Below are 57,671 nucleotides of genomic sequence, written 5' to 3'. Positions count from 1 at the left end.
TTGTTTCCGAGTAGCGCCAGGCATTCCGCCGAAGGCCCTATGAATATAAGGTCGGCCGACCGGCATTGCTCGGCAAACTCGGCATTTTCACTGAGAAAACCGTAACCGGGATGGATAGCCTGGCACCCATTTTCATGGGCCACCTGTATCAGTTGCTCGCCGTCGAGATAGGCGGAGGCACCGGTGCCAGTGAGCGGTACAGCCTTATCAACCCGGCGGACATGCAAGGACGCGGCATCATCTCTGGCATAAACACCGACAGTGCGAATGCCGCCTTCTGCCAGCGAGCGCGCTATTCGTATAGCAATTTCGCCGCGATTGGCGATGAGAATGTCACTGACGCTCTTTTCCATGGTGTTCCCGTAATCGTGAAAATATCCAACATCTTAAGGTCGCAAGAGTATTAGGAGAACTTAGGATTGGTTATGGAAAGGTATTAGTCGTTTTGATGGACAGGATGATCCAGACCGGCTGTGTTTTCCACCGGGTCAAACCAGACCACCAGGTCACCCTTTTCAACGGCCGCGATGACCCTGGCACGCTCCGCGAAGGGGCTTTCTGTCTCATTGGTACCATGGAAGCGCGTGCAATATTCATCAACCAGCCCTTCCAACTGGTCTTTGGTCAGCAGGTCGGTATCGACCACAAACGGTGCGTCACGGGGATCCTGTTGCGGCTGATTCTCGCTGTCTTGTTCCATAATTAAGTACCTCTTGGTTTGTGCCAGCTTACTCAGCTATCCGTGTGGGTCAATGCAGAGCTCCTATCACCAGCAGGTTGCCCTCAACCCATGGAACCTTCGCTGACTCCAGTCCAACATTAGACTCAGATCTGAATTTAATCTAGAATGGTACACACAAGCTTGAGGAGACCTCCATGAATTCCCGTAATCCGCGAGTCATTGAGTCGGTACCCGATACGGATGAGCAACACATCCGCACTTCTATTCCGGTGGTTCTGAACATCCTGGATAAGTGGTCATGCTCGGAGGATGAGAAACGCGCACTGCTGGGTCAGTTGCCCCGCTCGACTTTCTATCGCATGCAAAAAACCCCCGAGAGCGTGAAGGTCACCCTGGACCTGGCTGACCGGCTTTCCTATATTCTCAACATCCATGCCGGCCTGAGACTGATCCTCACTGAACCGGAGTCCGTCTATAGCTGGGTGCGACGGCCAAATGATCATGTCTGGTTTCAGGGTCGCTCTGCCATGGACATCATGAAGAGCGGGCGCATGGAGGACCTGATCGACGTCTTCAGACACGTCGATGCCGCCCGTGGCGGGTGGTGGTAATGGCCGGACCCCAACCTGCACTCACTTCGCTGGTGCACCAGAAAGCCTACCGGATGGTGCCCAGCAAGTATCCGCCAGTGTCCCTGTTCGATGACGTGGCTGACCAGTCCAGCTTCGAGGCGCTGTATGCGGTTCAGGCCAGGGTCAACCCGCGGATCAGAAACGATCTCGGCGAGATCAGTCTGGTGCCCGCGGGCGAGCGGCCCTTCGGGATACGGGGCTTTCACTATGCGCTGGCACCCTTCACTCACCTCAATCCCGACGGCAGCCGATTCAGCAATGGTGATTTCGGCGTTTTCTACTGTGCCCGGGAAAAAATTGGCGCTATCGATGAAACCGTGTATCACATGCAGAAATGGCTTGGGTACACCCGCATGGAGGCCCAGGACATCAACATGCGTTGCCTGAAAGCAGACTTCAGCGCGACCGGTGTTGATATTCGGGGTGAAGAGTGGCTGAGCCATGGGTACTATGCACCAGATGATTACAGTGTATCCCGGAAACTTGGCCTGCGCGCCAAGCACGACGGCCGCGAAGCGATTTTCTACCAGTCGGTTCGCCATACTGGCATAGACTGCTATGCCCTCCTCACACCGCGCGTGCTGCACTCGGTGATTCAGGCGAACCACTTCGGCTATCTTTGGAACGGCACCAGCATCGAGACGGTTTACGAAAAACGGGAAATCAAACGTTGAACATGGATTCGCCCTTCCGGCTGACATTGCCGGTTCTTTTCGGCTATGTACCTCTTGGCATGGCTTTCGGAGTTCTGTTTACCGCCCAGCTGGACTACGGCTGGTGGGTGGCACCGCTGATGGGCATCGTCATCTTTGCCGGCGCCGCGCAGATATTGGCTGTTGGTCTTCTTGCCACGCATGCCGACCTGCTGGCTGTGTTTACTGCAATGCTGGTACTGAACTCCCGCCACCTTTTCTATGGTTTATCCCTGCTCAACCAGTTTGCGGGTGCCGGGTGGCGAAAACTCTACCTGATCTTCGGGCTGACGGACGAAACCTATTCCCTGCTGACCAGCCGGCCAAGAGGCTCAGACTTCAAGGCAGAGCAGAGCGTTGACCTGAGAATTACTTTTTACAACCAGTGTTACTGGGTCGTTGGCTGCGCCTTGGGTGCAGGCCTGGGGTCCACGATCGAGTTTGACAGCACCGGTATCGAGTTTGCCCTCGTTGCCCTATTTATCGTGTTGATGATCGAGCAATACAAAGCCCTTCAACAGCAGTTGCCCTTATGGATCGGAGCGTCGTCTGCCGGTATTGCGGTGGCAGCCCTGCCCGCTGCCAACCAGCTGATAGGGGCAATTATACTGGCCACCGGAGTGTTGCTCATTAATTACCGTTTTACATATCAGCATCACTCCGAGGCGAAAGGCCGCGGTCATGGATGAGGCCACTTATCTGGCGGCCTTTATCGCAGTCAGTGCGGCCGCAACGTTTCTTACGCGAGCCATACCCTTTGCGTTTCTATCCCGCCACAGCCACCATCCGTTTGTCCTGCATCTGGGGCGCTACCTGCCGGCGACCGTCATGGCTCTTCTGGTGGTCATCTTTCTGCTGCAGTCCGCCAAGTGGCAAGCTCCCTTGTTTGGCGTGGACGCTCTGCTTCCAAGCCTTCTTGTGGTTGCACTTCATCTTTGGCGGCGGAATGCGCTTTTATCCATAATCGCCGGTACGGTAAGTTATATGCTGATTCAGCAATTATAAGGAGCTGACTATGAGCGATGAACGGAATCAGGAACGCTGGCATCTGAGAATAAGCGGGCGCGTACAGGGTGTCTCCTATCGCGCAAGCTGCGAGGAAAAAGCCCGAAGCCTCGGGCTGACCGGCTATGTCAGAAATCTTCCGGACGGGGATGTCGAAGTGGTGGCTGAAGGCCAGCAAGACGGGCTACAGGAACTCGCCGACTGGTGCTGGCAGGGACCACCGGCGGCACGCACCGAAGACATTACGATTGACAAAGGGCGGGCATCCGGGGAATTCGAGGGTTTCAGCACCCGCTAAGACACCCTGGCACAGCTTCTTATACGACAGGTGTTGCCAAACCCCCAGAAATTCATTAGAGTTTGCGCCCTCAGATCGGCCCGCTGATTTGAAACAGGTTATTGGAGAGGTGGCCGAGTGGCTGAAGGCGCACGCCTGGAAAGTGTGTATACGTTAATAGCGTATCGAGGGTTCGAATCCCTCCCTCTCCGCCAATACAAAACCCCAGCAGATATGCTGGGGTTTTTTATTGGCTGACTGGGTGGGTAGAAGAAGCCTCGCGGGTTCGACCGGAGGCTGCAAGGCAGCCGGAGGAACGTCGGAGCAGAGCGACGACGGCCCCTGGAGTTTACGGAAGGGGTGAGGCCCTAAAGGGCCGAATAATCCCTCCCTCTCCGCCAATACAAAACCCCAGCAGATATGCTGGGGTTTTTTATTGGCTGATTGGGTGGGTAGAAGAAGCCTCGCGGGTTCGACCGGAGCCTGCAAGGCAGCCGGAGGAACGTCGGAGCAGAGCGACGACGGAACGTAGCGATGGATATTCCACGGGCATGGTGGAGGTTATTTTTGCTAGTCTATGTTGAAGTATCTCTACCCACCCGATGCCCAGGCAGAAGGAGCTGCTCGTGCGGAAAAAGACTACTGTCAAACGGTTCCTGCCTGACTTCGTCTACGGAGCCAATGATGGCCTGATCACTACCTTTGCGATTGTCGCTGGCGTTGCCGGGGCCGGGCTCTCAAACTCTGTTGTGCTGATATTAGGATTTGCCTCTTTGCTGGCCGACGGCTTTTCCATGGCGACAAGTGACTACCTTGCCGAGCGCACGCCCTCCGACCAGCATTCCGGCAGCAACCGGGCGCCAGCAATGAAACACGGACTGGCGACATTTATAGGCTTCGTGACACCGGGCGTGGTTCCCTTGATAGCCTATCTGATTCCGATCTCCGACGAGTATCGCTTTCCGCTGGCCGGTGCCATGACTTTGGTGACCTTGTTTGTGGTGGGCGCAGGCCGAGGCCTGGTGGCAACCCTGCCTCCGTGGCGCGCTGGTGCGGAAATGCTGGTGGTAGGCGCTCTAGCGGCAGCGGTTGCCTATGGCGTGGGTGTGTTCGGTTCATTGATGACGGGTGGCGGGGCCATGGTCTGAGAACGGGATCTGAAATCCCGCTCTACCCTCATATAATCGGTTGAATTTCAGCTCATCCGGTGCCATAGCGGTTTTTAGCGGACATGATCCATCCGGAAAACTCTGAGCTCAAAGGAGGAGCTTGTCATGGAAACGAGGCGTTACGAAGTGAAGGTCGAGAGCAATCTGATCAACGATATCAGGCAGCATACTCGCTGGTTCGCTGGCCTGGGCATTGTTTTCCTGGTGCTGGGCGTTGCAGCCATTGCGTTTCCCTGGGTTGCCACCCTGTCCCTGGAAATCGCCATCGGTCTCCTGCTGGTTATTGCGGGCGTCGCGCAGGCGGTGCAGTCGTTCTCTATCCCGCGCTGGCAAGGCTTCGTGCCGAGTCTTGGGCTCGCGGTGCTGGCACTGATTGTCGGGGCACTTATGCTTTTCTACCCGCTCGCGGGCGTGTTCACCCTGACCCTACTTGTGGGCGTGTTCCTTCTGGTAACCGGCATTGTCAAAATGGCTTTTGCGCTTCAATCAAAGCCTGCCATCGGCTGGGGCTGGATTCTTACCAGCGGCGTACTCTCCCTGATCCTTGGGCTGCTGATTCTGTTCCAGCTGACGGAAACCTACCCCTGGGTTCTGGGCCTGCTACTCGGTATTGATTTCATTTTTACTGGTGTCTGGATGCTGGCACTGGCGACCAAGGCCCGGCAGCTTCCCTGAAGGCAGACCTGACTGGCTCTGGATCTCGAACTAGCGCCCGTAGGAGACTGCGCCCTAACGTAACCATTTTTAAATGTCTGATATGACGCTATGGTAAGGGCACAAGCTTCCTCCAGCAATTCATGGATCCCAAGACGGCAACACAATGAGTGAATTAAAACCGGCGAACATTGGCATCAGAACGCGCATCTTTCAGATCATTTTTGAATCGGATACGCCGGTGGCCAAAGGATTCGATGTTCTCCTTGCCCTGCTTATCTTCACCAGCGTAGGCGTGGTCATGCTCGACAGCGTACCCGCTTACCATGAACGATTCGGGACCCTGTTCTACCGACTCGAATGGGTCATTACCATCCTGTTCACGATAGAGCTCGCGCTTCGCATCTACTGTCTTGAGAAGCCCTGGCTTTACCTGAAGGGCTTTTACGGCATTATTGACGTGCTGGCGGTTTTGCCTGTCTGGCTCATGCTTATATTCCCCGGCGCCCAAACACTGGTTGTGTTCCGTCTGCTGCGTACGTTAAGGCTATTCAGGGTGCTGGAGATGATGGCTCTTGTGGGCCAGGGCAAGTTGCTGCTGGACGCTCTGAAACGAAGCAGGGGGCAGATTCTGCTGTTCCTGTTTTCGGTGCTTATGCTGATTACCATTTTTTCGACCATTCTCTACCTTATAGAGCCGGCTGAAGCCGGATTTACCAGCATTCCCAAGTCCATTTACTGGGGCATAGTGACGCTGACGACCGTGGGCTATGGCGATATCACCCCGGTAACCTCGTGGGGTCAGTTCATTTCGGTGATGATCATGCTCACCGGCTATTCTATTATCGCCCTGCCCGCCGGGGTTTTCTCCGCTGAAGTTATCCGGACCCTGCGGGATGAGCGTTATTCCAAGGAAGCATGCCCGGGATGTGGCAAAAACCAGCATGAGCGGGACGCAAAGTACTGCAAATACTGCGGCACCTGGCTCAACGAAGAAACTGCCGACCCCAAAAATCTGGCGCCGGGTTCAGACTGAACGCCTTGGCAAGGCCAAGCGAAAGCGCAGGGGCGCGTCCCGATCTACCGGCCTCGCGTAGTCGATACCCACTCGGGGCCCCACAAGTAGGTCTTCCAGTGAAAACGGCTCGCCCTGTTCGATCCAGAGCGACTCGCCCAGACAAAGGTCGTGCCGGTTGAACTCTACCCTGGTGATGCCCATCGCCCTCGTCAGCTTGCCCGGACCGTTGGCCAGTTGAGGATAGGCTTTACCACCCCGGAGCGCACTCATTGACGCTTCGCCTGACACCGGATAGAAGGCTCTGATCAATACCGCCCCGGGGACGCTGTCGGTCTCGGTCACCACGTTCAGAAGGTCATACAGACCATAGATAAGGTAGATGTAAGCGAACCCAGCTGGGCCGAACATGGGGTCGTTTCGTGGCGTCTTTCCTCGCGAGGCGTGGCTGGCAGTATCGGAGGCGCCTCCGTAGGCTTCGGTTTCAATAATACGGCCCACAAGCCGCTCACCGTCCAGTTCCCGTACCAGGTTAGTCCCGATCAACTCGCGCGCTACCAGAGCCGAAGGCCTGGCATAGAAACCTTGAGACAGTGGATCACGGCTCACGGGGTCTACTTAGGCCTGGGTATGACCAGACGTTCTCCAAAAGAAACATACTCACTGCCGCCCAGACGCCCGATGGGATCGACCCGGGCCGCGTCCACTTTGAAGCGCCCATCCGAATCCACGTTCGCAACGTCATCTGCCACGTAAAGGCGCTTTATTTTGCCAAAAATCAGTGACTGTGGCTGATCGCCTATTTCCTGAATCTGATAAAGCTCACAGGCAAACGCAACCCTGCAGTCCGCGAGCCGGGGCAGAGAAAAGCCATCGAAATCGACAAGGGCAAGGCTCACGCGATCGAGCTCCGATTCACCCAGAGGCAGAGCTCTTGAGGTTTCGGTCATGGCGGTTGCAAGTTCCCGGTGAGCAATGTGAATAGTGAAGTGTTTCCGGGCCTCGATGTTGGTCCGTGTGTCCTTGAACTGACCGTCGGGCTTCTTCCCTACCGAGACCATCATTAGAGGCGGCGCGCTACCGAGAGCGGTAAAAAAGGAAAACGGTGCCAGGTTGAAGTCGCCGGCTTCATTCTCTGAAAGGATCCACGCCACCGGCCGGGGGATCACGGTCTGCGTCATGGCGTGATAGATTTCGCCCGCTGATAGCGCTTCAAAATCAATGATCATTCCCTGCCCCTATGGTTGGTCTTGCGGTAGCCCCCGACAGCTTCTTGTGATAGTCCTAACACTTCCTCGCGCCTGCCCAAGCCTATTTCTTGCGGTAGATAATACCCGGGCGACACTGCACCATGTCATACAGATGGGGCAAGCCATTCAGGGACTCCGAAGCGCCCAGAATAAGGTAACCGCCAGGATTGAGTGCGGCGTGCATGCGCGTCAGGATATCTTTCTTCAGCTCAGCGGAAAAGTAGATCAACACGTTGCGGCAGAGAATGACATCAAACTTGCCCAGCATGTACCTCTCCAGCAAATTGAGCTCCTTGAACTCCACCATGGACTTGATCTGTGGCCGTATCTGCCAGCTGCCTGCGGACGACATGGTAAAGAAGTTCTTCTGCCGCTCCGGAGACAGCCCCCGACCAATGGCCAGCATTTCATATTCGCCCCGCCGGGCCACCTCCAGCACACTCTTTGAGATGTCGGTGGCCACGATCTTGACTTCGCCCTTAAGCTTGCCGGGCTTCTGCCGCCTGAACTCATCCACGGCCATGGCGACCGAATAAGGTTCCTGCCCGGTTGAGCAAGCCGCAGACCAGAAGCGGATCGGCTGGAGGCTGTTCCGCTCCGCCAGTTCGGGGAGCAGCTGGTCGGAAAGGATTCTGAACGGATGATTGTCGCGAAACCACAGAGTTTCGTTGGTGGTCATGGCGTCAATCACCACCTCGCGCAGCGAACCGTGGCGCCCCGGACGACGCAAGTGCTCGACCAGTTCTCCCAGCGAATTCATCCGGTTCTCTTCGAGGATACGGCGCAAGCGACTTTTGACGAGGTACTGCTTGTTTTCGCCCAGCAGAATGCCACAAGCCTCCTGCAGGAACCCTTTAAATGCCTCGTATTCCTGGAGTGTCATCTCTGCTTTCATTGCATCTCTGTCGTTGGTAAACAGGCATTGGAACAAGAAAAATGTCAGCCCTCGTCCAGGATATCCATTACACGTTCGGCCAGTTCATCAGGACTGAATTTTGCCATAAAATCATCCGCACCGACTTTCTGGACCATTGCCTTGTTGAAGACGCCGCTCAGGGACGTATGCAGCATGACATACAATCCGCTGATCAGGGGCTCGCTTTTGCAACGTGTTACCAGGGTGTAACCATCCATTTCCGGCATTTCCACATCGGAAATCATCATGGAAAAATGATCGGTTGCCTTGGAGCCATCTTCCGTTACCTGCTTCAGGTGATCGAGCGCCTGTTGGCCATCATTTTTGGTAACTACCCGGAGACCGATAGCTGTCAGACAACGCTCGATCTGCCGTCGCGCGACCGACGAATCATCAACCACAAGCACGGGAAGAGACACTCCCCGGTCCCTTTCTGCGGTGCGAGTAAGGGTTTTCTCTGTGACGTCGTCTCCTAGCGGGGAAACTTCGGAGAGAATTTTCTCCACATCAATGATCTCCACCAGCTTGTCCTCAAGCTTGGTTACCGCCGTCAGGTAAATTTCCTGACCCGCGCCTTTTGGCGGTGGCAGAATGTCTGCCCAGTTCATGTTTACGATCCGGTCGACGCTACTGACCAGAAAGCCCTGGGTCTTCCGGTTGTACTCGGTGATGATGACGAAACTGGTCGCGACCTCTTCAGGGGGAATCGAAGACATTCGTATGGCCAGGCCCAAATCAATGATTGGGATGGTTTCACCCCGAATATGAGCAACGCCACGAACCATGGGCCGACTGTTGGGAAGCGACGACAGCCGGGGACACTGCAGCACCTCCTTGACCTTGAATACGTTAATGCCATAAATCTGACGCCCGCGCAGGCGGAAAAGCAGAAGCTCAAGGCGGTTTTCCCCCACCAGCTGGGTCCGCTGGTTGACACTGTCTAGTACGCCTGCCATTACACATCACTCCTGAAATCCAATCGGCCAACATGCGGCACGGATGTTGCTTCGAATCTGGTATTGTGTGACCAGGGCAATAAAGTTGACGGTCCAGACCTGGTTAACGGCGAAGATACACCATTATTTAGGGGACTCACGGTAACGATTTGCAACCGTGGGTGCCCTGACCTGAAACAGGACAGGCCCAAGCACATGCGGACATACCTCGCTCTAACCCTCATGCTCTGTACATCAGCACTGGTTGACGCTGGACCCACTACTGCACCCGCTAGCATTCTTTCAGCGGCCGAGTCTTTTCTGGCGGATTTCAAACAGGAACAGGCAGCCGCTGGCTACCAGGTAAGCTACCAGTTGGGCAGTCTGGACAGCCGCCTGCAACTGGCACCCTGCGAAGGCGAGCCGACCGTAGAGTTCAGCGGTGATCCATGGCGCTCGACACACCCGCGACTGCAGGTAGCCTGCGAAGGTGATCGGCCCTGGAAGCTCTACCTGACCAGTTCCCTCACAATAGAAGGTGATGCTCTGGTAGCGGCCAGACCGTTGAACCGCGGCAATCGCCTCGACGATTCTATGATTACAACGGCGAAAGTAGTGATTAATTCGATCAGACGCGGGGCCGTTACCGAGGAGGCTCACCTGCTGGGTATGGAGATGAAGCGCCCGGTCAACGCAGGCACTGTATTTACGCCCTACCTGATAACTGCCCCTGATGCAGTGGCAAGGGGTGATCATGTTATGATTACGGCAACGAATGGCTCGTTTTCGGTCCGTTCCAGAGGAAAAGCCCTGGCAAATGGAAGTGTTGGCGACCAGGTGCCGATTGAGAACCTGACCTCTTCACGCACGATCAAGGGCATCGTAACGGGTCCTGGCCAAGTCTTAATACCCATGTAGCAAACGGCCTACCCAGTCCGGCACAGGTTTGCCGCTGGTCGGCAGACAACTGCCGCTGATCCAGGATAGTCACTAAAAAATTTGTAATCTTTTTTTGCCCGCAAACGCTAAAGAAGTTCAGACCACGGCCGTTATTCAGGTAACGACCCAATTATGCCCCGGAGAATTAACGGGCTCACCAAAAGTAGGTACTGCCATGACAGTTGACTTCAATGGAGTCGGCCGCGGCCAGGTCAACACCCAGAAGACCGTAACCGACAAGCCCCAGACCAGCCAGCCACAGCAGCCAGCGGCTGAACAGGCGCAGGCCCCCAAAACCCAGGGTGAGAATGTCAGCCTGAGTGCCCAGGCAAAGGACCTGAAGCAGATCGAACAGCAACTGGCCAGCTATCCGGAAGTGGATGACGCGCGGGTTGAAGAGATCAAAGCAGCTCTTGCTGACGGTTCCTACAAGGTTGACGCCGAGAAACTGGCCCAGAAAATGCTAGACATGGATAACAGCATTTTTGGATGAACAGGCTATGGCAGCGATCAACGAACTGAAGCAGTTGTTAGGGAATGACCTGAAATCTCTGCATGAGCTATTACAGGTTCTGATTGCCGAGAAAGAGGCTCTCAAGGCCTCTGACGTCAAAGCGATCGACCCCTTCACCCAGCAAAAGAATGAGCTGCTTGACCAGATTCGAAGTCGGGCCAAGCAGAAGATTCATGCGCTGGTGGGCATGGGCTATCGGCCCGAAACCGGCAATCCCTCCCAATTTATCCGAAGCGCAGGGCTGCCGGAACTGACTGCCCTATGGAGCGCGGCCGAGACTGAACTCAAGGCCTGCCAGGAACTCAACAGCGTCAACAACCGCATTGTCGGCCATTTACAGCAGCGACTCTCGCGCCTGACTGACATCTTCCGGGGCTCAGCAAGCCAGGCCAAGCTATACGGGGCCAGTGGCCAGCAAACATCGCTGGGCCATAGGAACATCCTGGCCAGCGCCTGATTCATTAGCCAGAAAGCCGGAGCCCCGGGTCAGACGATCAGCTGACCCGGGGCTCCGGTTTTTTGTGTTTCCGGCGTCCTGCTAACGAACGTGAATGGTCATTCGCGACTGGGAGCTGAACTGGATATTATGCAGACTCACATTACCCATTGACGGGCCCGGGCTGCCGGCGACTGATATATTGTCGAGCCGAATCTGCTCGATCCGTTCCGGAAGCGCAAATTCAAGCCCGCCTGTTTCCACTAGCCGGAACCTCGGCCTTGCATCGCTGTAATGGACGCCGGTTACCTGAACGTCATAGTCGAGAAAGCCGAGGACCGGCATAAAGGAATAGGCCGCAAGGCTGAGCCCCTTCAAAGCATCTGCATCGCGGTTTCCTGCCTCGAGCTCTTCCCGGTCCGTCGATGCCATCAATGCTACGTTACCGATGCGACTCAGAAACTGCTCCGCGCCCTGGGCTGAAGCCTGCGCCAGCTCAAAATCATTCATGGGCTGCAGACGTGAGCCTGTGCCATAGAGCTCACCCGCGGATGGTATGTTCTCATGGCCAGATGAAGCGGTAGAGGCAAAGGAAACCAAGGGCTGAAGTGGTAATGACACCATAGCGACCAATGCGACCGCATGGCGGTATCGCGTCTGATGTTTCAGGACCCGGTAAAGCTCGCGCTCCGAGATCCAGCCTGCCTGAACCAAAGCCTCACCAAGACGCTGACCGGTTTCCCTCTGTAAGCTCAGGCCCTGCTCTAGCTGGGTTTCGGAGACATAGCCACGAGTGACCAGCAACCGCCCCAGCCGTGATTTTTCCTGATGGTTCTGTGAAATCTTCATGACTTCTCCTTTTAGGGCACACCATGACCAGGCCTTGAGCCCTATCGCCGGACAGAACGATGGCGTCCGTTTGCCGGCGTCCGGAATGTAAGGACATCATGATGAGATTCGAAGATGCCTGTACAGAAACGCTTCACTTAATTACGTAACACAGCATTACCGAGCATGAAATCGAAGGACATTCAGGCTTAACCTGTAAACTTACATTGCCCTACAATCGATTAATGTAATAATCGCCTTTCATTGGCCAGATTACATTCTGTGCAAGCGAAGGGTCAGGCAGATCTGTTAAAGTGAAGCCACGATTTCCGGCGTCGGATTAGCGTCCCTCAAGACCCTGAATATGAGAGAGCAAGAACCATGACCCTTAGTAAACCGTTCAACGTATTATCCATTGTTTTCTGCTCGCTGGTTTTTTCTACCATGGTATTGGCCCAATCTGACACTGATGAGACTGGCAAGCAGAGCAAGGAAGAAGGCAGTGCAATGCCCAGGGTCGTCATTGAGACATCCGAGGGCAATATCGAAGTTATGCTCCGACCAGATGTGGCACCCGAAACCGTCGCCAATTTTTTGAGCTACGCTGAAGACGACTTCTATCAGGGAACCATCTTCCACCGGGTTATTCCGGGCTTCATGGTCCAAGGGGGCGGCTTCACAGAGACAATGGAACGGAAATCCACAGGCAGCCCGATAAAGAACGAAGCCAAGCCAACGGTCAAAAATCTTCGCGGCACAATAGCCATGGCGCGAACGAATGCACCCGACTCGGCGACTTCCCAGTTTTTTATCAACCTGGTGGACAACGCCTATCTGAACGCCGGGCCAAACGGCGCGGGTTATACCGTTTTCGGGCGGGTGACCGAGGGCATGGGCGTCGTAGATGCCATCGCCGCGAAGCCGACTGGACGCAGCCAGGGTATGGCTGACGTACCCAAGGAGCCTGTCATCATCCAGGATATCCGCCGTCTGGAAAACTGATCACATGCTAGCCAGCGACACTACCACCAGCCGAGCACCATCCATCGCCGCGGCTCGTATTCAGTGGATTGATAATCGGCCTGTTGTAAGGTTAGGGTTACAGGTCGGAACAAGGCCAGCACGGCACCTTGAAACGGACCCCATGGTGACTCAGGAGGTCATCCATGCTCATGGCCTGACTAGCCGTTTCAAAACCTTGGCTGATGGCGACCACTTCGTGATCGCCCAGGAGGGTTTCGGCGCCGGGCTTGAGTTTTTGCTGGTATGGCAGACTTGGGCCGGGGCTGCCACTGAAAACGGAAGGGTACTGCACTTTGTCGCTGTCGAACCGTTCCCCCTCAGCCCGACTGATCTGGCAAAGATTGCAGAATTCTGGCCTGAACTCCGTTCTTTGTCACAAGAGCTGATCGGCAACTATCCGCCCCTGACCTCTGGTTTGCATCGCCTCTGTTTTGCCGGAGGGCGAGTAAAACTCAGCCTTTACCTGGGCGATCCAGACCCGGCCTGGCAGGACCTCGCCTTCAACGCGGACGCCTGGTTCAGTGCATGCGCCTTGTCCAGGCAGCACCACCAGGGCCAGCCTGTTCTTCCGGTAGCGGCAATGATCAGCCACTGCCGCACCGGCGCCACCTTGTTCCTCGACGCCACGACAAGTGCCCAAACTGTTGAAGAACTTGAGGTCGCCGGGTTCGCCTTCTCGCCAGCGACAGGGCACGAAGATCGTATAACCGGGGTGCTCCGTCCTTCCGCTGTGCCGGGCCGGCGGCCTGAACGCCCCAGGAAAAAAATAGCCATAATAGGTACCGGAATCGCCGGGGCCCTCCTGGCCCGAAACCTGGCGGAGCGTGGCCACCAAGTCTGCGTAGTCGATGCCGGCGACAAGCCCGGTGCAGCCGCTTCAGGAAACAGGCAAGGGGCTCTCTACGTAAAGCTTGGGGTCGACTTCAACTACCAGAGCCGGCTGGCCCTTTCGGCTCTCCTTCACAGTCAGCGCTTTTATCGCAATTGCGGAGCCGGTTACTGGCACCCGACAGGCCTGCTCCAGTTGGCCTGGAGTGAACAGGAAGCCGACAGGCAGCGGCGTTTTTGCGCCCGTAATGACTACCCAAGCGAGGTGGTGCGTCCTGTCAGTATCGAGGAAGCCCGTAAGCTAAGCGATTTTGAGGTGACCCGAGGCGGGCTCTGGTTTCCTGATGGGGGGTGGCTGGAACCGGCGAAGATCTGTCGGCTTCTGCTCGACCACCCGGGCATTCATGCAAGCTACAACTACCCCGTTAATCGGTTGATGCCCTGCAATGGCCGTTGGCACATATCCAGCAACGGCCATCCTGAGGTGGTCAGCGATCATGTGGTGCTGTGCGCCGGTCATACCACCCCGGCACTGCTACCGGTTGCAGGCCATTTCCGTTTCAAGCCGATCCGAGGCCAGGTAACGTCGTTGCCGGCCGTAGACATTAAGGCACCAAAAGCTGTGATCTGCGGCTCATGCTACCTCAACCCGGCTCATGATGGTCAATGTCTGACAGGCGCCACGTTTGATCTTCATGATGCCTCGCCTGCCCTTTCACCGGCCAGTCATCAGGAGAACCTTGCCCAGCTCGAGGCTAACCTGCCCGGCATATGGCAAGGGGACACGCCTGAGCCGCACAGTCTTGAGGGACGGGTAGCTTTTCGCTGTACGACCTTCGATTATCAGCCCGCAGTGGGTGCGCTAACCAGCCGGTCTGGGGAGGAACTCGAAGGTATGGATCTGTTTACCGGCCTGGGGAGTAAAGGGTTGGCCTATGCGCCCTTGCTGGCCGAATATCTCGCTGACCGAATAACGGGGCAGCCCCAGGCCTTGCCAAGATCAGTCAGTCTACGACTGGAACCAGCTCGCTGCCGGACCCAGGAGCAAAAGAAGATCGCTTGAGTTATGTTTGTTTAGGCCGATAAGCTTATCTAGACGATAAACTGGACCTAATATGTCAATCCATGTAAGCGAGCCCGGACGACCCGTTCCCACCCGCCTTCCCGACAGTGTCAGGGGGCGACGGGTAGGTCAGGTGGGAGAGAGCCCAGAAATTCAGAGATCCGCAGCGAGTAGCGGTGAGGCCACAGACGCGGCTTTTTTAAATGCTCAGCAGGTTACTGCCCGACGGGCCTTTGCCGAATATGGGGAAGCGTCTGAGAGTGAACCCGAGGCTCAACGCCCTTACCTCCCGGTATCAAAGCTGTGCACGGGAACCGTCTACTACCTTTCCGCTTCCGCCACCATGGACGAAGCCATCCGGGCAATGGAAGAGCATGGGGTTCATCACATGGTCATCATTGCCCAGGAGGTGGTAGCCGGGCTTATCGAGTTACGCTGGCTGCTGGGCTGGCTAAATACGAACCAGACCGACCCTAGGTCCCAGAGTTTCAGTCAGGTGGAGCTTCCGTCTTTTCTGACCGCCACGCCGGAAACAGACGCCCATCAACTTGCAAGACTCATGCTGGCGCATCAGCTCAACGCGGCGCTGGTTCTCGACCGGGACGGCAGCACCGTTGGCATTGTGACCAGTACCGATTACCTCAGGCTTTACGCCGACATAAGCCGACAGGCAGGCGCGGTCTAGAGAGCCGCCGACTGTCATGGTGTAGCGGGGTTCAACTGTCTACCTTCGCCACTGAATAGCACAAGGTCCCAGGTCCTCGATGTTTCTGAACCACGCTGGATTAGCGAAATCAGTTTATCGCCGCGGTACTGTATCAGACCGTCGACCAGGGCATTTCCGATGGCAGGCTGAGCACGCCAGCGTTCTTCGATCCCCGGGGCAACCACAGGACCCGCCTGTTCCTGATCATCTTGATCTGCAATAACGTTGACTCCGTCTTCTGACTCTCCATCGGAACCTTCAGCGTTATTGTCTTCACCTTCGTCCTCAGGCTCAGGCTCAGGCTGTATTTCGTCAAAACGTGCCAGCATGGGCGTGCTTCCCGCTAGAACCGTATCAAGGTCCGGATCAAACTGGCCTGTTGTCTTGCCGCCGGTCACCACACCCGAATTGAAGCTGACGATATGACGGAAATGATCAAGAGCGTTGTCATTGACATCGTTGAGTGTCAGTGCCGCCTCAGAGTTGCCCGAGGTGTTATAGGCCAGCACAGATGCAGCCTCACTACCAAGTGCCTGGCTCGTCAGGAAGGCTTCGATCTCGTTGTTGTTTTCATTTACCTGTTCCTGGCGGGTGTATTTCTCTGGGCTTACCGCGAACCAAAGGGTGCTTCCTGCCAGCAGCGCATCATGAACAGCTTCATTCGCTTGGGTGCCTCGCTGGCGAACCGTTACTCGTCCGTCAGCCGTAGCAGCGGTATAGAAGAACAGGTCGCGACCACCCAGTTGCGGCTCACCCTCTACGCTACCGCTACTATTGCCCATAACCAGTGCACTGCTGTTCTGGACGCTCACATTGTTGACAACATCGTCTAGCGCGGACCCAACCTGCCGCGTCCAGGCCACCTTTGCAATTTCGTTATTGCCGTCCAGTTCAGTACCGATACGCTGGACATAGGTATCAATCCGACCCCTCGAGCTTCCGGCATGCCAGGCGCCGGTGGTCTCCCCGGCGACAAAGACGTTGCCCTGCCGGTCCATGACAGCGCCTCGGGGCACGTCATTGCCCGCAGTGCCGGTCTGGGTTTGCCAAACCATTACGTATGGGTTGAGTGAAGCTGAATCAAAGCGAAGCAGGACTGTTATGGCATCCAGCCCGCCCTGCTGCGCACTTCCGGCAAGGCTCGCCCGGGAGCCGTAGGCCACCGCCAGTTCACGCTGCGTGATGGTGGCATCGCCCACCTCTGCAGATCGTTCGTTATAGGCAACCACCGGTGGCGAGGCTTCCAGGTCACCCATGGGTTCCGCCACTACACCGGAGTGGATCATAGCGCCCTTGCGGTCGTATACGATGAGCCATACGGCGTTTTGCCCTTCTCCCAGGGCGCCCGTAACATCTACCCCAACCAGAGCGATCTGACCATCGCGGGCTGTGGCCATATCGGTCGGAATGAAATCTCCGGCTCCGCCTACTTCCAGAGCCGACACCAGTTCGTTGATGGACAGACGCAGCCCGGTCTCCTGAGTGGCCGCATAGAATTCGCGACCATCCTGGAAGCGCTCGTCGGCGTTGAGAATGATGAGTTTGTCGTTATCCACTTCAACCTGGCTCTGATTGAGTGCTTCGATACGGAACTCGAGACGATCCTGACCGGCGGGAAATTCCAGCTCTTCAACCGTGACCCAGGCGCCTTCCTGCTCAGGGTCGGGTAGTTGGACGATATAATCCACCCCCGGCTCTGCGCTGGTGCCTTCATCTTCACCAAGCCTTACTCTGTAGGTCGCATCCTGATCAAGACGATTTGCGAGCTTTGCCACATACGTTCGGGTTTCGTTGGCGTTAATGACGTCCCGGGCGGCTCCTGAAAGGGTTTCGAATGACACCACGGTTTCCTGATCACGAATTCTCAGGGTCTGGGTGACGCCTTCGTCCGCACTGCCTACCGAAGCAAGACCTTCACGAACATCTGTCAGCGTCATGGTAAAAAGCTCGAGCTCTTCCGGCACATCGTCAGACACAACTTCCAGCCGTATATAACAGTCGGTGATGCCAGGCTCCAAAGTCAGTACGCCTTTGGTGAGGTTGCCCTCGGCATCCGGCAGATACCGGAGGTAGTCCGGGACAGGCAATTTATCGGCGCTAGCACTGCCCAGCCCGACAATATCCTGGCCAATGATAGCCCTGCCCCTGTTGACGTTGCTGTGCGTGCACCTCTGGTGTGGAGGAGTGAGATCGCTGTCACACGCCTCGGGGTCGAAATCACTATCAAGCTCGAAGGCAACTTTTATTCGGGTGACCGAAGGCTGGTCCAACTGGACCCGGACCAGCACGGGTGTCGTGGGTTTGGTGCGCTGTTGCTCGCCGGTGGCCTGGCCGTCCTCCCCATAGATCTGCTTGGTAAAGGTATGACTTCCGGTCCTCCGCTCGTCATCCGGATCATCCACTTCGCCAAGATCCGGTAACTGGCAGAACTCTTCCCCCTCCTGTTCCCGAGCCTCGGGATATACGCCCTCCTCGAACCCCTCGGCTTCCAGACTGAGCACATTCTGTCGTACTTCTATCTTGAAGGGCTGAACGCCAACCTCACGACCATCTGTAGTCAGCAGAGTCACGTTCTCAGTGGTACCCAGGTCGCTCTTGCCCCGGTTACCTCCGGTGAGGCCGGGCACACCCCGCATGATGATGCCTTGGCGGGCCTTGTTGCTGGTGTCTTCGAGAGCCAGCCAGGAAGGCGCATTGGTGAGCGAGTAATCCAGTATTCTCTCGCCGCCATAGGCTCCGAAATTGTAGTAATACTCTACGCCAAGGTAGGCCCGAGGCGCGGGACGACCAAGTACAGTCGGGTCGTCGGGATCTTTCTCGGTCTTGCAGCCCGTCAGACCAGTGATCATGAGGAGGAAAGCCAATAACGGCAGACGGTAAAGCTTGGGGGGCAGGAAGCGTTCTGCGTACATGTAAAAATCCATTTCAAAAGAAATTATTGTTATGGATACGGGGCTTTAACACACCGTTACAAAACGCACTCATAGTAATCAATTTGGCAGACATGCTATCTGCGCGAGTTCTCAGATTCAGGCTGTATGGCGGGAAAGAAAATTATCGAATTCGGCCTCGTCCATGGTTTGAACGCCGAGACTCCGGGCTTTTTCAAGCTTGGATCCTGCAGCTTCGCCCGCCACAACACAGCTGGTTTTTGACGATACGCTGCCGGCCACTTTGGCACCCAGTGCTTCCAGCCGCTCCTTGGCCTGGTCACGGGTATGATTTTCAAGGGTACCGGTTAATACCCAGGTTTCCCCTGCGAGCGGTCTGTTTGCGCGGCTTATGTCTTCCGATTGCCAGACTACGCCTTGGCTGCGGAGCTTCTCAATGATCTCTTTGTTGTGTTCCTGCTCAAAAAAGCTACAAATGTGGCCCGCGACCACTGGGCCTACGTCCGGCACGGCCTGAAGCTCCTCCTCCGTGGCCGCCATGACATTCTCCAGAGTGCCAAAATAGCTGGCCAGAGCCTTGGCTGTGGCTTCCCCCACCTCCCGGATGCCCAGGGCGTAGATGAAGCGCCATAAAGGCGGTCTGTTCGAGCTTTGAATGGCGTTGACCAGTTTGGCTGCAGACTTGTCCCCCATCCGTTCGAGCTTGCGCAGATCGTCGGTCGTCAGCCGGTAAAGGTCTGCCACGGTGCGCACCATGTCCCGGTCTACCAGGATGTCAATCCACTTTTCTCCAAGCCCTTCAATGTCCATGGCTTTTCGAGACGCGTAGTGCCGTATAGATTCTTTACGCTGAGCTGCACAGAAGAGTCCGCCACTGCACCGGGCGACAGCCTCACCCTCAAGTTGGACGATGTCTGAATCACATACCGGACAGGTCGTCGGCAGTTGTATAGGACGCGCTGAGCGCGGCCGCTTGTCGCGAACTACCTTGATTACCTGGGGAATCACGTCACCTGCCCTGCGGATAAATACCGTGTCTCCGATCTGGACCCCAAGCCGGTCAATTTCGTCCATATTGTGCAGGGTTGCGTTGCTGACCGTTACACCACCGACGAATACGGGTTTTAAGCGTGCAACCGGAGTAATGGCCCCGGTGCGGCCAACCTGGAATTCGACATCCTCAACGACCGTAACCTCTTCCTGCGCCGGAAACTTGTGGGCGATGGCCCAGCGTGGGGCGCGGGATACGAAACCCAATCGATGCTGATAGTCCAGGCGGTTGACCTTGAATACGATGCCATCGATCTCATAGGGAAGCTGGTCACGCTTGGCCTGCAGCTCTTCATAGGCTTCCAGGCAGGCAGAGGCGCCCTGGGCCAGCCGCATTTCGGGGTTGATTCTGAAGCCCCAATCTCGCACCAGCTGCAGGCACCCCCAGTGGTTGTCCGGCAGATCTGAGTCGTCGATCACCGCAACGCTGTAAGCGCAGATTTCCAGTGGACGCCGGGCAGTTACCCGTGGATTCTTCTGTCGCAGACTTCCGGCTGCAGCATTACGGGGGTTAACAAAGGTTTTTTCACCACGGTCGGAAAGGCTTTTGTTCAGTTTCTCAAAGCCGCCACGAAGCATGTACACCTCACCACGGACTTCAACAAGGTCTGGATAACTGCCTCCCCTGAGCTTGAGGGGTACTGACGGGATGGTACGAATGTTGGCAGTAATGTCCTCACCAGCGTAACCGTCTCCCCGGGTAGCAGCCCGGGTCAACTTGCCCTGTTCGTAGTGGAGGCTCACCGCCAGACCATCAAGCTTGGGCTCGCAGACGTACTCAATCTCGCTTTTCGCTGCTAGACGTTCCCGGACCCGGCGATCAAAATCTCTCAGTTCATCGGCATTGAATGCATTATCGAGGGACAGCATCGGCACACGATGGACAACTTCTTCGAAGCTGGTCTGGCCTGTGGCGCCAACCCGCTGGGTGGGCGAGTCCGGGCTGACCAGATCCGGATGTGACTGCTCCAGCGCCTGAAGTTCGCGAAACAGTCGATCATATTCGGCATCGGGAATCTGTGGGTCATCCAGCACATAATATCTGTAGTTGTGATCGTTGATCTGATCCCGGAGCTCCGTGATTCGTTCCGCTACCGAAGATGTCCCATTCATCTCTATCCGTGCCCCGCGCCTAGCCTGTCCCGATCATGGTAACCCGGTCAGGCCGGGCTCTGCAGTCTCAACCCTGACATTACACTCTTGCGTGCCTCTAGCGTCGCGGGGTGTGCCTTTTTCGCTCGTATTCCCGGACCCGCTGGCGACAATGTTCAATGGTCTGGGCAGTCATCACACTGCGGCGCTCATCTTTGAGTTCCCCTCCCAGGTTGTGCACGACGCATTGTGCTGTCTCCAGCATAAAGTCGAACGCCTGCATGGAGTTGGAGGGACCGGGCATGCTCATGAAGAAGCTGATGCCGGGGGTGGACATGGATGCCATGGCATCAGGATGAAAGGTGCCTGGCTCCACCGCATTGGCGACACTGAACTGGACCGGGCTGTTGGTGTCAGGCTCTTCGTGGCGATGATAGATATCCATATCGCCGTGCTGAAGGCCACAGGCCTCGAACAGTTTTTTCAGTGCCGGGCCGCTAAAGGCCTGATCACGTCGGGCCAGGACATTGATTACGATTACCTCCTGGGCATCAGGCCGATTGGCCCCGGCCAGAGGCTGGTCAGAGCCTTTTGAAGCTGAGCCCCGACGGGCGGTATCTTCTTCAACTTCGGACGTGGCTGGCACTTTCGGTTCCGGCGCGGATTTGGCAGGTTCAGCCTTACGCTCAGGCCTGACCGTTCGAGGTTCGCCCAGAATTTCGTCAGGGCGTTCAGGCTCGACCTCCAACGTTCCCCAACCGGTATCGGTTGCCTCCTCGCCGACCTCAGCGTCCACGTCAGCGAGTGGCACATGGGCAAAATCCTCAGCCGAGGCAGTGTCTTCGCCATTAACGCCTGAATATGAACTCGGGGCTTCATTTTTCAGCGAGGCCTCATGTTCGGACCTGGCCTCTTTATCGCGGCTGGCGATTACCGGTCGCGTGGGCTTTGGCTCAGGGTTGGCAAACCGGCTACGGCCGGTGCGCTTGAAGTAACCCCTCTCCTGAAGCGTGTCGGAGTCCACCGGACGGGCACCGCCATTGGGAAGCTCCGGGTTGAACTCGCGCTCCTCTTCAGGAGGCGATTCATCCAGAGGCGACTCATCCAGGTCGTCTGCGCCCATCCCGGACGATATGGTCATGGCATCCTTCCGGGCGCGTCGCATGCGACGAATACCGTCGATAACGATACCCAGAATCACCAGGATACCTATGGCTATCAACCATTCCCTAAGAGACATAGTGCTGCGGTCCTGTATGCGAATCTCGTAACGTCGTTACTCTATGCAAAGCCTGTGCTTAATACAACGCGAGCAGACTCTGTATGGCCTGATTGTCATGCTTGCGGCCGAGCCAGGCTATATTTTTCAGCTATATGTTCCGACTATAGTTCAGCCAAGGCAGCGGCCTCTTCAACATCGACCGACACCAGCCTGGAGCATCCGGGCTCATGCATGGTTACCCCCATCAGCTGATCGGCCATCTCCATGGCGATCTTGTTGTGGGTTATATAAATAAATTGAAGCTGGCTGGACATTTCCTTGACCATGTTGGCATAGCGACCCACATTGGCGTCGTCCAGCGGCGCATCGACTTCATCCAGCATACAGAAAGGTGCCGGGTTCAGCTGGAATATCGAAAAAACAAGGGCAATGGCGGTGAGTGCTTTCTCACCCCCGGACAGCAGGTGAATGGTGCTGTTTTTCTTGCCCGGGGGCCGTGCCATGATTGCCACACCGGTTTCCAGCAGATCATCGCTTGTCAGTTCAAGATAAGCATTCCCACCACCGAATACCTTAGGGAACAGGGCCTGCAGCCCGGAATTCACTTTATCGAAGGTTTCCCTGAAACGTTGCCTGGTCTCCCGGTCGATCTTGCGTATGGCATTGTCCAGAATCTCCAGCGCCTCTATAAGATCGTCATGCTGGCTATCCAGATAGGTCTTGCGCTCGCTCTGGACCTGATACTCTTCAATCGCCGCAAGATTGATGGCGCCCAGACGCTGAATGCGTCCAGCCAGCTTGTCGAGCTCATCCGACCAGACTAACTCGCTAGCCTCTGACGGCATTGCTTCAAGCACAACCCGAAGTTGGACATCGAGTTCTTTGAGCTGCTCAAGATGGTTTGCGGAGCGGATCTCCAGAGCCTGGGATTCCATTTTGACCTTCTCAAGTGAGGCCCTGACGTCCTGGACCCCGTGTTCCAACTGGCTCCGGGTGCGCTCGTTCTCGCGTACCTGCCGGTCAAGTTCTTCCAGGGCATCCCGCGCCACCGAGAGCTTTTCCTCCTCGGCCAGCCGGCGCTCGAGCAATCCCTCCAGCTGCATCTGCAGGTCTTCCAGGGGCTCTTCAGCATCTTCACGGCTATCCTGCAGCATGGCCACGCGCTCTTCGATTCGTTCGCGCTGAAGCTGCATACGCTCCAGGGTCTGTTTCAGGCCCGCTCGTTGACTGGTCAGTGATTGCAACTGAAGTTGCAGCTGATGGGCCCGGTCACGGTCGTGCCTGGCCTGTTGGCGCAGGCGGTCAAGATTTTCCCTCAGGCCGTCGCGCTCACCCAGCAGGGTTTCCTTCTCAAGTTCACTGTCTTCGTTAGCACCAAGGGCGTCCTGCCAGACCAGCCGGGTTTCGGCGAGGGACTCCTGGGCCTGGACATGCTCGTCGGCCACATCGGCGGCGTCATCCTTTATTCGAACGAGGCGCTCATCAATCTGCTCTGCCCGGGCACGCAGGCCGCTGATCCTGGAGGCGATCTGGCTTAGCTCGCGCTCTGCATCGTTGAGCTTGCGCTGTGCTTCCTCACGCTCTGACTCGGCACTGGCGGTCCTTTGCTGAAGTTCAGCAAGCTCGCCGGCATTGGTCTCAAGGCCGGCGGACGCGGTCTCAAGCTCCGTTTCTAGCCGGTCGATACGTTGCTGGCGTTCAATCACACCAATGTGCCCGGCTTCCGACGACGGCATGCGAAGCCAGTGCTGCCCTAACCAGACACCGTCCCGGGTCAATATGGTGTTTCCAGGGGCAAGACCGGTCCGCAAGGCAAGACCTTCGTTAAGGGTTTCGGCCGTGAGGACGCCGGCAAAAAAGCTGCTGAAACCACCGGCCCCCGATACCTTTTTTAGCAGGCTACCCTGTGCGCCTTCAGTGACAGAGCCGCCCGTATGCTCGACCAGGGCAGCGCCCTTGGGCGCTTCCGACAGGGCTACCAAAAGTTCGTCCATATTGGCTACGCAGAGGCTTTGGGAAAGCGACCCCATCAACTGCTCGACCGCAAATGCCCAGCCCGCCGCTATGGTAAGTTCGCCCGCCAACCTTGGCAGTTCTGTCAGTTGGTTATGCTTGAGCCACTCCTGGAGAGCCTGATCCTGACTGCCCATCTGTTCGTCGAGCAGGGCTTGTTGTGATTCCAGCGCAGCGGTCAGTGATTGCACCTGCTGCTGATCCTTGCTTACCAGCTCTCCAATTGTCTTCTGACGAGAACGGGCTTCCTGCAGCAGAGTCTGGACAGCCTCTATCCGGTCTGCTGCCTCCTCTCGCGCCATTGCATGCAGCTCTTGCTGGTCTGTCAGCTCTTCCAGCTCATGCCGATCGAGCTGGCTTTCGAGCAGGGCCTGTTCTTCCCGCAGCCTCTCCTGGCGGCTTTGCAGGCGCTCAATGGTATCTTCGGTCGCTCTAATCCGGGACTGGGCGAGTTCAGCTTGGCGGCGGGCATCGGCGGACCGGGTGCTGAACGCCTCCCAGGCTTGCTGCCAGTCACTCATTGCCTGCTCAGCGGCCAGCAGCTGCTCCCCGGATGTTTCGGCACTGTCAGCCAGGGCTTCCTGTTGCGGTTCCAGCATGGCGAGCTCTTCTACAGCCATGGCCAGTTTGTTCTCGTCCTGCTCCAACTCGCGATTCAGTTCACGCTGGTTGGCCAGGGCCTGGTCGAGTTCGGAGGCCAGCTGCCTGCTACGCTCGCGCTGGTGCTCCAGGCTCTGCTCGACCCGGGCTATATCAGCCCCTGCTTCGTAATATTTTGCCTGGGCTTTGTTAAAAAGCTCCGTACGCTCCTGGTGGCCCGTACGCAGGGACTCCAGGGCGGTTTCCAGGTTGACTCGTTCGGCCAGGAGGCGCTCCAGCTCAAGCTCGGTATCACGAATCCGTGAACGCGAGGTCTGAAGCTCGCTATCCAGATCCTGCCAGCGTAACACCGTCAGCTCGGCTTTCTTCTGACGCTCCTCCTGCTTATAGGCCTTGTACTTTTCCGCCGACTGGGACTGGCGTTGCAGATGAGCGAGTTGGCGCTCCAGTTCATCCCGCAGGTCGGTAAGGCGCTCCAGGTTCTCCCGGGTACGACGAATACGATTCTCGGTTTCTCGTCTGCGTTCTTTGTACTTGGATATGCCCGCGGCTTCTTCAATGTAGACTCGGAGTTCTTCGGGCTTGGCTTCGATTAGGCGGGAAATCATGCCCTGCTCGATGATCGCATAGCTCCGTGGGCCCAGGCCCGTTCCCAGAAACAGATCAGTGATGTCCCGGCGCCGGCATTTTGTGCCGTTGAGAAAATAGTCCGATTGCCCTTCCCTCAGTACCCTGCGCTTGACCGATATTTCGTTAAAGCCAGCGAACTCACCCGGAGCCCTGCCTTCGGTATTGTCGAATACCAGTTCTATAGATGCCTGGCCGACAGGTTTACGCGCGCTGGAGCCATTGAAAATAACGTCCGACATCGATTCGCCGCGTAAGTATTTGGCTGAGCTTTCGCCCATAACCCAACGAACGGCATCAATAATATTCGATTTTCCACAGCCGTTTGGCCCAACCACCGCCGTCATATTGGAGGGAAACGGTACGGTGGTCGGATCAACAAAGGACTTGAAGCCGGCCAATTTTATGGATTTTAGGCGCATCGGTGGTCAGTGTTCCAGAATACTCAATACCTGGCTTCGCTGGTGCTCGCCAAACTCCCGGATGGCGGCTTCCAGGGCGACCGCATTGCCGCTGCCCGCCGCATCGGCAAGGAGTTTGAAGAACCGGCGCGTTTCAGCAATTTCACCCCGAAAACTTTCAAGAGCCACATAGTAGGTTCGGCTGACTGCGGGCTTGAAGTTCTCAAGGGTTTCCTCAAGAAAAGGGTTGTCGACCGCGCGATAGGCATGGCGCATGACATCAAAACCAGCCTCTATAATCGCTTCAGTGGATTCACTATTCTGTTCATCGGTACGGGCGGTCAGTGACTGGATGGCCGTCATCTGTGACATCATGCCCACCAGTTGTGGCCCGGACCATTGCTCCAGCACTTTACGCCCCAGCATACACAGCAGTTCTATATAGATATCGTAAAGGCTGTTCACGAGCTCGGGAGTCAGTTGGGAAACCACCGCCCCACGGCGGGGATATATCTCGATAAGGTGACGACGCTCCAGAATGAGCAACGCCTCTCGCACGGACCCTCGGCTGACATCCAGGTCGCCGGCTACCTTGAGCTCCTGAATGCGCTCGCCGGGTCGAAGTTGGCCAGTGATTATGCGCTGCCCCAGGTGCTGGGCAATCTGTTCTGAAAGACTCTCAGGTGCCTGAAATCGCATAGGTTCCTTCGTGTGACAGGGGTCGACAGGAGGTTACGGACAAGCTGCGGAGTGTACCACAGGGGCTGTGGAGCCCAAGCAATTGTCCGACATTTAAACCATCAGCTCAATATTGAGGCGGCAAGCCCTTGCCAAGGCCCGGCGAAATTTTGGCAGTTTGACAGCCAGACTTAACATAGATCCTATATAAACCCTATATGCCATTGTTTTATCGGTTTTTTATTTTAATGGCACCGATCCTGCTTCAGCCGGCCTATATCTTTGCAGGAGTCAACGATGTCGGGCACCACTACCCCTATAACCGCTCGCAAACATGAGTCTACGCCAAACCTGAGAGCTATCAGAAAAGCTAGTGAGCAGTGGCGCCAGGCTGATGATCCTTACACCAGGGTATGCCGCCGGATGGCGACTTCGTTGTCCCTGGAAACGCTGATTGCTATTTTCGCGGAAGAGCTGGCATCATTGGTGTCATACGATCAACTGACTTACCGTCACCAGCTTGGTAACCAGGATTTCGTCTATGCCTCGGGTATGGGAGGCCAGCATCGTTGTGATTATCGCCTGGCTCTGGAGGGCGTCAACTATGGGGGACTCACACTGAGCCGACGGTTGCGTTTTGCTGAAGAAGAGCTTGCTGCCATAGAGCAGATGTTAAGCATCGCTATCTGTCCGATCCGGAATGCCTGCTGCTATGCATCGGTACAGCAGACAGCCCTGACCGACAGTCTTACCAGCATTCCCAACAAGCGTGCCCTTGACGAAGCATTGTCCCGCGAGTGCCACCTTGGAGATCGCCACGGCAATACCTGCTCCCTGATCCTATGCGATCTTGACAATTTCAAGCGGGTCAATGACACCTACGGCCACGTTGTCGGCGATCACATACTTAAGGCAGTCGCCCTTGAGTTGGCCAAAGCAACTCGTAACAGTGACGGTATTTTTCGGTTCGGAGGGGAAGAATTTGCCATTATACTGCCTCACACGCCAGAGTCGGAGGCCAGGAAGGTAGCTGAACGAATTCGCGAGTTTATCGCAGCCATTAAAGTAAACTGTGGCGGTAAGGATGTCATGGCGACTGCAAGCTCTGGCATTGCCATGCGCCAGCACGGCGAAACATCGGACCAGTGGCTGGCACGGGCCGATGACGCACTTTATCGCGCCAAGGCCCGGGGCCGTAACTGCAGCCGCGTTGCAAGCAGTGTGCCTACCCAGCAGCCCCGTTTTCTCACGCCTTAAGCGGCACAGTCGATCAGCTTCGCTTCGGGCTTTTCTTTATGCTTTTGCGAGACGTAGCCGCAGGCTTTGTCGAGCTGACTTGCCATTTGCGATTCGGCTTGGCCGGGCGGCTGGGCTGCTTGCGCTGTTTGCGGTCCATCGCGGCCTTTTCATCGGGCGTTTTGACCGGAAGCGCCAGGGGTTCAAGTCCTACCTTCTTGCTCAGGTCGTCTACCCCTTTCTGGCTCATTTCTTCCCATTTGCCGACACTCAGGCGACTGGGCAAAAAGGTTGGGCCATAGCGGACTCTTTTGAGCCGGCTTACCTGAACACCTTGGGACTCCCATAGCCGACGAACCTCTCGGTTGCGGCCTTCAAACAGGGTCACGTGGAACCAGCGATTGATTCCGCTGCCACCAGCAGAGCTTATATCCGAAAACCTAGCCATGCCGTCCTCCAGCATGACGCCCTCCAGCAACCGCTTGAGCATGGCATCATCCACGTCGCCAAACACTCGGACCGCGTACTCGCGATCAATCTGATTGGACGGATGCATGAGGCGGTTGGCCAATTCGCCGTCGGTGGTAAACAGCATCAGGCCGGTGGTATTGATATCGAGGCGGCCGATCGCCACCCAGCGCTGTTCTTTCAGACGCGGAAGAGTGTCGAACACAGTCGGTCGGCCTTCAGGATCCTTACGGGTCGAGACCTCACCTTCCGGCTTGTTATAAACCAGCACCCTGCGGACCGTCTCGGTGGTGGCATCCAGCTCCAGGCGACGCCCGTCCAGCTCCACACGGTCCTTGGCAGACGCCTTCTGACCGGGCCCCGCCGGTTGACCGTTAACGGTCAGCCGACCAGCTTCGATCCAGGTCTCGACTTCTCGGCGTGAGCCTATACCGGCGCGGGCTAGAAGCTTCTGAAGACGCTCGGGGCCATGTTTCTCAGTATCAGCCACCGGTTTTGAACCGGGCTTGTGCGGCCTATGTCTAGGCGGGCGTTCAGACGCCATTAAAAGTCATCCTTATGAATTCGTCGATTTTAACGGTCAATGTAGCGTTGGGTCCTGGGGGTCATCCCCACTGTTGTCGTTGGCGCTTTTTCTGTCCCGCTCTTTTCCTTCGCCCATGTCAGGCTCAATGCTCTCCCCGGCACCAGGCTCAGGGGTTTCAAACAGGATTTCAGCCTGCATCCTGTTTTCAATCTCGCGCCCGATTTCCTCAAGGTCACGGATTTCTGAGAGAGGCGGTAACTGGTCCAGGCTGGTGAGATTAAAGTAATCAAGAAACTGACGGGTGGTCGCATACATCGCAGGCCGGCCCGGTACATCGCGATGACCCACAATCCGCACCCACTCCCGCTCGAGTAATGTACGCACGATATTGCTGCTCACCGTGACTCCGCGAATGTCTTCAATCTCACCGCGGGTTATGGGCTGGCGATAGGCGATCAGGGCGAGCGTTTCCAGCAAGGCCCTTGAATACCGTTGCGGCTTCTCTTCAAACAGTCTTGCCACCCATTCGGCATAGTCCTGGCGTATTTGCAGACGATAGCCGCTGGCCACTTTGCGCAGCTCAAAGGCACGACCCTGGCAGGATTGCTCAAGCTGGAACAAGGCATGCTCCATCACCTGCCGGGGCGGTCGCTCGTTCTCGTCAAAAAGCTCCCGTAACTGTTCAAGGGACAGGGGACGACCGGCCGCTAGCAAGGCAGCCTCAGCGATAGCCTGTAAATGTCGAATATGATCTTCGTTCATAATATCCCGTGGACCGCCTGAGGCTGCGGTTTCAGAATCAGCAGACCGCCCGGGCCCGTAAATGTAACCGGCCCAGCACTTCTGCCTGAACCACTTCAATGAGCTGTTCCTTGATCAACTCCAGGGTTGCAAGGAAGGTCACTACCACACCCAAACGTCCTTCTTCGATGGTAAACAAACTCTCAAACGAGATGAACTGTTCGTCCGTCAGAGCAGCCAGAATCGCTGACATACGCTCACGGGTCGACAGGCGCTCTCTCTCGACATGATGACTGGTGAACAGGTCGGCGCGCCTGAGTATGCCCTGAAGCGCCAGTAGCAGCTCGCGTAACTCAACGTCCGGTGCTGTCTGACTGCTGGGCAAATCGGGTAAGGCCGCGGCCCCGGTAAACCTGTCCCGATCCATCCGAGGCAGTGCATCCAGATCCTCTGCCGCTTTCTTGAAACGCTCGTACTGTTGCAAACGACGGATCAGCTCTGCTCTGGGATCTTCTTCTTCGTCCTCATCCGCTTCCTGACGGGGCAAAAGCATGCGCGATTTTATCTCGGCAAGGGTCGCTGCCATCACCAGATACTCGGCAGCCAACTCAAACCGCATGGATTCAACGGCACCGATGTAGTCCATGTATTGACGCGTAATTTCGCTAACATCGATGTCCAGAATATTCATATTCTGGCGTCGTATCAGATACAGCAATAGATCCAGCGGGCCTTCAAAGGCCTCAAGGAAAACAGCCAGTGCATCGGGCGGGATATAGAGATCTTTAGGGAAATCTACCCATGGCTTGCCGGAAACACGGGCAATGGGCCCAGACATCGGCTCTTCCAGCTCTGGCCCTGACGGAAGCGCCTGCTCCTCAGCGGATTGATCAGTCATACCACGGCCTCAGGTAGCCCCAGCGACGAAGTCAGCGATAGCCCAACCCCATGGCGGAGCGCACCTCATCAAGGGTGTCACGGGCAGCATCACGTGCCTGCTCACAGCCCTCGTCAATGATGGATCGAACCAGGTCGGGATTGCTCTCGTATTCCCGGGCACGTTCGTGTATCGGTTTCTGCTCTTCCACGATCGCATCGATAATCGGCTTCTTGCAATCAAGACAGCCTATCCCCGCGCTACGGCAGCCGGTCTGTACCCACTGCTGGACATCGTCGTCGGAATAGACCTTGTGCAGATCCCAAACCGGGCATTTCTCCGGCTCACCCGGGTCTGTTCGTCTTACCCGTTGCGGATCCGTCTGCATGGTACGTATTTTCTGGGCAACGGTGTCCGGGTCTTCCCGCAGTCCTATGGTGTTGTTATAGGATTTCGACATTTTGTGACCGTCGAGGCCGGGCATTTTCGACTCGGGCGTCAACAGGGCCTGGGGCTCGGGAAGTATGATCTTGCCGCCGCCTTCGATGTAGCCATAAAGCCGCTCCCTGTCGCCCAACGAGATGTTCTGCTGCTCTTTGAGTAGCGCGCGGGCCGTTTCCAGGGCTTCCATATCACCCTCTTCCTGATAACGTCTTTTCAATGCCCGGTAAAGTTTGGCGTTCTTCTTGCCCATCTTTACGATGGCACCCTCTGCCTGCGCCTCAAACCCGGGTTCACGACCGTATATGTGGTTGAAGCGACGGGCCAGTTCCCGAGTGATCTCAATATGGGAAACCTGATCTGCACCAACGGGCACCCGACCTGCCCGATACATCAAAATGTCTGCGCTCTGCAACAGGGGATACCCAAGAAATCCGTAAGTTGCGAGGTCTTTTTCACGTAACTTCTCAATTTGGTCCTTATAGGTTGGAACACGCTCAAGCCAGCCTAAAGGCGTAATCATCGATAACAGGAGATGCAATTCTGCGTGCTCAGGGACCCGGGACTGAATGAACAGGGTCGCTGAGCCAGGGTTAACGCCGGCAGCCAGCCAGTCGATGACCATGTCCCATACACTCGACTCGATCATGGATGGGTCATCGTAGTTTGTAGTCAGAGCATGCCAGTCAGCCACAAAGAAAAAGCACTCGAATTCATGCTGGAGCTTAACCCAGTTCTTCAGTACACCGTGGTAGTGGCCAAGGTGCAGCTTGCCGGTCGGACGCATTCCGGACAGAACCCGTTGCTGGGAATCTACAGAACTCAAAGCATGAACTCCTATAAAAGGCTTGAGGTTGTCATCATAAAAGAGACAGACCGGGGATTATAGACTGATGTGGCTGTGAAAAAACCTCCGATTCGTTTTGATGCGTCGTATAACGAAAAAACCCCGCGATCCGGACGATCCGGATGCGGGGGTTTCTAGCCGTGACAGCCGTTCTACCAGCCAGTCACTTCCTGCAGTGCCTTGCCAATTTCGGCCAGGCTCCGTACGGTTTTAACACCTGCATCTTCCAAGGCTGCAAATTTTTCATCAGCAGTGCCCTTGCCGCCAGCGATGATGGCACCGGCGTGACCCATACGCTTGCCAGGAGGCGCAGTAACGCCGGCAATGTATGAGACCACGGGCTTGGTGACGTTAGCCTTGATAAAGGCCGCAGCCTCTTCTTCTGCACTTCCACCAATTTCACCGATCATGACGATGGCTTCGGTCTGGGGATCATCCTGCAGAAGCTGGAGGATATCGATAAAGTTGGAACCCGCAATCGGGTCACCACCGATGCCCACACAGGTGGACTGGCCAAACCCGAAGTCTGTGGTCTGCTTGACCGCTTCGTAGGTAAGCGTACCGGAGCGGGAAACAATACCGACTTTGCCAGGGCGGTGGATGTGGCCGGGCATAATGCCTATTTTGCTCTCGCCAGGCGTAATCACACCCGGACAGTTCGGACCGATCATCCGTACGCCCTTGCGATCGACATATTCTTTCGCATACAGCATGTCGATGGTCGGTATGCCTTCGGTGATGCAGACAATCAGTTCGATGCCCGAGTCGGCGGCCTCAACGATGGCGTCCTTGCAGAAAGGCGCCGGTACGTAGATAACCGTGGCCGTTGCACCGGTCTTTTCGACTGCTTCACGAACAGTATTGAACACCGGTAGGCCAAGATGCTCGGTCCCGCCCTTGCCGGGGCTGACGCCGCCGACCATCTGGGTGCCGTAGGCGATCGCCTGTTCGGAGTGGAAGGTACCCTGCGCGCCGGTAAAGCCCTGACAGATAACCTTGGTGTCTTTATTGATCAGGATGCTCATTATTTACCCCCTGCGGCTTTAACGACTTGCTCTGCGGCATCCGCCAGACTGGTGGCGGCAATGATGTTCAGACCGCTGTCTGCCAGCACCTGGGTGCCCAGCTCAGCGTTGTTGCCTTCCAGACGGACCACAACCGGAACCTTGACGCCCACATCCTTCACCGCACCAATGATGCCTTCGGCAATCATGTCGCAACGTACAATGCCACCAAAAATATTTACCAGTACCGCTTTAACGTTGTCATCGGACAGAATGATCTTGAAGGCCTCTGTCACGCGCTCCTTGGTCGCCCCGCCCCCTACATCCAGGAAGTTCGCGGGCCGGCCACCGCTGAGCTTGATGATATCCATGGTGCCCATGGCAAGACCGGCGCCATTGACCATGCAACCAATGTTGCCTTCCAGGGCGACGTAATTGAGTTCCCACTTGGCAGCATCAGCTTCACGGGAGTCTTCCTGGGAAGGATCATGCATGTCCCGGATCTTGGGCTGGCGATAAAGTGCGTTGCCGTCTACGCCAATCTTGGCATCCAGACAGTGAAGATCGCCTTTATCGGTAATGACGAGTGGATTGATTTCAAGGAGTGCCAGGTCATGGTCCTCGAACAATTTGGCCAGACCCATGAAGATCTTGGTGAACTGCTTAATCTGGTCGCCTTTGAGGCCCAGTTTGAACGCCAATTCGCGCGCCTGGTAAGGCTGTGCGCCCACCAGAGGATCAATGGTCGCCTTGAGAATCTTTTCAGGCGTCTCTTCCGCCACCTTCTCGATTTCTACGCCGCCTTCGGTGGAGGCCATGAAAACGATCCGGCGCGAACTACGGTCAACGACGGCGCCCAGATAGAGCTCCTGGTCAATGTCCGTCAGAGACTCAACCAGAATCTTGCTGACCGGCTGGCCATGCTCGTCTGTCTGATAAGTGACCAGATTCTTGCCCAGCCACTTTTCAGCGAATGCGCGAATGTCATCTTTGTTGTCCAGCAATTTGACACCGCCAGCCTTGCCGCGCCCGCCGGCGTGTACCTGAGCTTTCACAACCCAGCGGTCACCGCCGATCTTGTCAGCTGCGGCAGCGGCTTCGTCAGGTGTGTCACAGGCAATGCCCTTGGAAACCGGCAAACCATATTCAGCGAATAGCTGTTTGCCCTGATATTCGTGCAAATTCATAACAATTGTCCCGCTTATTGATGGAGGATAACCATTTACGGAAATTGAACCCGCCTAACGCGAATTCTGCTTGGTGCGCCGGGGATCACCTCAGCACAGCGTTTGCTTTACCAAAAGCCGGCGGATAAAGCCTCAGGACGCCCCGCTGGCGTCCTGATTCCGGATCAGCCTTACTTTTTCTTACGGCGGTTGGCAATGTGGATCGCGCCGTCGTTCACGGCCAGCGCTGCCTCGTGGACAGATTCCGACAGCGTCGGGTGCGCAAAGCATGTCAGCGCGAGATCTTCAGCACTGGAGCCGAATTCCATGGCAATAACACCCTGGGCGACCATTTCCGAAGCCTGGGGGCCCACCACATGGAAACCCAGAATCCGGTCGGTCTTCTCGTCGGCGAGGATCTTTACCAGACCCATGGCAGAGTTAGCGGCCATAGCCCGACCGTTAGCGGCAAACGGGAAGGTACCCGTTTTATAGGCCTGTCCTTCCGACTTGAGCTGCTCTTCGGTTTTGCCTACCCAGGCAACTTCTGGATGGGTGTAGATGACGTTGGGTATGCACTCATAGTTGACCTGAGGCTTGTGCCCAGCAATACGCTCAACGACCATAATCCCTTCTTCTGAGGCTTTGTGGGCCAGCATGGGACCCCGGACCACATCGCCCACAGCCCAGACACCAGGCGCATCGGTCTGGCATTGATCGTCCACGAAGATAAAGCCCCGCTCATCCAGGTTAACACCTGCATCAGCTGACAGAAGATTATCTGTGTGTGGGCGACGGCCAACGGCAACAATCAGCTTGTCGACTTTCAGCTCCTGCTCACCTTTTGAGTCTTCGTACTTGACCGTGATGACCTTGCGGTTGACAGAGGTGCCGGTGACTCGGGCCTTGAGCTGAATGTTGAGACCCTGTTTCTTGAACTGCTTAAGGGTCTCCTTGGCAACCTGCTGGTCTACCGCTGGCAGGAATGTATCCAGTGCTTCAAGCATGGTTACTTCCGAGCCCAGACGGGACCAGACACTCCCCAGTTCCAGACCAATAATGCCGGCCCCGATAACACCGACGCGCTTGGGAACTTCGTCAAACTCAAGGGCACCGGTGGAATCGACAATCAGCCCCTCTTTCAACGGCGCCGGCGGAATCTCGATAGGATTGGAGCCGGTCGCCAGAACGACATTATCTGCTTCATAGACCGTCTTCTTGCCATTCTTATCGGTTACTTCAACCTGACGATTCGCGAGCAATTTGCCGTGCCCATGGATGGACGTTACGCCATTGGACTTGAACAGACCGGCAATACCACCGGTGAGCTGTTTAACGATGCCTGCCTTACGCTCCATCATCTTGCCCACATTCACCTTGAGATCGTTAAGTTCGATCCCCTGGTCGGCGAAGCCATGCCCGGCCTCTTCATACTTGTGGGAGATCTCAAGCAGCGCCTTGGAGGGAATGCACCCCACGTTCAGACAGGTACCGCCCAGCACCTGCTTGCCGTCTTCTTCCGAAGTCCAGGACTCGACACACGCGGTTTTAAGACCCAGTTGTGCGGCCTTGATAGCAGCAACATAGCCCCCCGGACCCGCACCTATGACGATAACGTCGTACTTATCAGACATGATTCATCCTGTTTTCTGATTCGTTGTGTGACAGGTTCAGACGTCCAGCAGAATACGAGCCGGGTCTTCCACCATTTCTTTGATCGCAACCAGGAACTGGACTGCTTCCTTGCCGTCAATCATTCGATGATCGTACGACAGTGCAAGATACATCATGGGCAGAATAACCACCTGCCCGTCCACCGCCATGGGCCTTTCCTGAATCTTGTGCATACCCAGAATGGCTGTTTGCGGCGGATTCAGAATAGGCGTCGAAAGCAACGAGCCGAACACACCGCCGTTTGAGATGGTAAAGGTTCCGCCGGTCATCTCTTCAATGCCCAGCTTACCGTTTTTTGCCTTGGTACCATATTCGACGATTTTCTTTTCGATATCCGCCAGCCCCAGAGCATCTGTATCACGAAGCACAGGGACCACAAGTCCACGCTCACTGGATACGGCAACACCTATGTCCTGGTAACCATGGTAGACCATGTCGTTGCCGTCAATGGAGGCGTTAACTGCCGGGAAGCGTTTGAGTGCTTCGGTGGCAGCCTTGACGAACAGTGACATAAAGCCGAGTTTGATCCCGTGACGTTTCTCGAAGCCATCCTTGTACTGCTTGCGCAGATCCATCAACGGCTTCATGTTCACTTCGTTGAACGTGGTCAGCATCGCAGCGCTTTGTTGCGCGTTGACAAGGCGCTTGGCAATACTTGCGCGAAGACGGGTCATGGGTACCCGCTTTTCTGCGCGCTCTCCGGCAGGCACGCCTGCCCCCGGAAGGTCGGAGGGCTTGGGCGCCTCTGCCTGCGGAGCTGCGGCCTGGCGCGACTGGCCTCCATCAATATGGGCCTGCACATCTTCCTTGGTCACCCGGCCGTCTTTGCCCGATCCCTGAACGGAACCCGGTTCGACACTGTTTTCCTCAGCCAGCTTACGAGCCGCCGGACTAAGAATGGCTTCGCTCTGGACACCTGAGCCGGAGTCCGTGCCGGCGGCACTGCCGGCGTCCGCAGGTTCGCCATCGTCCTTGGCTCCCTCTTGCTTGGCAGGTGCTTCTTGCTTCGCAGGTGCTTCCGCAGCTTCGCCTTTCGCTCCGGCTTTGAATTTACCGACCACTTCACCGCTTTCGACGGTATCACCCTCGTCTTTCAGGATCTCTTCGATCACGCCATCCGCCGGCGCTACAACTTCCAGAACGACCTTGTCGGTTTCAATATCGACGATCAGCTCATCGCGACTGCAGGCTTCGCCTGGCTTCTTGTGCCAGGTCGCGACGGTCCCTTCTGCGACCGACTCGGGAAAAACGGGTGCTTTTATTTCAGTAGACATCTCTGATCCTTAAGTTCGGTAGCTCGTCAGATTTCAAACGCGTCGTTAACCAGTTTTTTCTGCTCTTCAATATGCACCGACAGATGCCCTGCAGCAGGTGCTGCTGAGGCATCGCGACCGGCATACTGCAGGTAGAGCTTGGGATTCAGGCGCTGAAGGGCATTTCGCATATGATGCTGACTACAGTACCAGGCACCCTGATTCATTGGCTCTTCCTGACACCAGACAACATGCTGAAGCTTCACATACTGATTGAGAATCTCGTCCAGGTCATCGTTGGGAAACGGGTACAACTGTTCGATACGCAAAATCGCCACGTCGTCCCGGCCGTCCGCCTTTTTCTTCTCAAGCAGATCAAAATAGACTTTTCCGCTACACATGATCAGGCGCTGAATCTTCTTGGGATCTGAGGGTTCCTTCTCGGGCAGAACAGTCTGGAAGGTGCCTTCAGTTAGGTCGTCGAGACCCGAGGTAGCTTCCTTGTGACGCAGCAGGCTCTTTGGCGTTATGGCCACCAGAGGCTTACGGAGCGGACGTTTCACCTGACGCCTGAGCATATGGAAAATCTGAGACGGCGTCGTGGGCACGCATACCTGGATGTTATGTTCCGCGCTCAATTGCAGAAAGCGCTCCAGTCGAGCCGAGCTGTGCTCCGGACCCTGGCCTTCATAACCATGGGGAAGCAAAAGTGTAAGACCACATAACCGGCCCCACTTATGCTCACCACTGGTGAGGAACTGGTCAATAACCACCTGGGCGCCGTTGGAAAAGTCACCAAACTGCGCTTCCCAGATAATTAGTGTATCCGGTGCGGTCGTTGCGTAGCCGTACTCAAAGGCCATGACTGCCTCTTCCGATAGAAGCGAGTCGTAGATCTCGAACATCGGCTGCTTTTCGGAAAGCTGCTGAAGAGGCACATAAGTGTCGCCGTTCTTCTGGTTATGGAGTACCGCATGGCGGTGAGAGAAGGTTCCGCGACCGACGTCCTGACCGGTAATACGTATCGGATGGCCTTCGTTAAGCAGGCTGGCGTAGGCCATCACTTCCCCGAAGCCCCAGTTGATGGGCAATGCGCCGGCATTCATCTTGTTGCGGTCGTCTACAATCTTGGAAACCTGGCGCTGGATGGTGAAGCCTTCAGGAACCTGCCCCATCTTCTTGCCGAGACGCTGGAGCGTCTTCAGGCCGACGCTGGTTTTGCACTTTGCTGTCCATTCGTGGCCCAGGTATGGCTGCCAGTCGACAAACAGTTCCTTGTTGGGCTGTTTGACCAGCGACTTGACTACGTGATCGCCTTTGTCGAGCTCATCCCGATAGTCCAGTTCCATCTTCTTGGTTTCTTCCGCCGTGTAGATACCGGCATTGATCAGTTGGTCCGCATACAGCTCGCGCGTGGTCTTCAGGCGCCTGATCTTTTCGTACATAACTGGCTGGGTTGAGGAGGGCTCATCGGCCTCGTTATGACCTCGGCGACGGTAACAGACCAGGTCAATAACTACATCACGCTTGAACTCGTGCCGGTAATCCATGGCCATCTGAGTGACGAAAAGCACGGCTTCCGGGTCGTCCGCATTAACGTGCAGGATCGGTGCCTGTACCATCTTGGCGACATCAGTGCAGTATTCAGTAGAACGGGCATCTTCTTGGCGGCTGGTGGTGAAGCCGACCTGGTTGTTAATCACAATATGGATGGTACCGCCGACACCGTAAGCGCGCGTCTGGGACATCTGGAAGGTTTCCATAACCACGCCCTGCCCCGCGAATGCAGCATCGCCATGCATGATAATGGGAACAACCTTGCTGCCGTCCGGATCCTGGCGACGGGTCTGGCGGGCGCGTACCGAACCCACCACCACCGGAGACACAATCTCGAGGTGTGATGGGTTGAACGCCAGCGCGAGGTGCATTTCGCCGCCATCGGTCATGACATTCGACGAGAAACCCTGGTGGTACTTGACGTCACCGGAGCCTGAGTCAGCGAGTTTCTTGCCTTCAAACTCGTCGAAAAGCTCTTTCGGGTTTTTGCCCAGTGTATTGACCAGAACGTTAAGGCGACCCCTATGGGCCATTCCCAGGACAATCTCTTTGGCACCGTAACTTCCCGCACGCTGGATCAACTCATCCAGACAGGGAATCAGTGTCTCACCCCCTTCAAGGCCAAAACGCTTAACGCCGGGGTAACGGGAGCCCAGGTATTTCTCAAGCCCTTCCGCAGCGGTAAGCCGCTCAAGCAGGTGCTTGCGGGTCTTGGGCTCAAAGTCAGGACGTGACCGGACTGGTTCCATTCTGTGCTGGAACCAGCGTTTGATCCTGGTATCCACCACGTGCATGTACTCAGCACCAATGCTGCTGCAATAGGTCTGCCTTAAGCCATCGTATATATCGCCAAGACGCATGGTTTCTGCGCCAAAGCTCAGTGAGCCAGTCTGGAATTCGAGGTCCCGGTCGGCGTCAGACAATTCGTGGAAAGCGAGCTCCAGGTCTTCTACCGGGGGTCGCACGAGCACACCAAGTGGATCAAGCTTGGCCTCCTGATGACCGCGGAAGCGAAAGGCATTGATAAGCTGGAGAACCCGAATCTGCTTTTTGTCCGCGTCGGAGGTCACTCCTGCAGGTACGCCGCCGGCAGCAAAACGCTGGTTACGGGAGATATGCTCAAACTGTTCACGGATCGAGGAGTGAGCGACATCCCTGCCCTGGCGACCGTCTACGCTGGGCAGACGATCAAAGTAATTCCGCCATTCTTCCGGGATCGCATTGGGATCAGTCAGGTAGGTTTCGAAAAGCTGCTCGACATAGGCAAGATTCCCCCCTTGGAGGTGGGATGTCTGCCATAACTGCTCCATTACGCTTTCATGCATCTTGACTAGCTCACCTTGGGCTGGTGCGGGAGCTAGCTATGGTCGGCCAGTGATATTACGCAGTCAATACGGGATATTACGGGATCGACTGCAGCCACCACAGCTAATACGGATGTTTTCCGTTCCCCAGTGGTTTTTATACTCAGCAAAGCCGCGGCCAGGCTTTGTGGGCCTTGGTCACGGCTTCCGTAGTTTGCTCTTCGCCCCTACCAATGACTATAAGCCATTGGTGTAAGGCTCGCATCGTTGCGACCTTCAGGGGAGAGCCTGGCGCTGTCCAACACTATAGCGGCTACTAAACCGGCCTGGCTCAGGTAGCTCGCTGCAGAAGCAGATTACGAATATGGCCAATAGCCCTGGTGGGATTTAACCCCTTCGGACACACGCTTACGCAGTTCATGATGCCCCGGCAGCGGAATACACTGAACGGATCGTCAAGCTTTGCCAGACGCTCCTCCTTTGCGGTATCCCTGCTATCTGCCAGGAAACGGTAAGCCTGAAGCAGACCGGCCGGACCGATAAACTTTTCCGGGTTCCACCAGAATGATGGGCATGATGTTGAGCAGCAGGCGCACAATATACACTCATAGAGTCCATCCAGCTTTTCGCGGTCTTCCGGACTCTGGAGGCGCTCGATGGCCGGCGGCGCAGTATCATTCAGCAGGAACGGAGAAACTTTCTCATACTGCCGGTAGAAAATGGTCATATCGACCACCAGGTCCCGGATAACCGGAAGACCCGGTAGCGGTCGAATGACCAGCTTGTCCTTCTTTACCACCTCGGACAGGGACGTAACACAGCCGAGGCCATTCTTGCCATTCATGTTCAGGCCATCAGAGCCACAAACGCCTTCGCGGCAGGAGCGGCGGTAAGCCAGGGACGGGTCCTTTTCTTTCAGCAGGGCCAGGACGTCAAGCACCATAAGGTCCTTACCCGCAGGGATTTCAAGGTCGATATCCTGCATGTAAGGCGCGTTGTCTGTCTCAGGGTTATAACGGTATACGCTAACCAACATCTTTGCGTCCCCCTTAATAGGTCCGGATCATGGGCTGCATGGTATCAACTGTCTTCGGGGCAAAGTTGACGTCCCTTTTACCCAGGCGCTTCTCGAGAGGAAAGTACACTGAGTGCTTCAGCCAGTTTTCATCATCACGTTCGGTAAAGTCATTTCGGGCGTGAGCACCACGGCTTTCGCGGCGCTCCATTGCTGAGTACGCGGTGGCAAACGCCACTTCGAACAGGTTGTCCAGTTCCAGGGCTTCAATCCGGGCGGTATTGAAGGCTTTACTGGTATCCGCCAGCTTGACGTTGCGGACACGCTCGCCAATGGCTTCCAGCTTTTTAAGACCCTCAGCCATGCTGTCTCCGTCCCGGAAAACGCCAAAGTAGAGCTGCATACAGTTCTGCAGCTCCTTGCGAACTTCGGCAACGCTCTCGCCTTCGGAGGCGTTATCCAGCCGGCTAAGACGTGCAAGGGCACGCTCTATGTCGGCTTCAGTCGCATCGGTCGTTTCAAATCCGCTGCGCAGACGCTCCTGAATATGAATACCGGCTGCCCTGCCAAATACAACCAGATCCAGCAAGGAATTACCGCCCAGGCGATTAGCGCCATGCACGGAAACACAGGCAGCCTCACCACAGGCGAACAGCCCTTCTATGACCTGGTCTTTGCCGTCTTGGTCCTGGGTCAGGGCCTGGCCACCCACTGTCGTCGGGATGCCCCCCATCATGTAGTGACAGGTAGGAACCACAGGTACCGGCTCTTTAACAGGGTCGACGTGAGCAAAGGTTTTCGACAGCTCGCAGATGCCCGGCAAACGCAGATTCAGGGTTTCTTCGCCCAGGTGATCCAGTTTGAGAAGCACGTGATCCTTGTCCGGGCCACAACCGCGGCCTTCAAGGATCTCGATCACCATTGAGCGAGCGACCACGTCGCGGCCTGCAAGGTCTTTGGCGTTTGGAGCATAACGCTCCATGAAGCGCTCGCCCTCGGAGTTGATCAGGTAACCACCCTCACCCCGGCATCCCTCGGTTACGAGTGTGCCGGCACCGTATATACCGGTCGGGTGGAACTGCCACATTTCCATGTCCTGAACCGGGAAGCCGGCACGCAGAGCCATGCCGATACCGTCGCCGGTGTTGATCAGTGCATTGGTCGTCGAAGCATAGATACGGCCAGCGCCGCCGGTAGCCAGCACGGTGGCCTTGGCCTTGATATAGGCCACTTCGCCCGTTTCGATTTCGATCGCGATAACACCGACCACCTGGTTCTCGCCATTCTTTACCAGATCCACGGCATACCATTCATTGAGGAAGGTAGTGCCACCCTTAAGATTCGCCTGGTATAGCGTATGAAGAAGGGCATGGCCGGTCCGGTCTGCCGCGGCGCAGGTCCGCGCCGCCTGGCCACCTTTGCCGAAATCCTTCGACTGGCCGCCAAACGGGCGCTGATAGATACGACCCTGTTCAGTACGGGAAAAAGGCAGGCCCATATGCTCAAGCTCAAAGACTGCCTGAGGCCCTACCGAGCACATATACTCAATGGCGTCCTGGTCGCCTATGTAATCTGACCCCTTGACGGTGTCATACATGTGCCAGCGCCAGTCATCGTTCGGGTCAGCACTTGCAATAGCGCAGGTTATGCCGCCCTGGGCCGATACGGTGTGTGAGCGGGTCGGGAATACCTTGGTGATACAGGCTGTCTTGACGCCAGTCTCGGTAAGCTGCAGCGCTGCCCGCATGCCTGCACCGCCGCCGCCGATAACAATCGCGTCGTAAGTAATGGTCTTCATGTTAGCCATGTATTAGTTCCCCCAGAGAATCTGAACGCCCCAGACGACGTAGACGAACATAATCGCCCCACAAAGCGCCTGGATCAGAAAACGCGGACCTGCCGCTTTGACATAATCCGTAGTAATGGTCCATAGCCCGACCCATGCATGGGCTCCCAGCGACAGGAGTGCCATCAGGCTAAAAATCCTGAACCAGGTCTGACTGAACAAAGCGCTCCATGAATCGTAGGTTACGTCCGTCATGACCATGAAGCCGAAAAGAAAAATGGTATACAACGCTAATACGTACGCCGATACCCGCTGGACCATCCAGTCATAAACGCCGCTACGACCCAGATTCGTGACGCTGCTTACCATATCCAGACTCCTAGCAGAACGATGAGAACGATTGAAATGCCAATGGTCAGCTTGGCCCCAAGGCGACCGCCTTCAAGGGTTTCACCGATCCCCATATCCATGAGCAGGTGCCGAATACCGGCAACCAGGTGATACAGGAGGCCAGCCAGGATGCCCCAGACGATAAACTTCGCCAGGAAGCTGTCCATCAGTTCGCTGACCCGGTTGAAGCCCTGCTCCCCCGACAGGGAGAGGTCCAGCCCATAGAGCAGGAAAGCGACACCAAAAAAGATGATGACACCACTGACGCGGTGGATGATGGAGGTAATGGCAGGCAACGGAAAATGAAACTTGCCGAGATCGAGATTTACTGGTCGTTTGCTATTCACAGCGCTCTCACACTCTCTTTTTTGGTTCCACAGGCGACGGTGTCGTCGTGGAATGGGTTGGTATGTACGGCCCGATTTTGGAGGCCAGGTTCAAGTACCCGTCGCTATTGATGCGGATACAGACCAGTTCGACTTCAGAGCAATTCTTGACCAAGAGTGCATGGTACCGTTTCAGGCACACCTGTACATCTACAGCCAGATCTACTTCAGGAGGGAAACGCCAGCGGTGACGTCATTTCAGGCGGTGAGGCTAGAAATGTTCCCGATTCCGGGCTAGGGATTATAAGGAGTGCCCCCTCAATTACAAACCTGCAATCCGCGAAAAACGTGGTATATCAGCGGTTGTAGAGTGCTATCACCCTGATTAAAGGGCTCTATCCCAGGTCAATTGGGCGAAGGTCTATCACTGTACGGAGAGGCATCGGGGCATGAAAAATGAGCTTTATTGCCATCCTCCATTGACAAAAAAAGCCAACTCCCTATATTTTGCCGCCAGCTTTGGAAAGAATCAGGACCCCGCAAACGATTCCGCCAGGCCATTCCGGACGCCGGAAAATTACGCTATCTCATTGAATGTCCTGGTTATATACAAAAACGGCGTTGCCAACGTTGCAATATCCAGCTAGGTCGACAGTAACGAAGCGCGCGTAACTTGTGCAATAATACGGGCCTTCCGAGCGCCGTAAAATGCTGACACATAGGAGAGCACCATGACCGACAAGAAAGCCACGCTTTCGGTGGGTGACAAATCAATCGAGCTGCCGGTTTATTCAGGCACCACCGGGCCGGATGTTATTGATGTCCGAGCGCTGGTACAACAGGGAATTTTTACCTACGATCCCGGTTTTGTCTCTACCGCAGCCTGCGAGTCAAAGATTACCTATATTGACGGCGCCAACGGTGTTCTTTTACACAGAGGCTACCCGATCGAGCAGTTGGCAGAACATTCTGACTATCTGGAAGTCTGCTACCTGCTTCTGCACGGCGAGCTTCCCACAGCAGAGGAAAACCAGCTCTTCCGTGACACGGTGAAGAATCACACCATGATTCACGACCAGATGCGGAATTTCTTCCATGGCTTCCGCCGTGACGCTCACCCGATGGCAATCATGTGCGGCGTCGTCGGTGCGCTATCAGCTTTCTACCACGATCAAATGGACGTCACTAACGTCCAGCAGCGCGAAATCACCGCTCATCGGCTGGTCGCCAAGATGCCTACGATAGCGGCTTGGTGCTATAAGTACGCCAACGGCCAGCCATTCATGTACCCGCGCAATGACCTATCCTACGCCGAAAACTTCCTGTACATGATGTTCGGTACGCCCTGCGACGACTACAAGCCCAATCCCGTGCTTGCCAAAGCCATGGACCGCATCTTTATACTGCACGCTGATCACGAACAGAATGCGTCGACCTCTACGGTTCGTCTGGCCGGCTCTACCGGCGCCAATCCGTTTGCCTGCATTGCATCAGGTATCGCCGCACTGTGGGGCCCGGCACACGGCGGAGCCAACGAGGCTGTGCTCGACATGCTGGCTGAAATCGGCGATGAGGCAAACATTGAAAAGTTTGTCGCCAAGGCCAAGGACAAAGACGACCCCTTCCGCCTCATGGGCTTTGGGCATCGGGTCTACAAGAACTTTGACCCACGTGCCAAAGTCATGCGCAAGACCTGTCATGAGGTGCTCGGCGAGCTGGGACTGGAAAATGATCCGCTCCTGCGTATTGCCCAGCGCCTTGAACAGATTGCCCTGGAAGATGACTACTTTGTTGAGCGTAAGCTCTACCCCAACGTTGATTTCTACTCCGGGATCATTCTCAAGGCCATGGGTATCCCAACCTCCATGTTTACGGTTATCTTCGCCCTCTCCAGGACCATTGGCTGGTTCTCCCACTGGAATGAGATGGTAAGCGGAGATTACCGTATTGGTCGCCCGCGGCAGCTCTATACCGGGTCAACCGCTCGGGACTTGCCCAAGCGCTGATACGAGCTTAGAACTGATTCAGGAAGGCCGCTGCACTCAGCGGCCTTTTTTGTTGCGGTTCAGTCTGCAATGATAGCCCGCTAACGGAGGAGTATGGATATGAGTCAATCTGTGGCATTTATTGGCCTTGGCGTCATGGGCTACCCGATGGCAGGTCACCTGGCAGCGGCAGGGTACAAAGTAAAAGTTTTCAATCGCACCGCCGACAAAGCCGTAGCCTGGGCCGACAGCCATGACGGCGAAGCTGCAGCCAGCATTGCCGACGCGGTAAGTAATGCAGAGTTTGTCCTGACCTGTGTAGGTGCCGATCCGGACCTGCGTGAGATCTACCATGGGCCCGAAGGAATCATTGCCAACGCCCCCAGTGGTGCGACCCTGATCGATCATACGACCGCGTCGGCCTCTGTAGCCGAGGAACTGGCTCACCGGGCCCTCGAAGTAGGCCAGGCCTTTATTGACGCACCCGTCTCCGGTGGCCAGCAGGGGGCAGAAAACGGCAAGCTCACTATCATGTGTGGCGGTGTGCAGGCAGCGTTCGACAAGGCAAGGCCTCTGATGGAGTGTTTTGCCAGGGCGGTCAGCCTGATGGGGCCGAGCGGCTCCGGTCAGCGCACAAAAATGGCCAACCAGATTGCAATCGCAGGATTGTTACAGGGCTTGTCCGAGGCTGTTCATTTCGCCGAGCAGTCGGGCCTCGACGTTGCCGAGGTTCTTGATGTGATATCGAAAGGTGCGGCCCAGTCATGGCAGATGGAAAACCGTGGCACAACCATGATCGCGGGGGAATACAACCACGGCTTCGCTGTTAACTGGATGCGCAAGGACCTGGACATCTGTCTGGACGAAGCCAGAAAGTCCGGCGCAAGCTTGCCGGTAGCCGCCCTGGTCGACCAGTTCTACGGCGACGTACAGGCTATGGGCGGCGGTCGCTGGGACACATCATCGCTGTTGGAGCGCCTGCGCAGGTCCCGCTCAAACTGACGGACTAACCCGCCTGCCTCTACGTCGAAATGGAGAGAGGCAGGCTCAGGCAATTAGACTGCACGAACCCGCACCTACTTTTCCTTAGGCTGCCATTTGCCGTTTACATACCAGGCTGACCAACCCGTGGCCTTGCCGTCCTTTTCTGACATCACATACTGCTCTTTGGTTTTACGGCTGTAGCGAACAACGGTCAGATTGCCTTCCGGATCCTTTTCAGGGGCCTTCATCAGGAAGTTGTACTTGGGATCAATCTCGTCCTTATGCGGCTTCAGCTCTTTAACCAGAGGCGCCCGGGTTTCACGGTTCTTCGGAAACTTGCTGGCTGCCAGAAAGAGACCCGAAGCGCCGTCGCGCAGAACGTAGATATCGTCCACCTTTTCACACTTGAGCTCAGGCATAGGCACCGGGTCCATTTTAGGAGGCGCCGGCTCACCGCTTTTGAGCAATTTTCGGGTGTTTTTACAGTCAGGATTGGTACAGCCAAAATACTTGCCGAATCGGCCAGTCTTGAGCTGCATTTCAGAGCCACACTTGTCGCACTCCAACGTTGGCCCGTCGTAGCCCTTGATCCTGAACGTGCCTTTTTCGACCTCGTATCCTGGACAGTCCGGATTGTTGCCGCACACATGCAATTTCCGGGTTTCATCAACCAGATAACTGTCCATGGCCGTTGAACATTTCGGACAGCGCCGCTTCTTTCTCAGCAGGCGGCTCTCGCCCTCACCTTCCACGTCATCCTCAGCACTGACCACCTCATCGCCGGATACCAGGTTGATGGTTGTCTTGCAGCGCTCTTTGGGTGGCAGTGCATAGCCCGAGCAGCCCAGAAACACGCCGGTGCTTGCAACGCGAATCTGCATTGGCCGGCTGCAAGTCGGACAGGGAATGTCGGTCTCGGTCGGGGTGTTGCCGCGCATCCCCTCCTCATCGGTTCTGCTGGCTTTCTCCAGCTGCTGACTGAAGCGTTCATAAAAACCGTTCAGCACTCGCTTCCACTCAACGCCACCGGTGGCGATCTCATCCAGCTCTTCCTCGAGTTTGGCGGTAAAGTCATAGTCCATCAGGTTGGAGAAGGATTCCGATAGACGTTCGGTGACAATGTCGCCCATTTTTTCGGAATAGAAACGACGATTCTGCAGCCTTACGTACCCTCGATCCTGTATTGTCGAGATGATTGAGGCATAGGTGGAGGGCCGACCAATACCCTGTTTCTCAAGTTCTTTCACCAGACTTGCTTCGGTATAGCGAGGGGACGGCTTGGTAAAGTGCTGAGTCGGGTCCAGCTTTTCGAGCGAAAGTTTTTCGTTGAGCTTGATGTCCGGCAGGGCAACATCGTCATCTTTCTTGGCGGAAGGCGGCGCGGCCTTCAGAAAGCCGTCGAATTTGATGATTCTGCCACGGGTGCGAAGTTCATAGTCGCCAGCGGCCACCACGATAGACGTACTCAGGAACTCGGCGTCAGCCATCTGACAAGCAATAAACTGACGCCAGATAAGGTCATAGAGCTTCTCAGCGTCTTTCTCGAGTCCGCTGATGTCCTGGGGCCTGCTGCCTACATCTGTCGGTCGGATGGCTTCGTGAGCCTCCTGGGCCCCTTCTTTGCTTCCATAGATGCGGGGGGCCTCGGGCAGATACTTTTTACCGAACTGCTTATCAATAAATTCCCGGGCGCCAGCTATGGCATCCTGACTCAGGTTGGTTGAGTCCGTACGCATGTAAGTAATGTAGCCGGCTTCGTATAACCTCTGCGCCAGCATCATGGTTTTCTTGACACTGAAGCCCATGCGATTCGAAGCCGCCTGCTGCAACGTCGACGTGATAAAAGGCGCACCCGGCTTGGAACGGGTCGGTTTGTCTTCACGCTTTGAAACCGTGTAGTCAGAAGCCTTCAAGCGCTCTACGTGGGCATTACTTTCGTTTTCGCTGACCGGGCGAAAGGCTTTGTCCCCGTATCGGGTGACCTCGAATCGAACAGGCTGATCGGACGCTTTGGCGCCAAGATCCGCATGAAGCTGCCAGTACTCTTCCGGGATAAAGCCTCTAATCTCCTGCTCACGCTCGACAATGAGTCGGACAGCCACTGATTGAACCCGGCCGGCTGACAGCCCCCTTGCAAGTTTTGCCCACAGCAGGGGCGAAACCATATAGCCGACCACACGATCAAGAAAACGGCGCGCCTGCTGGGCATTAACCCTGTTGGTGTCCAAGGCTCCCGGGTCCTTGAACGCCTCCTTGATCGCACGCTTGGTAATCTCGTTAAAAACTACACGGCGGTATTTTTCGGGATCGCCTCCAATCGTTTCCTGAAGATGCCATGCAATGGCTTCCCCTTCCCTATCCAAATCCGTCGCAAGGTATATATGGTCAGCAGATTTCGCCAGACGCTTGAGTTCGCTTACGACTTTCTCTTTGCCTGGCAGAATTTCATACCGCGCCTGCCAGTTTTGGTCAGGATCCACCCCCATGCGGGCAACAAGCTGGTCTCTGGACTTGCGCTTTTTGTATTCGGCCTTTTCTTCCGGCTTCATTTTACGGGTTTGTGCCGCCTGCTTGGCACGCTCCTTTGGATCGCTCTGGGAACCGCTGCCACTGACCGGCAGGTCACGAATATGACCAACACTGGACTTAACGATGAAATCCGGGCCCAGATATTTATTGATGGTTTTCGCTTTGGCAGGCGACTCGACAATTACGAGACTTTTACCCATATCGGAGATCTGTATCCTTGGCGGTTAACGGCACTGACGCCGGCAAACGGTAAACTCTGGAAAAATCAGACGGCTAGAAAATAGCAAAAGGCCGCCGTAACTTATAAGTGCTCTGTTTTACAGGGTCAAGATGAGCAAGACAACCCATTATTTCCCAGCCCGGCGCTGTTCTGACGGGCTCTGTCATAAAAAAGCCCGGCGACGCCGGGCTTTTTCTGTTCACCATCTGAGCTATGCAAACTTACGCCGAGTTGCTATCAGATACGCTCCCAAACGGTTGCGATACCCTGGCCCAGACCGATACACATGGTAGAGACACCAAGCTTGCCGCCTTTGGCCTGCAGGACGTTCAGCAGTGTGGTCGAGATTCTCGCACCAGAACAACCCAGAGGGTGTCCGAGGGCGATGGCGCCGCCATTCAGGTTAACCTTCTCGTCCATCACGTTAAGCAGCTTCAGATCCTTGAGGACCGGCAGCGACTGGCCTGCGAAGGCTTCGTTGAGCTCCCAGTAGTCGATATCCTCGATTTTGAGACCGGCCCGCTTCAGTGCCTTTTTGGTGGCTGGAACAGGTCCGTAACCCATGATAGCGGGATCACATCCGGCAACGGCCATGCTGCGAATCCGGGCTATCGGCTTGAGACCGAGTGCCTGGGCGCGCTCTGCAGACATCAGTACCATGGCAGAGGCACCGTCGGTAAGCTGCGAGGACGTGCCTGCCGTTACCGTACCGTTCTTGGGATCGAACGCAGGCTTGAGCTGGCCAAGGGATTCAACCGTTGTTTCAGGCCGGATAGTTTCATCGGCTTCGATCAGCACGCGGAAACCGTTTTCGTCATGGCCTTCAATGGGAACGATCTCGTTCTTGAAGCGGCCTTCCACAGTGGCAGCGTGAGCTTTCAGGTGTGAACTCGCACCAAACTCATCCTGCTGCTGGCGGGTAATACCGTGCATCTTCGCCAGCATTTCAGCGGTCAGGCCCATCATGTTGGACGCTTTGGCCGAATACTTGGAAGAAGCCGGGTTGTGATCGAACCCCTCAGTCATGGGCACGTGGCCCATGTGTTCGACACCGCCCACAACAAACACTTCGCCGTTGTTGGTCATGATCGCCTGGGCTGCAGTGTGAATAGCTGTCATGGAAGACCCACACAGGCGATTCACGGTCTGTGCTGCAGACTCATGGGGAATACGGGTCAGCAGGGATATCTGACGCGCAACGTTGAAGCCCTGTTCCTTGGTCTGATTAACACAGCCCCAGATAACATCTTCAACTTCTTTCGGGTCGAGCTTCGGGTTGCGCTCGAACAGCGCTTCAATGAGCGCTGCCGACAGGTTTTCCGCACGTACATTGCGGAAGCAACCATTTTTGGCACGACCCATCGGAGTCCGCACGCAATCGACGACGACAACGTCTCTCGGATTAAGGCTCATAGATCTTTCTCCGTTCGGAAATCTCGTTCAGGAATCAGCCAAAGAACTTTTTGCCAGTCTTGGCCATTTCACGCAGACCTTCAGTTGGGTGGTAAAGCGGCCCAAGGTCTGCGTACTTGTCTGCCAGTTCGACGAATTCGGCAACGCCCATATCGTCGATGTAGCGCAGTGCCCCACCACGGAACGGCGGGAAGCCGATACCATAGATCAGGCCCATGTCCGCGTCAGCGGGCGCCTCTACTATCTTGTCCTCCAGGCAGCGAACGGTTTCCAGGCAAAGCGGCAACATCATGCGTGCGATGATGTCTTCGTCGCTGAAGTCATTCTTGCCCTGGACCACGGGTTCAAGCAGCTTGTAGGTTTCTTCGTCCACAACCTTCTTCTGCTTGCCCTTACGGTCCAGCTCGTACTTGTAAAAGCCCTTTTCGGTCTTCTGGCCGAAGCGCTTGTTATCGAACATCACATCAATGGCGGTGGTGCCTTCATGCTTCATCCGGTCCGGGAAGCCTTCTGCCATCACCTCGCCGGCGTGCTTGCCGGTGTCCATGCCAACAACGTCAAGCAGGTAGGCAGGCCCCATGGGCCAACCGAACTTCTCCATCACCTTGTCAACGTGCTGGAAGTCAGCTCCGTCACGAACAAGGCCGATGAATCCGCCGAAATAGGGGAACAGGACCCGGTTAACCAGGAAGCCCGGGCAGTCGTTAACCACAATCGGAGTCTTACCCATGGCCTTGGCATAGGCGACGGTGGTGGCGATCGCACGGTCACTGGTCTTGGCGCCCCGGATTACTTCAACCAGGGGCATCATGTGCACAGGATTGAAGAAGTGCATGCCACAGAAATTCTCGGGACGCTTGAGATTCTTGGCAAGCAGATCGATCGAGATCGTTGAGGTGTTTGAGGTAAGGATGGCATCCTCACGAACCGCATCCTCGGTTTCACGGAGTACGGCGTCCTTGACCTTCGGATTCTCAACAACCGCTTCAACCACCAGGTCCACGTTCTTGAAATCGCCGTAGTTAAGGGTTGGCGTAATACTGTTAAGGACATCAGCCATCTGGTCGGGCTTCATCTTGCCTTTTTCGACCCGCTTGGCGAGAAGCTTCTTGGCTTCTTTAAGGCCCAGGGCGATACCGTCCTGGTTGATGTCCTTCATGATGATCGGGGTGCCTTTCAGCGCAGACTGGAAGGCGACACCGCCGCCCATGATGCCGGCACCGAGTACCGCCGCCAGTTTGACGTCGTTGGCTTCCTTCTCCCACTGCTTCGCTTTTTTCTTAAGTTCCTGATCGTTCAGGAAGAGACCGACCAGGCAGGCTGCAGTGTTGGTCTTGGCCATCTTGGCGAAGCCCTTGGCTTCGACTTCAATGGCCTTGTCACGGGTCATGCCCGCATGCTTCTGCATAACCTTGATGGCCTCGACCGGCGAGGGATAATTCTTGCCTGCCTTGCCAGCAACAAAGGCTTTGGAGATCTCGAACGCCATCATGCTTTCCATGGCATTCAGCTTGATCTTGCCCTTCTTCTCTTCCCGACGGGCCTGATAGTCAAACTTGCCTTCGTTGCATTCGTTGATGATCCTGATGGCAGCGTCCATTAACTTGCTGCCCTCAACCACCGCATCCACTGCACCCACTTTCAGGGCAGCATCCGCACGGTTTTCAGTACCGCCACTGATCCACTCAACGGCATAATCCACGCCTACGAGGCGGGACAGACGAACCGTACCACCGAAGCCCGGGAAAATACCCAGCTTGACTTCGGGCAGCCCTACCTTGGCTTTCGGGTCCATGACACGGTAGTCAGTAGCGAGACACATCTCAAAGCCGCCGCCCAGGGCCATGCCGTTGATCGCCGTAACCGTGGGGAATGGCAAATCCTCAACGGCGTTGAATACCGCATTAGCTTTGAGGTTGTTGGCAACCAGGTCTTCTTCTGAGCCAGCGAAGAGCTCGGTAAACTCGGTGATATCAGCGCCGACGATAAAACTGTCTTTGGAACTGGTTACTACCAGACCCTTGATGCCTTTTTCGGCCTTCAGTTTATCGGTTGCGGCGCCTAGCTCTTCGATGGTGAGGCGATTGAACTTGTTTACTGACTCGCCCTGCAAGTCGAAGTCCAGCTGAGCGATTCCGCCTTCGATCTTTTTAACCGTGATGGCTTTACCTTCGTAAATCATCAACTGATCTCCAGTCTGTGTTGGGAACTGCTACCGGCCTGACTGAGGTCAGCCAGGCCTTTATTGCAGCAAAAATTCGGTCACTGCCCGATCGTTCGATCCAAAATTCATACAGTCGTTTGAATCGAGAGTGGCACACGATGAAAAAAAACGGTCCGTTTGTCAATTTGTTTCTTTCTAAATTCACAACTCACCTGGTTCCCCGTCGTCAGATTCAGAGAATTTAAACACAAATACACAGTTAATCAGTTTACTACGGGGTAATATTGAGAAAGCGCCCAAGAATTACAGTCTAGCTTTGATGATTCTTTACATTTAATGGGGTCTGTGGCCCGGAAAACTGTTGATTGGCTGGAAGAGTTACTTTACCGTCATTATCAAACTTTAGTCCAACATCATACCCATGAGCCGCCTGGACAGAGTCGCGACGCCATTTAAGGTGACGCCGAAAAAATAAAAAATCGAACTAACGGAGATACATCCGATGCTAGTAACCCCTCCCCGGATTCGTTCCACCCTATTTGTATTGCTGGCCTTGCTAACGACCTCGATGGCAGCTGAAGCTCAGCAAGGCCAGACACGCCTGCTGCCAAGCCTCCACGAATTCCAGGTAAGCAATTTCGTGGCACTCAGCGCCTATTACCAGTTCAGCGCCACCAATGCGACCGACGTCCTGAATGAAGTCGTAGCCGGAATCAACGAAGCCAACGCGGCAATGAACATTGTCAGCGAAGCCAGCACCGAGGTGTTCGACACTGAGCAGGTGGCTGCTCTGACCGCTGAATTCGGAAGTTTCAAGGAATTGATGCGCCAGAATATTAATGACGTTCGTGATACCGGTTATCCCGATCTCCGCCTCGTTTCGCAGATGGCAAACCAGGCCCAGAATCTGGCGGCCCTGTCAGCGGAACTTTACGCGGTGGGTCGTGAGGCGCTGGGCGAAGAAACCAACCCTCGAACAGAAGCTGCACGATCTGCTGCTGTTCTTATGTCCCAGATGATGGCGAAATACTCCGCCCGCTCCTACTCCTCTGTGTCCCAGACCTTTCAGGGTTCCGACTCTGAAGCAGCGCTGGACGAGCAGGCAGCTCAGTTCGACGTTCTGGTAGCCCAGCTGACAGACACTCAAGCGACCGGAGAGCTGAACGAAGCGATCGATGGCGTTGCCACTAAATGGCAGTTTATCAGGAGCTCGTACATCAATTTTAACGATGACAACGTGCCTTTTATTATTGAGCGCTACTCCAAAGGCATTTTGCGTGAACTGGCTACCGCTATTGATCTACTTTCTCAAACCGCCTGAGCAGGGTCCTAGGTAAAGTCTTGGAGGGCCGGCCGCACGCCCGGCCCGACGCATACCGTGCTACAACCCAGAACCTTGATCCCGATCAGTGTACCTCGCCCTTAAATGGCTTACAGTTAGCCTACATAGTGCTGGAAGATGTGTGCCGCCCAAGCGCCTTTTCCAGCAGACCTTGTTTTCATCGGGGGAAGAGCCAATGGATGCCTACACCAAAATACTGGTTGCCATAGACCTTACTGAAGAAGCACCTCAGGTTTTACAGAAAGCCAAACAGATACAGGATGCCCATCACGCCGAGCTTGTTCTCGTTCATGTGGTGGAGCCGGTTGGCTACGCTTACGGAGGTGACATTCCAATGGATCTGACCGAGCTCCAGGACCAGCTCGACAAGGCTGCCAAAGCACAGCTTTCCAAATACGGCGAAGAGTATAATGTTTCCGTTAATAACCAGATAGCGACCGTCGGCCGCCCCGAATCCGAGATTCATCGCATGAGCGAGGAAATGGGCATTGACCTGATTATTGTAGGTAGCCATGGCAGGAAGGGGTTCCAATTACTCCTGGGCTCAACAGCAAACGGTGTTCTGCATGGCGCAGTGTGTGATGTCCTTGCTGTCCGGATCCATTGATCAGGCGCTGGTTTCACCGCGCATTTTCGAGGCCAGCTTCCGTAGCTGACTCTCCAGAGAGAAACTGACACTGGACGCCATGGAGAAAAAGTTAAGTAGCGCTTTCAGATTACTGTCACCCTGGCAAACCGAATGGATACGCTGCCAAAGGGCCTGATTCACTAACTGGAGCCGTTGGTTACGCTCCACCAGACCTTTGAGCTCCCAGTCTGGCTGCTGATCGTTGCGCTTGGCGAAATATTGCTGTAACAAATATTGGGAAACGCTGCGCATGATGAATTCATCATTGCTGGCGAATGGCAAATGGTGCACCGCCATAGGCTTCAGGTCTGCCAGCATAGGGCACCCGCTATTGGCCATTTTCAGGCCGAGCAAAGACCGTAACGCTTCTTCCAGGGCGGTAGTCTTCTGATATGTTCTGCGGTCATCAACGACTGTAACCTCCACACGCTGGTAGGCATCCTCGTTTTTGAAGACCTCAACCACCGGTAACATGGCCACGGCAGCCGGGCAATACTCATGCTCAGTTCGTTTCAGCGGACAATTGGAGCATTGGCAATGTTCAAGACGCGTCCATTGAGGCTGCTTTGCCGGAGCCGAAGTCAGTTGCGTATCTGCTATACGGAAATCAACAGTGCGCGCATCCTGAAACTTGAAGGAATAAGTGATGTTCATTCATTGCCCTGCTCTTCCAGCTCCATCCAGCGCTCAATGGTCGCTTCCAGTGTTGCTTCATTTTTCGCGAGTTCATCAAGCACCAAGGTGACTTCGCCGGCTGGTCGATTGTAAAAGTCGGGATTGCTAACCTCAGCTCGCTGGTCTGCCACAAGGGATTCCAGCTTTTCTATTCTGCCCGGTAATTGCTCAAGCTCCAGTTTTAACTTGTAACTGAGTTTTACCGATTTTGGCTTTACTGGCTCCGGTTTTTGCTGTTTTTGCGGTGCCAGGGATGCGGGCGGCCTGGTTTTCTTTCCCGCCTGCTTGCTTACTTTCTGTTCCGAGGGAAAACTTCCCCCCTGGCGGCGCCAGTCCGTATAGCCGCCGACGTAACTGTGAACGGCACCGCTCCCATCCAGAAACAGGGTGTCGGTCACCACGTTGTCCAAAAACTCCCGATCGTGGCTGATAACAATCACCGTGCCCTGGAATGACACCAACTGGGACTCGAGCAGTTCCAGGGTCTCAACATCAAGATCATTGGTAGGCTCATCAAGCACCAGGATGTTTGCAGGCTTGCTGAACAACTTTGCCAGCAACAACCTTGCTCTCTCGCCCCCCGAGAAAACACTGACCGGTGAGCGCGCTCTTTCAGGGCTGAACAGAAACTCCTGCAAGTATCCCAGAACATGCTTCTGCTGGCCGTTTATATCAATAAACTCTCGACCTTCAGACAGGTTGTCGAGTGCGTTTCTGGACAAATCCAGCTCGCCCCGCAACTGGTCAAAATAGGCCACTTCACGGTTGGTTCCGAGCCGTACGGTCCCTTCGGTAGGTGTAAGATCGCCCAGCATCAGCCTGACCAGGGTGGTCTTGCCAGTACCGTTCTCACCGACCAGACCAATTTTATCCCCACGCATGACGGTGAGATTCAGTTCCCTGATGACCTGGTTACCGTCCGGATATGTGAACCCTGCCTCTTTCGCCTCAACTACAAGGCGCCCCGACCTGGCTGCATCCTCTACCGCAAAGTTCGCCGTACCACCGCGTTCCCGGCGCTGAAGTCGCTCTTCCCGCATGGCCCTCAGGGCGCGCACCCGTCCCATATTACGGGTCCTTCGCGCCTTGACTCCCTGCCTAATCCAGGCTTCTTCCTGCTTGAGACGTTTGTCAAACAGAGCATTTTGCCGCTCCTCTTCTTCCAGTGCCTTTTCCTTTAGCTCCAGATACTTATCGTAGTTACTGGCAAAACTGATGAGGTGACCACGGTCAAGCTCGACAATGCGGGTGGCCATTCTGCGAATAAACGCACGGTCGTGGCTGACAAAGAGCAATGCGCCACTGAACTGAACCAGTGCTTCTTCCAGCCAGGCTATGGCTGGTACATCCAGATGGTTGGTGGGCTCGTCCAGAAGCAACATGTCCGGGTCTGAGACCAAAGCCCGGGCAAGCAGAACCCGCCGCTGCCAACCACCGGAAAGAGTATTTAACCGGCGCTCGGGATCGATCCTGTACTGGGCGAGAATAGCCGTCACTTTCTGGTCCAGGCGCCAACCGTCCAGAGCTTCGAGGCGCTCCTGGACTTTCATCATCTCATCGAGACTTTGTTCATCCGCTTGCTGGGAGAGGGTATGAAACCGGGTCAGCAATTCGCCGGTTTCAGGGAAGGCGCTGGCTACAATCTCATACGCAGTGCGCGTCTCATCAGCCGGCAGGTTCTGCGGCAAGACAGCGAGAACAGCGCCTTCCTCAAGTCGCACGGTACCGGCATCCGGCCCCACTTCACCGCTGACTATTTTAAGCAGCGTTGACTTGCCCTCACCGTTGCGGCCCAGAAGGCACACCCGTTCTCCCGGTTCTATGGCAAGACTGGCCTGGTCAAGCAACGGTTGCAGACCAAAGGCCAGGGACAGTCCATCCAGTGTCAAAAGCGGCATTACAAGACTACTCCTATTCGATCGTGTGCACTGTCTGGCCCAGTTGAAGCGGACCTTCACCTTGATGAGTCGCGTTCTTTCCAAAAATGACGCCGTCGAGCTGGCGACGATAGCCGCCCAGAGTGCGAAGCGGTTGCTGACCCGGGTCTTTTTTGCCGGAATCCGGGTCCACTGTCGTTAAAATGCACCGAGAGCACGGCTTGACCAGATCAAGCCGAAGGTTGCCGACAGTCAGCGCAGTCCAGTCGTCTTCTGCCCATGGCTCAGCTCCGGATATAACGACGTTTGGCCGGAAGCGACGGACGTCTACTGCCTTTTCAAGGCGTGTATTGAGCTCATCCAGTGACGCGTGATTCACCACCAGAAACGGAAAGCCATCCGCAAAAGCGACGGGCCTGTTTTCCAAGGCCCACTGTTGATCGCAATAGCGGACTGTATCGGGGCCGTGACAAACCAGGCTCACCGGTTGACCCAGAAAATCACTCAGTGCTTCCGACGGGCCCGATTCTGCTGGCACCGCCTGGACTGTATCCCGCCAAACCGTTACGGCCCTGATGGAATTTCCCGGTTTCAGGGCGAAAGAGCCGCAGTCCGGAATGCTTACAGAGACTTCACCCCTCCCGTTAAGCGCTGTGGCCACCATCGCCAGTTCAGGCCGTGTTCGCTGGGTAACAAACTGACCCTTGTCGTCCACTATCATCCAGCGACGATCGGAAACCGGCCCCATGTGGTCAATTGCCAGACTCTCTACAGCGATACCCGACAGGGACTTAACCGGGTATATAAACAGGGAATGAATGTGAATCATGATGTACTGGGTTCTTTTGCTTCGAAGGACCAGACCTAACGGCTGGAAGACGTCAAAACACTGAGTATACGCGAGAAATCTGCTGAATAACCCTCTCAACTGAATGAGCTTCAGGCGCAGAAATAAAGACAGAGCAGGAAAGGTAACACATGGACAAAGTTGCTCTTCGCCCTAACGGAAAAACCCAGCCAAACAGGCTGGGTTTCCAGAATCTGGAGCGGGAAACGAGATTCGAACTCGCGACCCCAACCTTGGCAAGGTTGTGCTCTACCACTG

General features: G+C 55.7%; 50 protein-coding genes and 1 tRNA gene (1 of these 51 running past the window's edge). 20 read left to right on the top strand and 31 right to left on the bottom strand.

The genetic code is table 11. From position 1 onward, the window contains the following. Together G7W63_RS00255 and G7W63_RS00250 are read right to left on the bottom strand one after the other, a co-directional pair. A protein-coding gene (locus G7W63_RS00255) for an acetyl-CoA carboxylase family protein (protein WP_166251368.1) crosses the window boundary here: on the bottom strand, positions 1-353 show its 5' end (the start). It extends 2,971 nt beyond the left edge of the window; the window shows 353 of its 3,324 coding nt (coding positions 1-353); the start codon lies at positions 351-353; the stop codon falls past the left edge of the window. An 83-nt stretch (positions 354-436) separates the two neighbouring features. After that, on the bottom strand, positions 437-700 hold the full coding sequence (locus G7W63_RS00250; protein ID WP_166251365.1) for a YheU family protein: 264 nt from the start codon (positions 698-700) through the stop codon (positions 437-439). 176 nt (positions 701-876) lie between these two features. On the opposite strand from G7W63_RS00250, the gene G7W63_RS00245 reads away from it, so the two are divergent. From G7W63_RS00245 to G7W63_RS00205, 9 genes are all read left to right on the top strand, one after another. Further along, positions 877-1,293 (top strand): MbcA/ParS/Xre antitoxin family protein, encoded by a 417-nt coding sequence (locus tag G7W63_RS00245; RefSeq protein WP_166251362.1) that lies wholly within the window; start codon positions 877-879, stop codon positions 1,291-1,293. Further along, entirely contained in the window at positions 1,293-1,988 is a 696-nt protein-coding gene (locus G7W63_RS00240; protein WP_166251359.1) for an RES family NAD+ phosphorylase, read from the top strand. The genes G7W63_RS00245 and G7W63_RS00240 overlap by 1 nt, the downstream gene beginning before the upstream one ends. A gap of 2 nt (positions 1,989-1,990) precedes the next feature. After that, complete coding sequence (locus G7W63_RS00235) at positions 1,991-2,695, top strand: AzlC family ABC transporter permease (RefSeq protein ID WP_207308848.1); 705 nt, start codon at positions 1,991-1,993, stop codon at positions 2,693-2,695. Continuing rightward, entirely contained in the window at positions 2,688-3,011 is a 324-nt protein-coding gene (locus G7W63_RS00230) for a branched-chain amino acid transporter permease (protein ID WP_166251353.1), read from the top strand. Before G7W63_RS00235 ends, G7W63_RS00230 begins: the two co-directional genes overlap by 8 nt. A 10-nt stretch (positions 3,012-3,021) precedes the next feature. Next, complete coding sequence (locus G7W63_RS00225; protein WP_166251350.1) at positions 3,022-3,309, top strand: acylphosphatase; 288 nt, start codon at positions 3,022-3,024, stop codon at positions 3,307-3,309. Positions 3,310-3,412: 103 nt separating this feature from the next. Next, positions 3,413-3,503, top strand: a tRNA-Ser gene (locus tag G7W63_RS00220). Between the two features lie 411 nt (positions 3,504-3,914). Further along, the gene (locus tag G7W63_RS00215) at positions 3,915-4,436 is read left to right on the top strand and encodes a VIT1/CCC1 transporter family protein (protein ID WP_207308847.1); all 522 of its coding nucleotides are present in this window, start codon (positions 3,915-3,917) and stop codon (positions 4,434-4,436) included. Positions 4,437-4,562: 126 nt separating this feature from the next. After that, a complete protein-coding gene (locus G7W63_RS00210) occupies positions 4,563-5,132 on the top strand; it encodes an HdeD family acid-resistance protein (RefSeq protein WP_166251344.1) in 570 nt (189 codons plus the stop codon). A gap of 145 nt (positions 5,133-5,277) precedes the next feature. After that, positions 5,278-6,147 (top strand): ion transporter, encoded by an 870-nt coding sequence (locus G7W63_RS00205; RefSeq protein WP_166251341.1) that lies wholly within the window; start codon positions 5,278-5,280, stop codon positions 6,145-6,147. On the opposite strand, the gene G7W63_RS00200 is transcribed toward G7W63_RS00205, so the two are convergent. The 4 genes from G7W63_RS00200 to G7W63_RS00185 all read right to left on the bottom strand — a co-directional run bounded on the left by G7W63_RS00200 (position 6,139) and on the right by G7W63_RS00185 (position 9,248). Next, positions 6,139-6,735, bottom strand: coding sequence for a DNA-3-methyladenine glycosylase (locus G7W63_RS00200; RefSeq protein WP_166251338.1), 597 nt, complete (start codon positions 6,733-6,735; stop codon positions 6,139-6,141). The genes G7W63_RS00205 and G7W63_RS00200 overlap by 9 nt on opposite strands. Before the next feature lie 5 nt (positions 6,736-6,740). Next, positions 6,741-7,355: a flavin reductase family protein gene (locus G7W63_RS00195; RefSeq protein WP_166251335.1), complete on the bottom strand. Its 615-nt coding sequence runs from the start codon at positions 7,353-7,355 to the stop codon at positions 6,741-6,743. A gap of 82 nt (positions 7,356-7,437) precedes the next feature. Then, positions 7,438-8,271, bottom strand: coding sequence for a CheR family methyltransferase (locus G7W63_RS00190; RefSeq protein WP_166251332.1), 834 nt, complete (start codon positions 8,269-8,271; stop codon positions 7,438-7,440). A gap of 44 nt (positions 8,272-8,315) precedes the next feature. Next, on the bottom strand, positions 8,316-9,248 hold the full coding sequence (locus G7W63_RS00185; protein WP_166251329.1) for a chemotaxis protein CheV: 933 nt from the start codon (positions 9,246-9,248) through the stop codon (positions 8,316-8,318). A gap of 195 nt (positions 9,249-9,443) precedes the next feature. On the opposite strand from G7W63_RS00185, the gene flgA reads away from it, so the two are divergent. The 3 genes from flgA (at position 9,444) to G7W63_RS00170 (ending at position 11,137) form a co-directional block, all read left to right on the top strand. Continuing rightward, positions 9,444-10,145 (top strand): flagellar basal body P-ring formation chaperone FlgA, encoded by a 702-nt coding sequence (gene flgA, locus G7W63_RS00180; RefSeq protein ID WP_166251326.1) that lies wholly within the window; start codon positions 9,444-9,446, stop codon positions 10,143-10,145. A 196-nt stretch (positions 10,146-10,341) separates the two neighbouring features. Then, complete coding sequence (gene flgM, locus G7W63_RS00175; protein WP_166251323.1) at positions 10,342-10,659, top strand: flagellar biosynthesis anti-sigma factor FlgM; 318 nt, start codon at positions 10,342-10,344, stop codon at positions 10,657-10,659. Positions 10,660-10,666: 7 nt separating this feature from the next. Then, a complete protein-coding gene (locus G7W63_RS00170) occupies positions 10,667-11,137 on the top strand; it encodes a flagella synthesis protein FlgN (RefSeq protein WP_166251320.1) in 471 nt (156 codons plus the stop codon). Between the two features lie 81 nt (positions 11,138-11,218). On the opposite strand, the gene G7W63_RS00165 is transcribed toward G7W63_RS00170, so the two are convergent. Continuing rightward, positions 11,219-11,965 carry a cyclic di-GMP-binding domain-containing protein, MshE-related gene (locus G7W63_RS00165; RefSeq protein WP_166251317.1) on the bottom strand — a complete coding sequence of 249 codons (747 nt, stop codon included), beginning with the start codon at positions 11,963-11,965 and terminating at the stop codon, positions 11,219-11,221. A gap of 360 nt (positions 11,966-12,325) precedes the next feature. Between G7W63_RS00165 and G7W63_RS00160 the strand changes: the two genes are divergently transcribed. From G7W63_RS00160 to G7W63_RS00150, 3 genes are all read left to right on the top strand, one after another. Next, positions 12,326-12,946 carry a peptidylprolyl isomerase gene (locus tag G7W63_RS00160; protein ID WP_242634257.1) on the top strand — a complete coding sequence of 207 codons (621 nt, stop codon included), beginning with the start codon at positions 12,326-12,328 and terminating at the stop codon, positions 12,944-12,946. Positions 12,947-13,088: 142 nt separating this feature from the next. Then, positions 13,089-14,858, top strand: a complete 1,770-nt coding sequence (gene mnmC1 / locus G7W63_RS00155) for an FAD-dependent 5-carboxymethylaminomethyl-2-thiouridine(34) oxidoreductase MnmC1 (protein ID WP_166251314.1) — start codon at positions 13,089-13,091, stop codon at positions 14,856-14,858. A 52-nt stretch (positions 14,859-14,910) separates the two neighbouring features. After that, positions 14,911-15,543: a CBS domain-containing protein gene (locus G7W63_RS00150; RefSeq protein WP_166251311.1), complete on the top strand. Its 633-nt coding sequence runs from the start codon at positions 14,911-14,913 to the stop codon at positions 15,541-15,543. 14 nt (positions 15,544-15,557) lie between these two features. On the opposite strand, the gene G7W63_RS00145 is transcribed toward G7W63_RS00150, so the two are convergent. From G7W63_RS00145 to G7W63_RS00125, 5 genes are all read right to left on the bottom strand, one after another. Further along, complete coding sequence (locus G7W63_RS00145; protein ID WP_166251308.1) at positions 15,558-18,476, bottom strand: hypothetical protein; 2,919 nt, start codon at positions 18,474-18,476, stop codon at positions 15,558-15,560. A 117-nt stretch (positions 18,477-18,593) separates the two neighbouring features. Further along, positions 18,594-20,618: an NAD-dependent DNA ligase LigA gene (gene ligA / locus G7W63_RS00140; protein WP_166251305.1), complete on the bottom strand. Its 2,025-nt coding sequence runs from the start codon at positions 20,616-20,618 to the stop codon at positions 18,594-18,596. Positions 20,619-20,715: 97 nt separating this feature from the next. Next, positions 20,716-21,837, bottom strand: coding sequence for a cell division protein ZipA (gene zipA / locus G7W63_RS00135; RefSeq protein WP_166251302.1), 1,122 nt, complete (start codon positions 21,835-21,837; stop codon positions 20,716-20,718). A gap of 143 nt (positions 21,838-21,980) precedes the next feature. Further along, the gene (smc, locus tag G7W63_RS00130) at positions 21,981-25,481 is read right to left on the bottom strand and encodes a chromosome segregation protein SMC (RefSeq protein ID WP_166251299.1); all 3,501 of its coding nucleotides are present in this window, start codon (positions 25,479-25,481) and stop codon (positions 21,981-21,983) included. A 6-nt stretch (positions 25,482-25,487) separates the two neighbouring features. Further along, entirely contained in the window at positions 25,488-26,159 is a 672-nt protein-coding gene (locus tag G7W63_RS00125) for a GntR family transcriptional regulator (protein WP_166251272.1), read from the bottom strand. Positions 26,160-26,435: 276 nt separating this feature from the next. On the opposite strand from G7W63_RS00125, the gene G7W63_RS00120 reads away from it, so the two are divergent. Continuing rightward, a complete protein-coding gene (locus tag G7W63_RS00120; RefSeq protein WP_166251269.1) occupies positions 26,436-27,395 on the top strand; it encodes a GGDEF domain-containing protein in 960 nt (319 codons plus the stop codon). A gap of 13 nt (positions 27,396-27,408) precedes the next feature. Here G7W63_RS00120 and rluB read toward each other — a convergent pair whose 3' ends face one another. The 13 genes from rluB to sdhC all read right to left on the bottom strand — a co-directional run bounded on the left by rluB (position 27,409) and on the right by sdhC (position 42,770). Next, complete coding sequence (gene rluB / locus G7W63_RS00115) at positions 27,409-28,386, bottom strand: 23S rRNA pseudouridine(2605) synthase RluB (RefSeq protein ID WP_166251266.1); 978 nt, start codon at positions 28,384-28,386, stop codon at positions 27,409-27,411. Positions 28,387-28,422: 36 nt separating this feature from the next. Beyond that, complete coding sequence (gene scpB, locus G7W63_RS00110) at positions 28,423-29,130, bottom strand: SMC-Scp complex subunit ScpB (RefSeq protein WP_166251264.1); 708 nt, start codon at positions 29,128-29,130, stop codon at positions 28,423-28,425. Between the two features lie 37 nt (positions 29,131-29,167). Then, positions 29,168-30,007: a segregation and condensation protein A gene (locus G7W63_RS00105; RefSeq protein ID WP_166251261.1), complete on the bottom strand. Its 840-nt coding sequence runs from the start codon at positions 30,005-30,007 to the stop codon at positions 29,168-29,170. A 31-nt stretch (positions 30,008-30,038) separates the two neighbouring features. Beyond that, on the bottom strand, positions 30,039-31,253 hold the full coding sequence (locus G7W63_RS00100; RefSeq protein WP_166251258.1) for a tryptophan--tRNA ligase: 1,215 nt from the start codon (positions 31,251-31,253) through the stop codon (positions 30,039-30,041). A gap of 173 nt (positions 31,254-31,426) precedes the next feature. After that, positions 31,427-32,299, bottom strand: coding sequence for a succinate--CoA ligase subunit alpha (gene sucD / locus G7W63_RS00095; RefSeq protein ID WP_166251255.1), 873 nt, complete (start codon positions 32,297-32,299; stop codon positions 31,427-31,429). Next, positions 32,299-33,465 carry an ADP-forming succinate--CoA ligase subunit beta gene (gene sucC, locus G7W63_RS00090; protein ID WP_166251252.1) on the bottom strand — a complete coding sequence of 389 codons (1,167 nt, stop codon included), beginning with the start codon at positions 33,463-33,465 and terminating at the stop codon, positions 32,299-32,301. Before sucC ends, sucD begins: the two co-directional genes overlap by 1 nt. Before the next feature lie 170 nt (positions 33,466-33,635). Continuing rightward, positions 33,636-35,078, bottom strand: a complete 1,443-nt coding sequence (lpdA, locus tag G7W63_RS00085) for a dihydrolipoyl dehydrogenase (protein WP_166251249.1) — start codon at positions 35,076-35,078, stop codon at positions 33,636-33,638. A 36-nt stretch (positions 35,079-35,114) separates the two neighbouring features. After that, complete coding sequence (odhB, locus tag G7W63_RS00080; RefSeq protein WP_166251246.1) at positions 35,115-36,392, bottom strand: 2-oxoglutarate dehydrogenase complex dihydrolipoyllysine-residue succinyltransferase; 1,278 nt, start codon at positions 36,390-36,392, stop codon at positions 35,115-35,117. A 26-nt stretch (positions 36,393-36,418) separates the two neighbouring features. Next, positions 36,419-39,253, bottom strand: a complete 2,835-nt coding sequence (locus G7W63_RS00075) for a 2-oxoglutarate dehydrogenase E1 component (RefSeq protein ID WP_166251243.1) — start codon at positions 39,251-39,253, stop codon at positions 36,419-36,421. Between the two features lie 310 nt (positions 39,254-39,563). Then, entirely contained in the window at positions 39,564-40,268 is a 705-nt protein-coding gene (locus G7W63_RS00070; protein WP_166251240.1) for a succinate dehydrogenase iron-sulfur subunit, read from the bottom strand. Between the two features lie 13 nt (positions 40,269-40,281). After that, the gene (gene sdhA / locus G7W63_RS00065; protein WP_166251237.1) at positions 40,282-42,054 is read right to left on the bottom strand and encodes a succinate dehydrogenase flavoprotein subunit; all 1,773 of its coding nucleotides are present in this window, start codon (positions 42,052-42,054) and stop codon (positions 40,282-40,284) included. Between the two features lie 3 nt (positions 42,055-42,057). Beyond that, positions 42,058-42,402 (bottom strand): succinate dehydrogenase, hydrophobic membrane anchor protein, encoded by a 345-nt coding sequence (gene sdhD, locus G7W63_RS00060; protein ID WP_166251234.1) that lies wholly within the window; start codon positions 42,400-42,402, stop codon positions 42,058-42,060. Further along, the gene (gene sdhC, locus G7W63_RS00055; protein ID WP_166251231.1) at positions 42,396-42,770 is read right to left on the bottom strand and encodes a succinate dehydrogenase, cytochrome b556 subunit; all 375 of its coding nucleotides are present in this window, start codon (positions 42,768-42,770) and stop codon (positions 42,396-42,398) included. The genes sdhD and sdhC overlap by 7 nt, the downstream gene beginning before the upstream one ends. 710 nt (positions 42,771-43,480) lie before the next feature. Here sdhC and gltA point away from each other — a divergent pair. Both gltA and G7W63_RS00045 read left to right on the top strand, forming a co-directional pair. Continuing rightward, positions 43,481-44,755, top strand: coding sequence for a citrate synthase (gene gltA, locus G7W63_RS00050; RefSeq protein ID WP_166251228.1), 1,275 nt, complete (start codon positions 43,481-43,483; stop codon positions 44,753-44,755). 99 nt (positions 44,756-44,854) lie between these two features. Further along, the gene (locus G7W63_RS00045; RefSeq protein ID WP_166251225.1) at positions 44,855-45,736 is read left to right on the top strand and encodes an NAD(P)-dependent oxidoreductase; all 882 of its coding nucleotides are present in this window, start codon (positions 44,855-44,857) and stop codon (positions 45,734-45,736) included. A gap of 74 nt (positions 45,737-45,810) precedes the next feature. Here G7W63_RS00045 and topA read toward each other — a convergent pair whose 3' ends face one another. The 3 genes from topA to fadB all read right to left on the bottom strand — a co-directional run bounded on the left by topA (position 45,811) and on the right by fadB (position 52,062). Then, positions 45,811-48,447 carry a type I DNA topoisomerase gene (topA, locus tag G7W63_RS00040; RefSeq protein WP_166251222.1) on the bottom strand — a complete coding sequence of 879 codons (2,637 nt, stop codon included), beginning with the start codon at positions 48,445-48,447 and terminating at the stop codon, positions 45,811-45,813. Positions 48,448-48,704: 257 nt separating this feature from the next. Beyond that, entirely contained in the window at positions 48,705-49,880 is a 1,176-nt protein-coding gene (gene fadA / locus G7W63_RS00035; RefSeq protein ID WP_166251219.1) for an acetyl-CoA C-acyltransferase FadA, read from the bottom strand. A 34-nt stretch (positions 49,881-49,914) separates the two neighbouring features. Next, complete coding sequence (gene fadB / locus G7W63_RS00030) at positions 49,915-52,062, bottom strand: fatty acid oxidation complex subunit alpha FadB (protein ID WP_166251216.1); 2,148 nt, start codon at positions 52,060-52,062, stop codon at positions 49,915-49,917. A 484-nt stretch (positions 52,063-52,546) separates the two neighbouring features. Here fadB and G7W63_RS00025 point away from each other — a divergent pair, with 484 nt between their 5' ends. Together G7W63_RS00025 and G7W63_RS00020 are read left to right on the top strand one after the other, a co-directional pair. Beyond that, positions 52,547-53,365, top strand: coding sequence for a hypothetical protein (locus tag G7W63_RS00025; protein ID WP_166251213.1), 819 nt, complete (start codon positions 52,547-52,549; stop codon positions 53,363-53,365). A 196-nt stretch (positions 53,366-53,561) separates the two neighbouring features. Continuing rightward, complete coding sequence (locus tag G7W63_RS00020) at positions 53,562-53,993, top strand: universal stress protein (protein ID WP_166251210.1); 432 nt, start codon at positions 53,562-53,564, stop codon at positions 53,991-53,993. Here G7W63_RS00020 and G7W63_RS00015 read toward each other — a convergent pair whose 3' ends face one another. The 3 genes from G7W63_RS00015 to G7W63_RS00005 are packed head-to-tail and all read right to left on the bottom strand — an operon-like array spanning position 53,994 to position 57,395. Then, positions 53,994-54,668, bottom strand: a complete 675-nt coding sequence (locus G7W63_RS00015) for a DUF6901 family protein (protein WP_166251207.1) — start codon at positions 54,666-54,668, stop codon at positions 53,994-53,996. Beyond that, positions 54,665-56,587: an ATP-binding cassette domain-containing protein gene (locus tag G7W63_RS00010; RefSeq protein ID WP_166251204.1), complete on the bottom strand. Its 1,923-nt coding sequence runs from the start codon at positions 56,585-56,587 to the stop codon at positions 54,665-54,667. The genes G7W63_RS00015 and G7W63_RS00010 overlap by 4 nt, the downstream gene beginning before the upstream one ends. Before the next feature lie 13 nt (positions 56,588-56,600). Then, positions 56,601-57,395: an MOSC domain-containing protein gene (locus G7W63_RS00005; RefSeq protein ID WP_242634256.1), complete on the bottom strand. Its 795-nt coding sequence runs from the start codon at positions 57,393-57,395 to the stop codon at positions 56,601-56,603. Between the last annotated feature and the right edge of the window lie 276 nt (positions 57,396-57,671).

The organism is Marinobacter salicampi, assembly GCF_011074795.1.
GTDB classification, from domain to species: Bacteria; Pseudomonadota; Gammaproteobacteria; order Pseudomonadales; family Oleiphilaceae; genus Marinobacter; species Marinobacter salicampi.
Note: the sequence above shows the minus strand (reverse complement) of the source record. Positions and strands in the feature narration are given on the sequence as shown.

Bases quoted from the DNA above. Each gene is read 5' to 3' on its own strand.
- G7W63_RS00190 (WP_166251332.1), bottom strand. From the start codon at position 8,271: ATGAAAGCAGAGATGACACTCCAGGAATACGAGGCATTTAAAGGGTTC.
- zipA (WP_166251302.1), bottom strand. From the start codon at position 21,837: ATGTCTCTTAGGGAATGGTTGATAGCCATAGGTATCCTGGTGATTCTG.
- G7W63_RS00145 (WP_166251308.1), bottom strand. From the start codon at position 18,476: ATGTACGCAGAACGCTTCCTGCCCCCCAAGCTTTACCGTCTGCCGTTA.
- rluB (WP_166251266.1), bottom strand. From the start codon at position 28,386: ATGGCGTCTGAACGCCCGCCTAGACATAGGCCGCACAAGCCCGGTTCA.
- flgA (WP_166251326.1), top strand. From the start codon at position 9,444: ATGCGGACATACCTCGCTCTAACCCTCATGCTCTGTACATCAGCACTG.
- G7W63_RS00235 (WP_207308848.1), top strand. From the start codon at position 1,991: ATGGATTCGCCCTTCCGGCTGACATTGCCGGTTCTTTTCGGCTATGTA.
- sucC (WP_166251252.1), bottom strand. From the start codon at position 33,465: ATGAATTTGCACGAATATCAGGGCAAACAGCTATTCGCTGAATATGGT.
- G7W63_RS00165 (WP_166251317.1), bottom strand. From the start codon at position 11,965: ATGAAGATTTCACAGAACCATCAGGAAAAATCACGGCTGGGGCGGTTG.
- G7W63_RS00170 (WP_166251320.1), top strand. From the start codon at position 10,667: ATGGCAGCGATCAACGAACTGAAGCAGTTGTTAGGGAATGACCTGAAA.
- fadB (WP_166251216.1), bottom strand. From the start codon at position 52,062: ATGATTTACGAAGGTAAAGCCATCACGGTTAAAAAGATCGAAGGCGGA.
- G7W63_RS00160 (WP_242634257.1), top strand. From the start codon at position 12,326: ATGACCCTTAGTAAACCGTTCAACGTATTATCCATTGTTTTCTGCTCG.
- G7W63_RS00230 (WP_166251353.1), top strand. From the start codon at position 2,688: ATGGATGAGGCCACTTATCTGGCGGCCTTTATCGCAGTCAGTGCGGCC.
- G7W63_RS00195 (WP_166251335.1), bottom strand. From the start codon at position 7,355: ATGATCATTGATTTTGAAGCGCTATCAGCGGGCGAAATCTATCACGCC.
- mnmC1 (WP_166251314.1), top strand. From the start codon at position 13,089: ATGGTGACTCAGGAGGTCATCCATGCTCATGGCCTGACTAGCCGTTTC.
- G7W63_RS00070 (WP_166251240.1), bottom strand. From the start codon at position 40,268: ATGTTGGTTAGCGTATACCGTTATAACCCTGAGACAGACAACGCGCCT.
- G7W63_RS00075 (WP_166251243.1), bottom strand. From the start codon at position 39,253: ATGCATGAAAGCGTAATGGAGCAGTTATGGCAGACATCCCACCTCCAA.
- G7W63_RS00025 (WP_166251213.1), top strand. From the start codon at position 52,547: ATGCTAGTAACCCCTCCCCGGATTCGTTCCACCCTATTTGTATTGCTG.
- G7W63_RS00015 (WP_166251207.1), bottom strand. From the start codon at position 54,668: ATGAACATCACTTATTCCTTCAAGTTTCAGGATGCGCGCACTGTTGAT.
- G7W63_RS00245 (WP_166251362.1), top strand. From the start codon at position 877: ATGAATTCCCGTAATCCGCGAGTCATTGAGTCGGTACCCGATACGGAT.
- G7W63_RS00210 (WP_166251344.1), top strand. From the start codon at position 4,563: ATGGAAACGAGGCGTTACGAAGTGAAGGTCGAGAGCAATCTGATCAAC.
- G7W63_RS00120 (WP_166251269.1), top strand. From the start codon at position 26,436: ATGTCGGGCACCACTACCCCTATAACCGCTCGCAAACATGAGTCTACG.
- flgM (WP_166251323.1), top strand. From the start codon at position 10,342: ATGACAGTTGACTTCAATGGAGTCGGCCGCGGCCAGGTCAACACCCAG.
- odhB (WP_166251246.1), bottom strand. From the start codon at position 36,392: ATGTCTACTGAAATAAAAGCACCCGTTTTTCCCGAGTCGGTCGCAGAA.
- G7W63_RS00105 (WP_166251261.1), bottom strand. From the start codon at position 30,007: ATGACTGATCAATCCGCTGAGGAGCAGGCGCTTCCGTCAGGGCCAGAG.
- G7W63_RS00250 (WP_166251365.1), bottom strand. From the start codon at position 700: ATGGAACAAGACAGCGAGAATCAGCCGCAACAGGATCCCCGTGACGCA.
- sdhD (WP_166251234.1), bottom strand. From the start codon at position 42,402: ATGGTAAGCAGCGTCACGAATCTGGGTCGTAGCGGCGTTTATGACTGG.
- lpdA (WP_166251249.1), bottom strand. From the start codon at position 35,078: ATGTCTGATAAGTACGACGTTATCGTCATAGGTGCGGGTCCGGGGGGC.
- sdhA (WP_166251237.1), bottom strand. From the start codon at position 42,054: ATGGCTAACATGAAGACCATTACTTACGACGCGATTGTTATCGGCGGC.
- G7W63_RS00185 (WP_166251329.1), bottom strand. From the start codon at position 9,248: ATGGCAGGCGTACTAGACAGTGTCAACCAGCGGACCCAGCTGGTGGGG.
- G7W63_RS00005 (WP_242634256.1), bottom strand. From the start codon at position 57,395: ATGATTCACATTCATTCCCTGTTTATATACCCGGTTAAGTCCCTGTCG.
- scpB (WP_166251264.1), bottom strand. From the start codon at position 29,130: ATGAACGAAGATCATATTCGACATTTACAGGCTATCGCTGAGGCTGCC.
- G7W63_RS00045 (WP_166251225.1), top strand. From the start codon at position 44,855: ATGAGTCAATCTGTGGCATTTATTGGCCTTGGCGTCATGGGCTACCCG.
- ligA (WP_166251305.1), bottom strand. From the start codon at position 20,618: ATGAATGGGACATCTTCGGTAGCGGAACGAATCACGGAGCTCCGGGAT.
- fadA (WP_166251219.1), bottom strand. From the start codon at position 49,880: ATGAGCCTTAATCCGAGAGACGTTGTCGTCGTCGATTGCGTGCGGACT.
- G7W63_RS00150 (WP_166251311.1), top strand. From the start codon at position 14,911: ATGTCAATCCATGTAAGCGAGCCCGGACGACCCGTTCCCACCCGCCTT.
- smc (WP_166251299.1), bottom strand. From the start codon at position 25,481: ATGCGCCTAAAATCCATAAAATTGGCCGGCTTCAAGTCCTTTGTTGAT.
- sucD (WP_166251255.1), bottom strand. From the start codon at position 32,299: ATGAGCATCCTGATCAATAAAGACACCAAGGTTATCTGTCAGGGCTTT.
- gltA (WP_166251228.1), top strand. From the start codon at position 43,481: ATGACCGACAAGAAAGCCACGCTTTCGGTGGGTGACAAATCAATCGAG.
- topA (WP_166251222.1), bottom strand. From the start codon at position 48,447: ATGGGTAAAAGTCTCGTAATTGTCGAGTCGCCTGCCAAAGCGAAAACC.
- G7W63_RS00205 (WP_166251341.1), top strand. From the start codon at position 5,278: ATGAGTGAATTAAAACCGGCGAACATTGGCATCAGAACGCGCATCTTT.
- G7W63_RS00240 (WP_166251359.1), top strand. From the start codon at position 1,293: ATGGCCGGACCCCAACCTGCACTCACTTCGCTGGTGCACCAGAAAGCC.
- G7W63_RS00020 (WP_166251210.1), top strand. From the start codon at position 53,562: ATGGATGCCTACACCAAAATACTGGTTGCCATAGACCTTACTGAAGAA.
- G7W63_RS00010 (WP_166251204.1), bottom strand. From the start codon at position 56,587: ATGCCGCTTTTGACACTGGATGGACTGTCCCTGGCCTTTGGTCTGCAA.
- G7W63_RS00125 (WP_166251272.1), bottom strand. From the start codon at position 26,159: ATGCGATTTCAGGCACCTGAGAGTCTTTCAGAACAGATTGCCCAGCAC.
- G7W63_RS00225 (WP_166251350.1), top strand. From the start codon at position 3,022: ATGAGCGATGAACGGAATCAGGAACGCTGGCATCTGAGAATAAGCGGG.